The 57,671-nt window shown below is 51.2% G+C and carries 49 protein-coding genes, 4 tRNA genes and 1 rRNA gene (1 of these 54 running past the window's edge); 27 read left to right on the forward strand and 27 right to left on the reverse strand.

The genetic code is table 11. The annotated features are described in order from the left end of the window. Nucleotides 1-15 precede the first annotated feature (15 nt). A 5S ribosomal RNA gene (gene rrf / locus BZG83_RS01190) occupies nucleotides 16-131 on the forward strand. 519 nt (nucleotides 132-650) lie between these two features. Here the strand turns inward: rrf and BZG83_RS01195 are convergent. The 4 genes from BZG83_RS01195 to BZG83_RS01210 all read right to left on the reverse strand — a co-directional run bounded on the left by BZG83_RS01195 (nucleotide 651) and on the right by BZG83_RS01210 (nucleotide 6,036). Next, on the reverse strand, nucleotides 651-3,236 hold the full coding sequence (locus BZG83_RS01195) for a family 20 glycosylhydrolase (protein ID WP_077479054.1): 2,586 nt from the start codon (nucleotides 3,234-3,236) through the stop codon (nucleotides 651-653). Nucleotides 3,237-3,436: 200 nt separating this feature from the next. Next, on the reverse strand, nucleotides 3,437-4,081 hold the full coding sequence (locus BZG83_RS01200; protein ID WP_077479055.1) for an isochorismatase family protein: 645 nt from the start codon (nucleotides 4,079-4,081) through the stop codon (nucleotides 3,437-3,439). Between the two features lie 12 nt (nucleotides 4,082-4,093). Next, nucleotides 4,094-5,443, reverse strand: a complete 1,350-nt coding sequence (pssA, locus tag BZG83_RS01205) for a CDP-diacylglycerol--serine O-phosphatidyltransferase (protein WP_077479056.1) — start codon at nucleotides 5,441-5,443, stop codon at nucleotides 4,094-4,096. A 113-nt stretch (nucleotides 5,444-5,556) separates the two neighbouring features. Beyond that, nucleotides 5,557-6,036 (reverse strand): GNAT family N-acetyltransferase, encoded by a 480-nt coding sequence (locus tag BZG83_RS01210; protein WP_338012755.1) that lies wholly within the window; start codon nucleotides 6,034-6,036, stop codon nucleotides 5,557-5,559. Nucleotides 6,037-6,063: 27 nt separating this feature from the next. Between BZG83_RS01210 and murB the strand changes: the two genes are divergently transcribed. Both murB and birA read left to right on the forward strand, forming a co-directional pair. Further along, nucleotides 6,064-7,098, forward strand: a complete 1,035-nt coding sequence (gene murB, locus BZG83_RS01215; RefSeq protein ID WP_077479058.1) for a UDP-N-acetylmuramate dehydrogenase — start codon at nucleotides 6,064-6,066, stop codon at nucleotides 7,096-7,098. Next, a complete protein-coding gene (gene birA / locus BZG83_RS01220) occupies nucleotides 7,095-8,063 on the forward strand; it encodes a bifunctional biotin--[acetyl-CoA-carboxylase] ligase/biotin operon repressor BirA (protein ID WP_077479059.1) in 969 nt (322 codons plus the stop codon). Before murB ends, birA begins: the two co-directional genes overlap by 4 nt. 3 nt (nucleotides 8,064-8,066) lie before the next feature. On the opposite strand, the gene coaA is transcribed toward birA, so the two are convergent. Beyond that, nucleotides 8,067-9,005: a type I pantothenate kinase gene (gene coaA, locus BZG83_RS01225; protein ID WP_077479060.1), complete on the reverse strand. Its 939-nt coding sequence runs from the start codon at nucleotides 9,003-9,005 to the stop codon at nucleotides 8,067-8,069. A 209-nt stretch (nucleotides 9,006-9,214) separates the two neighbouring features. Between coaA and BZG83_RS01230 the strand changes: the two genes are divergently transcribed. The 13 genes from BZG83_RS01230 to rpoC all read left to right on the forward strand — a co-directional run bounded on the left by BZG83_RS01230 (nucleotide 9,215) and on the right by rpoC (nucleotide 22,989). Further along, nucleotides 9,215-9,290, forward strand: a tRNA-Thr gene (locus BZG83_RS01230). 6 nt (nucleotides 9,291-9,296) lie between these two features. After that, a tRNA-Tyr gene (locus BZG83_RS01235) sits at nucleotides 9,297-9,381 on the forward strand. A 37-nt stretch (nucleotides 9,382-9,418) separates the two neighbouring features. Further along, nucleotides 9,419-9,493: transfer RNA gene (locus tag BZG83_RS01240), tRNA-Gly, on the forward strand. A gap of 13 nt (nucleotides 9,494-9,506) precedes the next feature. Continuing rightward, a tRNA-Thr gene (locus BZG83_RS01245) sits at nucleotides 9,507-9,582 on the forward strand. A 104-nt stretch (nucleotides 9,583-9,686) separates the two neighbouring features. Continuing rightward, nucleotides 9,687-10,871, forward strand: coding sequence for an elongation factor Tu (gene tuf / locus BZG83_RS01250; RefSeq protein ID WP_069587005.1), 1,185 nt, complete (start codon nucleotides 9,687-9,689; stop codon nucleotides 10,869-10,871). A gap of 232 nt (nucleotides 10,872-11,103) precedes the next feature. Then, the gene (gene secE / locus BZG83_RS01255) at nucleotides 11,104-11,475 is read left to right on the forward strand and encodes a preprotein translocase subunit SecE (RefSeq protein WP_069587004.1); all 372 of its coding nucleotides are present in this window, start codon (nucleotides 11,104-11,106) and stop codon (nucleotides 11,473-11,475) included. Between the two features lie 11 nt (nucleotides 11,476-11,486). After that, a complete protein-coding gene (nusG, locus tag BZG83_RS01260; RefSeq protein WP_069587003.1) occupies nucleotides 11,487-12,032 on the forward strand; it encodes a transcription termination/antitermination protein NusG in 546 nt (181 codons plus the stop codon). 122 nt (nucleotides 12,033-12,154) lie between these two features. Then, the gene (gene rplK / locus BZG83_RS01265) at nucleotides 12,155-12,583 is read left to right on the forward strand and encodes a 50S ribosomal protein L11 (protein ID WP_069587002.1); all 429 of its coding nucleotides are present in this window, start codon (nucleotides 12,155-12,157) and stop codon (nucleotides 12,581-12,583) included. 4 nt (nucleotides 12,584-12,587) lie between these two features. Further along, a complete protein-coding gene (gene rplA / locus BZG83_RS01270) occupies nucleotides 12,588-13,292 on the forward strand; it encodes a 50S ribosomal protein L1 (protein WP_069587001.1) in 705 nt (234 codons plus the stop codon). A 228-nt stretch (nucleotides 13,293-13,520) separates the two neighbouring features. Continuing rightward, nucleotides 13,521-14,009 carry a 50S ribosomal protein L10 gene (rplJ, locus tag BZG83_RS01275; protein ID WP_069587000.1) on the forward strand — a complete coding sequence of 163 codons (489 nt, stop codon included), beginning with the start codon at nucleotides 13,521-13,523 and terminating at the stop codon, nucleotides 14,007-14,009. 57 nt (nucleotides 14,010-14,066) lie between these two features. Then, nucleotides 14,067-14,435, forward strand: a complete 369-nt coding sequence (gene rplL, locus BZG83_RS01280; protein ID WP_069586999.1) for a 50S ribosomal protein L7/L12 — start codon at nucleotides 14,067-14,069, stop codon at nucleotides 14,433-14,435. A 229-nt stretch (nucleotides 14,436-14,664) separates the two neighbouring features. After that, nucleotides 14,665-18,690, forward strand: coding sequence for a DNA-directed RNA polymerase subunit beta (rpoB, locus tag BZG83_RS01285; protein ID WP_077479061.1), 4,026 nt, complete (start codon nucleotides 14,665-14,667; stop codon nucleotides 18,688-18,690). Between the two features lie 84 nt (nucleotides 18,691-18,774). After that, nucleotides 18,775-22,989 (forward strand): DNA-directed RNA polymerase subunit beta', encoded by a 4,215-nt coding sequence (gene rpoC, locus BZG83_RS01290; RefSeq protein ID WP_069586997.1) that lies wholly within the window; start codon nucleotides 18,775-18,777, stop codon nucleotides 22,987-22,989. Between the two features lie 118 nt (nucleotides 22,990-23,107). Here rpoC and BZG83_RS01295 read toward each other — a convergent pair whose 3' ends face one another. Then, the gene (locus tag BZG83_RS01295) at nucleotides 23,108-23,593 is read right to left on the reverse strand and encodes an Rsd/AlgQ family anti-sigma factor (RefSeq protein WP_077479062.1); all 486 of its coding nucleotides are present in this window, start codon (nucleotides 23,591-23,593) and stop codon (nucleotides 23,108-23,110) included. A 144-nt stretch (nucleotides 23,594-23,737) separates the two neighbouring features. Here BZG83_RS01295 and nudC point away from each other — a divergent pair, with 144 nt between their 5' ends. Together nudC and hemE are read left to right on the forward strand one after the other, a co-directional pair. Further along, nucleotides 23,738-24,508: an NAD(+) diphosphatase gene (gene nudC, locus BZG83_RS01300; RefSeq protein ID WP_077479063.1), complete on the forward strand. Its 771-nt coding sequence runs from the start codon at nucleotides 23,738-23,740 to the stop codon at nucleotides 24,506-24,508. Between the two features lie 219 nt (nucleotides 24,509-24,727). After that, nucleotides 24,728-25,792: a uroporphyrinogen decarboxylase gene (gene hemE / locus BZG83_RS01305; RefSeq protein WP_077479064.1), complete on the forward strand. Its 1,065-nt coding sequence runs from the start codon at nucleotides 24,728-24,730 to the stop codon at nucleotides 25,790-25,792. 31 nt (nucleotides 25,793-25,823) lie between these two features. Here the strand turns inward: hemE and BZG83_RS01310 are convergent, their stop codons facing one another. After that, entirely contained in the window at nucleotides 25,824-26,420 is a 597-nt protein-coding gene (locus BZG83_RS01310) for a uracil-DNA glycosylase family protein (protein WP_077479065.1), read from the reverse strand. After that, entirely contained in the window at nucleotides 26,421-27,326 is a 906-nt protein-coding gene (locus tag BZG83_RS01315) for a D-2-hydroxyacid dehydrogenase (RefSeq protein ID WP_077479066.1), read from the reverse strand. Nucleotides 27,327-27,418: 92 nt separating this feature from the next. On the opposite strand from BZG83_RS01315, the gene BZG83_RS01320 reads away from it, so the two are divergent. Then, nucleotides 27,419-28,006, forward strand: a complete 588-nt coding sequence (locus BZG83_RS01320; RefSeq protein ID WP_077456048.1) for a YjaG family protein — start codon at nucleotides 27,419-27,421, stop codon at nucleotides 28,004-28,006. 52 nt (nucleotides 28,007-28,058) lie between these two features. Here the strand turns inward: BZG83_RS01320 and BZG83_RS01325 are convergent, their stop codons facing one another. Beyond that, a complete protein-coding gene (locus tag BZG83_RS01325) occupies nucleotides 28,059-29,153 on the reverse strand; it encodes a CNNM domain-containing protein (protein ID WP_077456049.1) in 1,095 nt (364 codons plus the stop codon). Between the two features lie 224 nt (nucleotides 29,154-29,377). Here BZG83_RS01325 and hupA point away from each other — a divergent pair, with 224 nt between their 5' ends. Beyond that, nucleotides 29,378-29,650 carry a nucleoid-associated protein HU-alpha gene (gene hupA / locus BZG83_RS01330; protein ID WP_069586989.1) on the forward strand — a complete coding sequence of 91 codons (273 nt, stop codon included), beginning with the start codon at nucleotides 29,378-29,380 and terminating at the stop codon, nucleotides 29,648-29,650. Between the two features lie 62 nt (nucleotides 29,651-29,712). Then, nucleotides 29,713-30,387, forward strand: coding sequence for a DUF1481 domain-containing protein (locus BZG83_RS01335; RefSeq protein WP_077479067.1), 675 nt, complete (start codon nucleotides 29,713-29,715; stop codon nucleotides 30,385-30,387). A gap of 52 nt (nucleotides 30,388-30,439) precedes the next feature. On the opposite strand, the gene purD is transcribed toward BZG83_RS01335, so the two are convergent. Continuing rightward, nucleotides 30,440-31,729 (reverse strand): phosphoribosylamine--glycine ligase, encoded by a 1,290-nt coding sequence (purD, locus tag BZG83_RS01340; RefSeq protein ID WP_077479068.1) that lies wholly within the window; start codon nucleotides 31,727-31,729, stop codon nucleotides 30,440-30,442. A gap of 21 nt (nucleotides 31,730-31,750) precedes the next feature. Next, nucleotides 31,751-33,340 carry a bifunctional phosphoribosylaminoimidazolecarboxamide formyltransferase/IMP cyclohydrolase gene (gene purH, locus BZG83_RS01345; RefSeq protein ID WP_077479069.1) on the reverse strand — a complete coding sequence of 530 codons (1,590 nt, stop codon included), beginning with the start codon at nucleotides 33,338-33,340 and terminating at the stop codon, nucleotides 31,751-31,753. Between the two features lie 264 nt (nucleotides 33,341-33,604). On the opposite strand from purH, the gene zntR reads away from it, so the two are divergent. Then, on the forward strand, nucleotides 33,605-34,039 hold the full coding sequence (zntR, locus tag BZG83_RS01350) for a Zn(2+)-responsive transcriptional regulator (protein WP_077479070.1): 435 nt from the start codon (nucleotides 33,605-33,607) through the stop codon (nucleotides 34,037-34,039). 89 nt (nucleotides 34,040-34,128) lie between these two features. On the opposite strand, the gene fis is transcribed toward zntR, so the two are convergent. The 3 genes from fis to prmA all read right to left on the reverse strand — a co-directional run bounded on the left by fis (nucleotide 34,129) and on the right by prmA (nucleotide 36,530). Then, the gene (gene fis, locus BZG83_RS01355; protein ID WP_002542007.1) at nucleotides 34,129-34,425 is read right to left on the reverse strand and encodes a DNA-binding transcriptional regulator Fis; all 297 of its coding nucleotides are present in this window, start codon (nucleotides 34,423-34,425) and stop codon (nucleotides 34,129-34,131) included. Nucleotides 34,426-34,447: 22 nt separating this feature from the next. Further along, entirely contained in the window at nucleotides 34,448-35,413 is a 966-nt protein-coding gene (dusB, locus tag BZG83_RS01360) for a tRNA dihydrouridine synthase DusB (protein WP_069587013.1), read from the reverse strand. Nucleotides 35,414-35,642: 229 nt separating this feature from the next. Then, on the reverse strand, nucleotides 35,643-36,530 hold the full coding sequence (prmA, locus tag BZG83_RS01365; RefSeq protein WP_077479071.1) for a 50S ribosomal protein L11 methyltransferase: 888 nt from the start codon (nucleotides 36,528-36,530) through the stop codon (nucleotides 35,643-35,645). A 251-nt stretch (nucleotides 36,531-36,781) separates the two neighbouring features. Here prmA and BZG83_RS01370 point away from each other — a divergent pair, with 251 nt between their 5' ends. Beyond that, a complete protein-coding gene (locus tag BZG83_RS01370; protein WP_158074928.1) occupies nucleotides 36,782-38,746 on the forward strand; it encodes a methyl-accepting chemotaxis protein in 1,965 nt (654 codons plus the stop codon). A gap of 72 nt (nucleotides 38,747-38,818) precedes the next feature. Here the strand turns inward: BZG83_RS01370 and accC are convergent, their stop codons facing one another. The 6 genes from accC to BZG83_RS01400 all read right to left on the reverse strand — a co-directional run bounded on the left by accC (nucleotide 38,819) and on the right by BZG83_RS01400 (nucleotide 46,079). Beyond that, nucleotides 38,819-40,162: an acetyl-CoA carboxylase biotin carboxylase subunit gene (accC, locus tag BZG83_RS01375; RefSeq protein ID WP_077479073.1), complete on the reverse strand. Its 1,344-nt coding sequence runs from the start codon at nucleotides 40,160-40,162 to the stop codon at nucleotides 38,819-38,821. Between the two features lie 11 nt (nucleotides 40,163-40,173). Further along, complete coding sequence (gene accB, locus BZG83_RS01380; protein ID WP_077456057.1) at nucleotides 40,174-40,635, reverse strand: acetyl-CoA carboxylase biotin carboxyl carrier protein; 462 nt, start codon at nucleotides 40,633-40,635, stop codon at nucleotides 40,174-40,176. A 25-nt stretch (nucleotides 40,636-40,660) separates the two neighbouring features. After that, complete coding sequence (aroQ, locus tag BZG83_RS01385; protein WP_077479074.1) at nucleotides 40,661-41,116, reverse strand: type II 3-dehydroquinate dehydratase; 456 nt, start codon at nucleotides 41,114-41,116, stop codon at nucleotides 40,661-40,663. A gap of 347 nt (nucleotides 41,117-41,463) precedes the next feature. After that, nucleotides 41,464-43,413 carry an acetate--CoA ligase gene (acs, locus tag BZG83_RS01390; RefSeq protein ID WP_077479075.1) on the reverse strand — a complete coding sequence of 650 codons (1,950 nt, stop codon included), beginning with the start codon at nucleotides 43,411-43,413 and terminating at the stop codon, nucleotides 41,464-41,466. 244 nt (nucleotides 43,414-43,657) lie between these two features. Continuing rightward, nucleotides 43,658-44,281 (reverse strand): 3'-5' exonuclease, encoded by a 624-nt coding sequence (locus BZG83_RS01395; protein WP_069586978.1) that lies wholly within the window; start codon nucleotides 44,279-44,281, stop codon nucleotides 43,658-43,660. A gap of 1 nt (nucleotide 44,282) precedes the next feature. Beyond that, the gene (locus tag BZG83_RS01400; RefSeq protein ID WP_077479076.1) at nucleotides 44,283-46,079 is read right to left on the reverse strand and encodes a DUF294 nucleotidyltransferase-like domain-containing protein; all 1,797 of its coding nucleotides are present in this window, start codon (nucleotides 46,077-46,079) and stop codon (nucleotides 44,283-44,285) included. A gap of 197 nt (nucleotides 46,080-46,276) precedes the next feature. On the opposite strand from BZG83_RS01400, the gene BZG83_RS01405 reads away from it, so the two are divergent. From BZG83_RS01405 to BZG83_RS01415, 3 genes are all read left to right on the forward strand, one after another. After that, entirely contained in the window at nucleotides 46,277-47,458 is a 1,182-nt protein-coding gene (locus BZG83_RS01405; protein WP_077456060.1) for a 3-phenylpropionate MFS transporter, read from the forward strand. 103 nt (nucleotides 47,459-47,561) lie between these two features. After that, nucleotides 47,562-51,008, forward strand: coding sequence for a hybrid sensor histidine kinase/response regulator (locus BZG83_RS01410; protein WP_077479077.1), 3,447 nt, complete (start codon nucleotides 47,562-47,564; stop codon nucleotides 51,006-51,008). Continuing rightward, nucleotides 51,008-51,232, forward strand: a complete 225-nt coding sequence (locus BZG83_RS01415; RefSeq protein ID WP_077479078.1) for a hypothetical protein — start codon at nucleotides 51,008-51,010, stop codon at nucleotides 51,230-51,232. The genes BZG83_RS01410 and BZG83_RS01415 overlap by 1 nt, the downstream gene beginning before the upstream one ends. Nucleotides 51,233-51,238: 6 nt before the next feature. Here BZG83_RS01415 and BZG83_RS01420 read toward each other — a convergent pair whose 3' ends face one another. The 7 genes from BZG83_RS01420 to BZG83_RS01450 all read right to left on the reverse strand — a co-directional run bounded on the left by BZG83_RS01420 (nucleotide 51,239) and on the right by BZG83_RS01450 (nucleotide 56,948). Next, nucleotides 51,239-51,760 (reverse strand): hypothetical protein, encoded by a 522-nt coding sequence (locus tag BZG83_RS01420; RefSeq protein ID WP_077479079.1) that lies wholly within the window; start codon nucleotides 51,758-51,760, stop codon nucleotides 51,239-51,241. A gap of 72 nt (nucleotides 51,761-51,832) precedes the next feature. Further along, on the reverse strand, nucleotides 51,833-53,560 hold the full coding sequence (locus tag BZG83_RS01425) for a sodium:solute symporter family protein (RefSeq protein WP_077479080.1): 1,728 nt from the start codon (nucleotides 53,558-53,560) through the stop codon (nucleotides 51,833-51,835). Nucleotides 53,561-53,572: 12 nt separating this feature from the next. Then, the gene (locus BZG83_RS01430) at nucleotides 53,573-53,839 is read right to left on the reverse strand and encodes a DUF4212 domain-containing protein (protein WP_069586971.1); all 267 of its coding nucleotides are present in this window, start codon (nucleotides 53,837-53,839) and stop codon (nucleotides 53,573-53,575) included. A gap of 180 nt (nucleotides 53,840-54,019) precedes the next feature. Continuing rightward, on the reverse strand, nucleotides 54,020-54,652 hold the full coding sequence (locus BZG83_RS01435; RefSeq protein WP_077479081.1) for a MarC family protein: 633 nt from the start codon (nucleotides 54,650-54,652) through the stop codon (nucleotides 54,020-54,022). A 37-nt stretch (nucleotides 54,653-54,689) separates the two neighbouring features. Continuing rightward, nucleotides 54,690-55,322 carry a response regulator transcription factor gene (locus BZG83_RS01440; protein WP_077479082.1) on the reverse strand — a complete coding sequence of 211 codons (633 nt, stop codon included), beginning with the start codon at nucleotides 55,320-55,322 and terminating at the stop codon, nucleotides 54,690-54,692. Nucleotides 55,323-55,409: 87 nt separating this feature from the next. Beyond that, complete coding sequence (locus BZG83_RS01445; RefSeq protein ID WP_077479083.1) at nucleotides 55,410-55,925, reverse strand: thioredoxin fold domain-containing protein; 516 nt, start codon at nucleotides 55,923-55,925, stop codon at nucleotides 55,410-55,412. A gap of 48 nt (nucleotides 55,926-55,973) precedes the next feature. Beyond that, nucleotides 55,974-56,948: a helix-turn-helix domain-containing protein gene (locus BZG83_RS01450; protein WP_158011483.1), complete on the reverse strand. Its 975-nt coding sequence runs from the start codon at nucleotides 56,946-56,948 to the stop codon at nucleotides 55,974-55,976. A 185-nt stretch (nucleotides 56,949-57,133) separates the two neighbouring features. On the opposite strand from BZG83_RS01450, the gene BZG83_RS01455 reads away from it, so the two are divergent. Next, nucleotides 57,134-57,671, forward strand: the 5' portion of a protein-coding gene (locus tag BZG83_RS01455) for a TonB-dependent receptor domain-containing protein (protein ID WP_077479085.1). The gene runs 1,475 nt beyond the window's last position; 538 of the gene's 2,013 nt are visible here — the first part of the coding sequence; its start codon is at nucleotides 57,134-57,136; its stop codon lies beyond the right edge, outside the window.

The following is a 57,671-nucleotide window of genomic DNA, read 5'->3' on the forward strand; positions in this document are numbered from 1 at the left end:
CAAAACAAAATTTTGCTTGGCGACCATAGCGCTTTGGACCCACCTGACTCCATGCCGAACTCAGTAGTGAAACGAAGCAGCGCCGATGGTAGTGTGGGGTCTCCCCATGTGAGAGTAGGACATCGCCAGGCTTTGATTATAAATTGTGACTGTTGCTTGCGATTTTTGATAGCTACGGTGCTCATGTACTGACGTACATTGCGCGTCTCGCTTCAAAACTCCCGTCACACAGACACAATTTAAGCATCAAAGCAGATATGCGTAAGACTTTGATTAGAAAATATTAAGCCCTGACCTCACGGTCGGGGCTTTTTTGTATCTTGAGAGTGCATCAGCCCTGCGCGTCTCGATTCAACATCCTCACCGCATCAAACAAGATAATCTAATTAGAGCTTAATGTTGGGCTTTAGTTAGCAAAAATTTAAGCATCAAAGCGGATATGCGTAAGACTTTGATGAGAAAACATCAAGCCCTGACCTGACGGTCGGGGCTTTTTTGTATTTGGAAGATCAATAAAGCTCTTGCCCTTTATGCCTTGCTTTAGACTGCCTGCTAAGTAGATAGCATTTCATTTTCTACTTACCCAAGATCCAATAAAAAGCCCCGTCTTGTCGACGGGGCTTTGTCTTTTCAGCTATGTAATAGCTCGATTATTGAATTTTACTGACTCGGCTTACGCGCTCACCTGAAATGGTACGTAGCTGTACCGGGGCGCTGACGTGAGGAGCGTTTGCCGCATCATAGGTCTGCCAGCTTGCACCACTATCAGTTGAGTACTCAATGGTGAGTCCAGGGAATGGCGAGTTCGCTTTCAATATACCACTTTCTATCACCCCACCCGGAACGGGTAAGCGGAACCCAACACCCTGTTGCTCTAGTTGTGGGAACCAGTAGTTCGCTAACTGATTGGCAAAGAGGTTGTAATCAATGTTGCGCTTGGTTTGATTCGCCTCTTGTCCGGTTTGAGTGCTTGCTTCCCACTCGGCACGGTGCCAAGCTCGCTCAGCCATGGCGAAGAGGCGAGGGAAGGTCATGGATTCAAATTGGCCATCGGAGCGAATGGTTTCACTCCAAATAGATGCCTGTAAACCGAGCACGTTTTCTGGACGCGTCAGTGTTTTCACGGTGGCAGCGTCTAGTACCTCTTGTTTGGTGATAGGTGCACCATTGCGTTTTGCATCTGCGTTAGCGTAGAGATCATCGGGCATAAAGCTAAACGTCTTACGGGTGTCGGTAAAACGGGGGGCCCAATAATAGCCGCGCTCACTTGGGTCTGGCTCATAGGGGTGGTCAAAATAGAGGTGTGTGGCTTGGTTATAGATAACCCCATAGCCATTGTTGGCGAGATTATAGGCGCGATCGGCAACGCCCCACTCCCAGATATTTTGCCACGCATTGCCATAGACGTGCTCATTGGCAAGTTGTGCGCGTGGATAGACCTTGTTGTTGTGCATGAGGCCATCTTCCCAACCACCGAGATCGAGCTGATGACGTTGGGTAATGTGCGAAATACGTTCGACAAAGTACTGACTCAGATCGTCAACACTGTTCACACCTGCATTGTTGTCTGCAATAAAGGTCTGACAGACGGGTGACTCTTTCCAAGCACCGGCAATTTCATCACCACCAAAGTGGAATGTATCGAGCGGCTGTATGTCTCGATGCGCATCGACGAGCGCCGCAACCACTGTATCGACGAAGCGATAACTGGATTCCATACAAACATTCATCGCATTGTCTGTGAACATTTGCACAGAAAGGTATTGCGTGTCGTCTTCAAAGTCCGTGAGCAAATATTCTTTCGCTTTGGCTTCATCACCTTGTGCCATGTACTTGTGGTAACGCGCTTCCATCGCTTTAATGGCCGCGTGCGCGTGACCTGGCATATCTACTTCTGGAATGACGGTGATATTGAGTGCCTCTGCCTTACGCAGAATCGCTTGATAATCTTCCGTAGTGTAATACCCATTGGATGCTTCGGTGCCGTCAGGCCCTGCGCCTAAGAAGGGCAACACGCAGCGGGTTTCTGACAAGTCATGACAGCGTTTGCTACCGATGTCTGCCAGTTCTGGTAGGGCTGGGATCTCAATACGCCACGCTTCATCATCACTGAGACGTAAATGGAGCTTGTTGAGTTTCAGTGCGGACATTTGGTCGAGTAACTTTAAGATCGCCTCTTTGCTGCGGAAGTTTCGCGCCGCATCTACAGACAGGCCACGGTAAGCAAAGCGCGGTGCATCGGTTAGCGTCACCGCCTTGAGTGTCTCGCCGGTTTTAAGTTGTAGCAGGCTTTGTGCAGCGTACAGGGCACCCGCTTGATCAGGGGCGTCGATGTCAATACGTTGCTGCTCAGGTTGCACATCTAGGCGATAAGCTTCGTGCCACTGGTCGCTTCCATTAAGGGTGACTTTTCCCCACCCCACATGAATAACTTTTTGATTAGTAGGTGCCCAGTCGGTGGCTGAAATGCCAAGCTGATCGGCAAGCCATTGAGCTTGTGCTTGATAGCCGTTGTCGTAGACCACGGTCCACTCGCTATCGAGGGTGATATGGCCATTTTTCTCAATGCGACTGGCAGGTGTGGGAAGCACGTGTCCTTGGGTATCCACCAACGACAAATCGGCATTGCGTACATAGCGCTGTTCGGCCGTGAACGGGTCATAATGGTCGGTGAGTGCACCGCCGTAACGTTTCCACTGTGCGGGAGCGTCAAAGTCACCGACAAAGGTGAGCTCATCATCCGGTTTGGTGGGCACTTGGCCATTTTTGTGGTTACTGGTGCTGGTAATCAATGCGGTATGCGTGCCAGCTTCATCGTCGGAGGCTAAATACCAATTCGGCATAATATCGGATTTAGCGACTTGCCAGTCAGAGGCATTAAAGCCAACCACTAACTGATCACCGGGAGCAAGCGGAACAAAGCTATCTGTGGGTTCGAGTTTGAAGAGATCCCCATTGACGTGTGAGACTTTAAGTTGATCGGTGTCGATCGACTTGATCATGCGAATGTGGCTGAAATAAATCGCCCAGCCCGTTTTAGGCAGTGTCTGAGTACTTTGGTTGGTAAAGGCGACGTTGCCCGTAAAAGAACGCCAGTCATCTTGCGTATTATCAATGACTTGGTATTGCACATCGAGGCCGTTTCCGAGTGCATCAAGCTGCGATGCAGGCATCGCCCAAGCGGTGCTAGATAATGAAGCGCCGATAAGGAGACCCAGTACGGTAGGTTTGAGCATGCTATCCTCCAAACTTATTTTTTATTGTGAAAATAGTTAATGGGACAGTAGGGGATAGCAATCAAGAAGCCTAGCAATCTTGTCGATTAAAGTGCATTTCTGTCTAAGGACTCAAACTTAATGGTCCGTTTAAGCCTGTGTTTGCACTCAAGGCGCGAGGACGATCGCAGCGAGAGAGTACTCTGTCGCTGCGATACAAATTAACGGGGGACTAAACAGCCTAATGCCAACTGACTATCGACTAACTTGATACCTATATCCAGCATCTCGTCACAGGCGGTGGCGACTGTTTGTGGGTGAATACCACGACACGCGGCAAGGTTCACAATCACGTCAAACTGACCGCGCTTTTTCAGCTGGATGGCAGTGGTTTTGACGCAATAATCGGTTGCCAAACCACCGACAATGACGGTTTCTACCTCTTGGCTGTGCAGCCATTCAATCAAGCCGGTGCTGAGCTTCTCTTCAATATCATGAAAGCACGCACCATAGGGATGTAAGTCGGGTTCGACCCCTTTCCAAACCACATAGTCGTATTCGGTGACAGGAGGTAAGTCGTCAATGGTTTCGAACCCTTTGGTGCCGGGAACCGCGTGTTTGACCCAGGTGAGATCCGCGTTTTTATACGAAAGCGGTTGGAGCATATCGGCAGCATCGTCAACCACCCAAACCGCGTTAGCCGGATGGGCGTCCTTGGTGAGGACACGCACATCTGCGAGCGCGGCTTGGGCATTCAATGCCGCTCCTAATTGATTTCCCTCGGGTACCGGTAACTCGTCTGGGCAGTCGGGTGTAAAGGTACGTTGAGGGTCCACATCAATAGCAGCGATTCTGGCGATACGCATGGCCTGCTCCTTTTATAGAATTTGATTGAGCAAGTGATCGGCGCGCACGCGTTTTATCCGCTTTAACAGCCGCTTTACCGGTAACGGATAATCTTCCATCTTATCGATATGTTTGTAGCTACCGACCAAGCGCGTGTGCTCGAGGATCTTATCCACTTCTTGCTGTTTTTGCGCTTCGAGGCGTTGATGCTTATCGTGGATAAGAATGGCGTTTTCTAAATCTAACTTCCACGCGCGTGGGTTGAGATTATTCCCCGTCAGCAACATGTACTGGCGATCGACCCAAATGCCCTTGAGGTGGAAGCTGTTGTCGTCATGCTTCCAAATATGAATGTTCAACTGGCGTTTGGCGATGGCGGCTTCATTGCGGCGCGCAAAGTTACGCAAGTTCACTTCATAAAGATAGGGCAACGCTGAGATAGTCTTAAACGGCGCCTCTGGGGGAGAGTAAAAATCGTTCGCGGTTTTATCACCGACAATAATGCTGACGGTAACGCCTCGGCGCAGCGCGCGACGGATTTCTCGGACCACGCTACGGGGAGGATTAAAGTAGGGGGTACAAATCACCAACTCTTGATGCGCGCTGGCAATCAAATGACAGATATAGCGGTTGAGTTTGTTCTTACGTTTACCCAGCCCGACCATCGGTGTTAATCCAACCTGATGCTCACTAATCGGCTCATCGTCATAGCGATAGCTTGCGCGTTGTAGCTGGCCGCGAAACTCACGAATACTGGGCTTAAGCGCTTTACTATTTGGCCGGTCTGGCGAGGCGAGACAATTAACGGCACTGTCGGCGGTGAGCGTGTTGACGATAAAGTCTGCCATGGTATCGGCGAGCTTTTTATTGGCCAGCACATGATAGCGGTCATAGCGGTATCGGTCGTGCTGCGCGAGATAGACATCATTGAGGCTGGCGCCGCTATAAAGTACTTTGTCATCAAAGACAAAGCCTTTGAGATGCAAGACTCCAAAGACCTCGCGATTTCGCACGGGGACGCCCAAGACTTCAATCTTGTGGGTGTAGCGCTCGGCATAGGCACGATACAGAGCCGCATTGCCGTCCGATTGTTCGGCGCCAATTAGGCCGCGTTGTGCACGGTGCCAATCAACCAGTACTTTGATGTCGAGCTCGGGGTTAGCTTGTTTCGCCTCATACAAAGCGTCGAGTRCGCTACGTCCGGCCTCATCATCTTGTAGATACAGGGCAACCAGATAGATACGTGATTTGGCGTTTTTAATTTCGCTAAGCAGCCGTTCTCTAAAAGAAACTGCGTCTAATAACGTTTCGAGATGTTCTGGCTGGTGCGCAATGGTGGGCAGGCGATCAATTAGCTGCCGATTTGCGTTAGCTGAATCCATTGTTACCTCATGTTGTTCGACGGCCAGAGTCGAGCGGTTTGATGCTAAACCCTGAATTGTACCAGAAATCGTGGCAAGCAACGGATCTCTGATCCTAGGCTTTGCCATTATCATCACGCTTTCCCCTGATACGCCATCGCAACTAAGTCTTTGCCGGCGTGACAATAACTGTCAAATCGGGTAGCGAGATCCTCGGGTAGCGCCTCGCGTTCGACCACATCAAAACCGTGGCGCGCGTAAAGCCCAGTGAGATGGCGAAAGGCAAGGCAGAAACACGGCTTTGCCGCGATCGTCTCTTGGACGTCGGTCAGTAAGCGATCGCTCAACCCCGTCCCTCGTAGCGCTGGGCTAATGAGCATGCCGGTTAATAGTTGATAGGTTGGCCGTTGCTGAAAACGTACAGCGCCACACAAGCCATTTGGCCCATCAATCACCCAAATTACTTCATCTTTTTTGGGTTTGCCCGGTGGGTAGTGAGTTTTATAAAGCCGAGCCACCAATGGAAAACGCAATGGCTCCAGCGGGTGAATACGATAATTATCCATAGTCCAATAGGTGCGCAATACGAGCAGGACAGGTAGTATACCTATCACTGAGTTTCCTGACAGCGTAATGCATTCATGAAGTGGTTATCTGATGTGTCTTTGACACCCCATCATACATTTGGTTTACCGGCACGCGCTCATGCGGTGGTTGAAGCGCATAGCATTGCTGACTTATGCGCCATTTGGCAGCATCCAGACTATGCRAGCTTACCCAAGTTGATCGTTGGGGAAGGCAGTAATCTGCTGTTTTGTGAGGATTACGCRGGTGTGGTGGTGCTAAACCGCTTGTCTGGTCTTGAGGTAGAGGAAACGCCGCACGACTATCTTCTGCATGTGGGCGCCGGCCAGTCTTGGCACCAACTGGTTGCTTGGACGATTGAGCAAGGCATGCCCGGACTGGAAAATCTTGCCCTTATTCCGGGATGTGTGGGCGCGGCCCCGATTCAAAATATTGGCGCTTATGGCGTCGAGTTTTGCGAACGTTGCGACTATGTCGATATCATTAATCCTCGCACTCAAGAAACGCGCCGCTTGACGCGAGAAGCCTGCCAATTTGGGTATCGTGACTCCATTTTTAAAACGGAGGCGATGACGGGGTGGGTGATCACGCAAGTGGGATTTCGATTAGCGAAAGCGTGGCAGCCAGTGCTCAAATATGGAGCGTTAGCCGATCTCAACGGTGAGCAGGTGTCCGCGCAAACTATTTTTGATGCAGTGTGTGCGATTCGCCAAGCTAAGCTTCCCGATCCACGGGAATGCGGTAATGCAGGGAGCTTCTTTAAAAACCCAGTGGTGGATGCACAGCATGCACAAACCTTGCAAACTCGTTATCCCGATATGCCCATGTACCCGGCTGGTGAGGGCAAAGCGAAGCTTGCAGCTGGCTGGTTAATTGACCAATGTGGCTTAAAAGGAGCGAGACAAGGCGGTGCGCGTGTCCATCCTAAGCAAGCATTAGTGCTGACTAACATTGATCATGCCACTAGCCAAGACGTCGTCCAACTCGCAAAACGCGTGGTCGATGACGTACAGGCGCGGTTTGGTGTCACCTTACACCATGAGGTGCGCTTTATGGGCGCACAGGGTGAAACCACCTTGGAGGCGCAATGAGCCGTACACATAGCGCAAGGTTAGCCCTTATCGGCCGTTTATCCGACGGTGAATTCCACTCAGGCGAAATGCTAGGAGACGCGTTGGGCATGAGCCGGGCGGCTATCAGCAAACACATTAAAGTGTTGCAGTCATGGGGGCTAGATATTTACCGTGTGCAAGGTAAAGGCTATTGCTTATCGCAACCGATTGAGTTGCTCGATGAAGCTTGGCTAAGTGATCACACTGATGTGCCTGCCTTATCCGTTATCCCAGTCATTGACTCTACCAACCAGTATTTGATGGAACGTGTTGGACAACTAACGTCAGGTAGTGTGTGTTTGGCTGAGTATCAACAGCAAGGACGCGGTCGGCGAGGGCGTGTGTGGCAATCACCGTTCGGGAGCAATCTGTATCTATCGATGTATTGGCGCCTGGATGCGGGACCAGCGGCTGCGATGGGGTTGAGCCTTGTGGTGGGTGTGGCGATGACTAAGGCGTTGCATGAACTGGGCGCGCCCGGTGTGAAAGTAAAATGGCCGAACGATCTCTATTATCAAGATAAAAAGCTTGCGGGCATCTTAGTGGAAATGACGGGGCAAACCGGTGATGCGGCACATCTTGTGATTGGGATGGGGCTGAATATTGGTATGGGACCGCACGTCAGCGAGCATATTGATCAGCCGTGGGCGCGATTGGCCGATGCGTGTCAGCCGATGCCATCACGTAACGTGCTTGCCAGTGTATTGATAAGCCGTTTACAAGAAGCTTTGCTCGATTATGAAAAAACCGGCTTAGCGGGGATCATGGATGATTGGCAGCAATTAGATAATTTCAAAGAGCGTCCCGTGAAACTCTTGATGGGGGATCGCGAAGTTCGCGGCATTGAGCGTGGGATTGATGAGCATGGTGCGTTGTTACTGGACGTGGATGGCGTCATCACACCCTATTTAGGGGGAGAAATTTCACTAAGGCGTGATGACTAACCGTTATTTACGTACGCGTATGCGCTGGACTGAATGATTAGCGCCTTTCTCTAAGATCAAGCTGGCTCTCTCTCGGGTAGGAAGAATGTTTTCCATTAAGTTCCGCCCGTTGATTTCATCCCAAATACTCGCGGCGGTATCTTTGGCCTCGGCAACCGATAGACGCGTGTAGTGATGAAAATACGCATCCGGGTCTAAAAAGGCGCCGCGACGGAATTTCATAAATCGCTCGATATACCAGTGTTTGAGCAATGCCGGTTCGGCGTCAACATAAATAGAGAAGTCGAGAAAATCTGAAATAAACACATGATGAGGATCATGTGGGTAATCCATCCCACTCTGTAGAACATTCAATCCCTCTAGGATCAAAATATCGGGCTTTTCGACTTTCTGCACTTCACCAGTGATGTCATACACCAAATGTGAGTATATCGGCGCTTCCACACAGGCTTTACCGGATTTTACATCTGCCACAAACTCCACCAATTTGCGCATGTTAYATGATTGAGGAAAGCCTTTGCGTTTCATCAATCCACGCGCTTCCAACTCCGCGTTGGAATACAAAAAACCGTCGGTAGTCACTAAGGCTACCTTGGGGTGATCGGGCCAGCGAGTCAGTAGGGTTTTTAATAAACGTGCAGTGGTACTTTTACCGACCGCGACACTGCCTGCAATCCCAATAATGTAGGGGACATGATTGGAGGCAGGCTGGGTCAAAAACTCGTCGAGCACCTCAGTGCGACTCTTGCGCGACTTGATATACAGGTTGAGTAGTCGTGACAGAGGCAAGTAAACATCTCTCACCTCATCCATTGAGAGGTGCTCGTTTAGCCCTCGCAGGCGTTCAATGTCGTCTTCGGTGAGCGTCATGGGCACTGCATCCCTCAGTTCAGCCCATTGTTGACGGTCGAACGACAAATAAGGCGTTAGCGTTGCGTTCATGGTCCGTTTGCCTTAAGCCAATAAAGAGGTGGACGATACCGCAATCTGCGTATCAGGAAAAGTAGTGGTCCGCGTTGTTGTTATTTAGGATTGGCTATTTTAGCAACAATTAAGCCCTAAATTGTGCAACAGGCGAAAAAATCACCTGTTTTTTTGATTTTTCCTATTGCAAGGCCCCATTTCATCGCATAGAATGCGCAGCACTTGTCGCCGGCTTAGCTCAGTTGGTAGAGCAACTGACTTGTAATCAGTAGGTCGCCAGTTCGATTCCGGCAGCCGGCACCAAAATTAGGTGGGATTCYCGAGCGGTCAAAGGGATCAGACTGTAAATCTGACGGCTCAGCCTTCGAAGGTTCGAATCCTTCTCCCACCACCATTTTCAAATTGTTTGAATAGCTCTACGAGAAACGATTGCGGGCATCGTATAATGGCTATTACCTCAGCCTTCCAAGCTGATGATGCGGGTTCGATTCCCGCTGCCCGCTCCACTCTTTTTAGAGTGCTGATATAGCTCAGTCGGTAGAGCGCACCCTTGGTAAGGGTGAGGTCGGCAGTTCAAATCTGCCTATCAGCACCATCCTCTCCAAGGTAACTTCAAGCCGTTTGATATATACTCAACAAACCTAATTGTTGGTTGTGTGGTCGTAATGCCACCGAAATACCGTGCTTAGAGGGACTGTCATGTCTAAAGAAAAATTTGAACGTACGAAACCGCACGTTAACGTTGGTACTATCGGCCACGTTGACCAYGGTAAAACTACTCTGACTGCCGCTATCTGTACTGTACTTGCAAAAGTACACGGTGGTGCAGCGCGTGACTTCGCATCAATCGATAACGCACCAGAAGAGCGTGAGCGTGGTATCACCATCGCGACTTCGCACGTAGAATACGATACGCCAACTCGCCACTACGCGCACGTTGACTGCCCAGGGCACGCCGACTACGTGAAAAACATGATCACCGGTGCAGCGCAAATGGACGGTGGTATCCTAGTAGTAGCAGCGACTGATGGCCCAATGCCACAGACTCGTGAGCACATCCTGCTAGGCCGTCAGGTAGGCATCCCATACATCATCGTATTCATGAACAAATGTGACATGGTTGATGATGAAGARCTACTTGARCTAGTTGAAATGGAAGTACGTGAGCTGCTTTCAGAGTATGACTTCCCAGGTGACGACTGCCCAGTAATCCAAGGTTCAGCRCTAGGYGCTCTGAACGGTGAAGAGCAGTGGGAACAGAAGATTGTTGAGCTAGCGGAAGCACTGGATTCTTACATCCCAGAGCCAGAGCGTGCAATCGACAAGCCGTTCATCCTRCCAATCGAAGACGTATTCTCAATCCAAGGCCGTGGTACYGTAGTAACTGGTCGTGTTGAGCAAGGCATCATCACCGTTGGTGACGAAGTAGAAATCGTGGGCATGAAAGACACCACCAAGACCACTTGTACTGGTGTTGAAATGTTCCGTAAGCTTCTAGACGAAGGCCGTGCAGGTGAGAACGTTGGTGTTCTTCTGCGTGGTACTAAGCGTGACGAAGTTGAGCGTGGTCAAGTACTGGCGAAGCCTGGTTCAATCACCCCGCACACTAAGTTCGAGTCAGAAGTATACGTACTGTCTAAAGACGAAGGCGGCCGTCATACTCCGTTCTTCAAAGGCTACCGTCCACAGTTCTACTTCCGTACAACTGACGTGACCGGTACTATCGAACTGCCAGAAGGCGTTGAGATGGTAATGCCTGGTGACAACATCAAGATGGTTGTTACCCTGATCGCGCCAATCGCGATGGACGAAGGTCTACGTTTCGCTATCCGTGAAGGTGGCCGTACCGTAGGCGCTGGTGTTGTTGCCAACATCGTTGAATAATGATTTGACGAAACACYAGTAAAAAGGGCATCATTTGATGCCCTTTTTCTGCGTTTGACACTTATATTGTTGCTATTTTGCCCAGTATTAGTGAACAAATGCAGCGTGTTGGTGCTCGTATTGATACCCTTAGGTGTGATAAATACGAGCACCGCGTGTCATTGCCAAGGCATTATGGTGTTTTGGCTGCAAAGACATTGCCGTCTATGTAGACTTGTTACAGGTAGAATGTATGAAAGCGAACGCTGAGACCCAATCCGGTTCGATGGACATCCTTAAATGGGGTGTTGTTTTTGTCCTGTTGGCCGCAGCCGTGGTAGGGAATAGCCTGTACAGTGACGTGTCTGTGGTAGTGCGAGCTGCTGCTGTAGTGGTGTTAGTTGCCGCTGCTGGTGGTATTGCTGCACTCACGATGAAAGGAAAAGCTGCGATCACGTTTGCACGCGAATCGCGTATGGAAGTGCGTAAAGTTGTATGGCCTACGCGTCAAGAGACCTTACAAACCACTCTCATCGTTCTGGCTGTTACTGTCGTTATGGCGCTCATCCTGTGGGGCGTTGACGGGATTATGGTCCGTCTAGTCCGCCTAATCACTGGCGTGTGAGGTAAAAGTACATGAGCGAAGCTCCCAAAAAACGTTGGTATGTGGTTCAGGCTTTCTCTGGTTTTGAAAGCCGTGTTGCGCAGTCATTGCGTGAACATATCAAAATGCACGAAATGGAAGATCACTTTGGTGAAGTCTTGGTGCCAACCGAAGAAGTGGTTGAAATGCGTCAAGGCCAGCGCCGTAAAAGTGAGCGCAAATTCTTCCCAGGCTACGTGCTAGTACAAATGGTGATGAACGATGAATCTTGGCACTTGGTACGCAGTGTTCCTCGTGTAATGGGCTTCATCGGTGGCACCTCAGATCGTCCTGCGCCGATTTCAGACAAAGAAGCCGATGCGATTCTCAACCGTCTTGAAAAAGCGAGTGAGTCACCCGTACACAAAACCGTCTTTGAGGCTGGTGAAGTGGTTCGCGTGACGGAAGGACCCTTTGCAGACTTTAACGGTGTGGTTGAAGAAGTGGACTATGACAAGAACCGCCTGAAGGTGTCTGTGTCTATCTTTGGCCGTGCAACCCCAGTTGAGCTTGAGTTTGGCCAGGTAGAAAAAACCTGATCAAAAAAGCATCATCAACGGTTGGCAAGGGCGCGAAATTTGACTATAATTTCGCGCCCTTTTGTTAAACGGGGAGTCTATCGTCAGGTAGACGTTAGTACCCAAAATTAGGTAATTGAATAATGGCAAAGAAAGTAGAAGCTTACATCAAGCTGCAAGTTGCAGCGGGTGCAGCTAACCCATCGCCACCGGTTGGTCCTGCTCTAGGTCAACACGGTGTGAACATCATGGAATTCTGTAAAGCGTTTAACGCGAAGACCGAATCTATCGAGAAAGGTCTGCCGATTCCTGTTGTTATCACTGTATACAACGATCGTTCTTTCACTTTCGTTACTAAGACTCCGCCAGCGGCAGTTCTTCTTAAGAAAGCAGCAGGCGTTAAGTCTGGTTCAGGTCGTCCAAACACTGAAAAAGTGGGTACCGTCACTGACGCTCAGATCCAAGAGATCGCAGAAACCAAAGCGGCAGACATGACCGGTGCGGACATCGAAGCGATGAAACGCTCTATTGCGGGTACTGCCCGTTCAATGGGCCTGAACGTAGAGGGTTAAGACAATGGCTAAAATGACTAAGCGCATGCGCGTAATCCGCGAAAAAGTTGATGTGACCAAAGAGTACGACATCAACGAAGCCGTTGCTCTACTGAAGGAACTGGCGACTGCTAAATTTGTTGAAAGCGTTGACGTTGCTGTCAACCTTGGCATTGATGCACGTAAATCAGACCAGAACGTTCGTGGCGCAACTGTACTGCCACACGGTACTGGCCGTGATATCCGTGTTGCTGTGTTCACACAAGGTGCGAACGCTGAAGCTGCGAAAGAAGCGGGTGCCGACATCGTTGGTATGGAAGACCTGGCTGAGCAAGTGAAGAAAGGCGAAATGAACTTTGACGTCGTTGTCGCTTCACCAGACGCGATGCGCGTTGTTGGCCAACTGGGTACTATCCTAGGTCCTCGCGGCCTGATGCCAAACCCGAAAGTGGGTACTGTAACGCCTAACGTTGCTGAAGCGGTTAAGAACGCGAAAGCAGGTCAGGTTCGTTACCGTAACGACAAGAACGGCATCGTTCACACCACCATCGGTAAAGTAGACTTTGACGCGAACAGCCTGAAAGAAAACCTGGAAGCGCTGTTGGTTGCTCTGAAGAAGGCGAAGCCAACTTCAGCAAAAGGTACTTTCATTAAGAAAGTTAGCCTGTCTACCACCATGGGCGCAGGTGTTGCTCTGGACCAGAACACTCTGGAAACCAGCGCAAGCTAATTGCCAGAAGCGAGTGAGTAGTTTATACTCTCTCGCTTCACAATTTTATGGCTGAGTCTGTTTAACAGACTTCGTCCAAGACCGTAGGCGTTCATTACGAACTTAATATTTCCTACGTAGACGGTGCCAGAACATGATAGATTTCTCGTCTTTCTTGGATCTGCACCGTACAAGCTCTCTCTGCAAAGCTGTAGAGAGTGGTGTTAAACAATCCAGGAGCAAATCCAAATGGCTTTAAACCTTCAAGACAAAAAAGCAATTGTTGCTGAAGTCAACGAAGCTGCCAGTGGTGCCCTGTCTGCAGTAGTTGCTGATTCTCGCGGTGTAACCGTGGATGCGATGACTTCTCTACGTAAACAAGCGCGTGAAGCGGGCGTTTTCATGAAAGTTGTTCGTAATACACTGGCTCGCCGTGCAGTTGAAGGCACTGACTACGAGTGTCTAAAAGACACTTTCGTTGGTCCAACTCTGATTGCGTTTTCTAACGAGCACCCTGGTGCCGCTGCGCGTCTTTTCAAAGACTTCGCAAAAGAGAACAAAGAGTTTGAGATCAAGTCTGCTGCATTCGAAGGTGCGATCACTGACCCAGAGGTATTGGCAACACTGCCAACGTACGACGAAGCAATTGCACGCCTGATGATGGGTCTGAAAGAAGCATCTGCAGGCAAGCTGGTTCGTACTATTGCCGCTGTTCGCGACCAAAAAGAAGCGGCGTAATTGCCCTTTTACATTGGTTGCTTAATCTAATTATTGTTGACTTTAAAGAGAATTGTTATGTCTATCACTAACGAGCAAATCCTAGACGCAATTGCAGACATGTCTGTAATGCAAGTTGTTGAGCTAATCGAAGCAATGGAAGAAAAATTCGGCGTATCAGCTGCAGCAGCAGTTGTTGCTGGTGGTGCTGCTGAAGGCGGTGCTGCTGAAGAGCAAACCGAATTTGACGTAATCCTGAAAGAAGCTGGTGCTAACAAAGTAGCAGTTATCAAAGCGGTTCGTGGCGCAACTGGTCTAGGCCTGAAAGAAGCGAAAGCTCTGGTTGACGGCGCTCCTGCACCTCTGAAAGAAGGTGTTGAGAAAGAAGAAGCTGAAGCGCTTAAAGCTCAGCTAGAAGAAGCTGGTGCTTCTGTTGAAGTTAAGTAATTTATACTTAATTTCTTAGCCTGAAAGGGCATTGGCTGGTGGCTAAATAGCCACCGGCCTTTTTGCGCTGTAGGGCGGTAGTGAAATTTCCACCCCGTTTTATCACTGCTGACCATGCAAAAAAAATCAAAGCAAGCGCTTTGATTTTCCTACACTAAACGGTGGTTGTTTAGTCACTGTCCCTTGTACTGGACAGTTTGGGTCACTTATCAGCGAGCTGAGGAACCCTATGGTTTACTCTTATACCGAGAAAAAGCGTATCCGTAAGGATTTTGGTAAGCGTCCTCAAGTTCTGGACGTGCCATACTTGCTGTCGATCCAGCTTGAATCTTTTGAGAAGTTTATCGAGCAGGATCCAGAAGGGCAATACGGTCTTGAAGCTGCCTTTCGCTCTGTCTTTCCAATTCAGAGCTACAACGGCAATTCCGAGCTGCAATACGTTAGCTATCGTCTCGGTGAGCCAGTTTTCGATGTCAAAGAATGCCAAATTCGCGGCGTAACCTATTCGGCACCACTACGCGTGAAACTGCGCTTGGTGATGTTTGATAAAGATGCCCCGGCTGGTACCGTTAAAGACATCAAAGAACAAGAAGTCTATATGGGCGAAATTCCGCTCATGACTGAAAATGGTACCTTTGTCATCAATGGTACTGAGAGGGTTATCGTATCCCAGCTGCACCGTAGTCCGGGCGTCTTTTTCGACAGCGATAAGGGTAAAACCCATTCCTCAGGAAAAGTGCTATATAACGCACGCGTGATCCCATACCGTGGTTCATGGTTGGATTTCGAATTTGATCCTAAGGATATCGTTTACGTTCGTATCGACCGTCGTCGTAAGCTGCCTGCATCGATTATTCTGCGTGCGCTGGAATATACAACGGAAGAGATCCTGGATCTGTTCTTCGATAAAGTTGTCTTTGAAGTCAAAGGTAAAGCGCTAGTCATGGAACTGGTGCCTGATCGCCTACGTGGCGAAACAGCCAGCTTTGACATTGAAGCCAACGGCACCGTTTATGTTGAACAGGGTCGCCGTATTACCGCTCGCCACATCCGTCAGTTGGTGAAAGATAACGTCGATCACATCGAAGTGCCGGTTGAGTACATCGCAGGCAAGATTTCTGCACGTGATTACGTTAACCAAGACACAGGCGAAGTGATTGTCTCGGCTAACCAAGAGTTAAGCCTGGAGACACTGGCGCAATTGTCGCAAGCGGGTCACAAGAAAATCGAAACCCTGTTCACCAACGACTTAGATCATGGTCCGTACATGTCAGATACCTTGCGTATCGACAACACCACGGATCGTTTGACTGCGTTGGTTGAAATCTATCGCATGATGCGCCCAGGCGAGCCACCAACAAAAGAAGCGGCAGAGCAATTGTTCGAAAGCCTCTTCTTCTCTGAAGATCGTTACGATCTATCAGCGGTGGGCCGTATGAAGTTCAACAGCTCATTAGGGCGTGATGAACTAACCGGTCCTGGCGTACTGAGCAAAGAAGACATCATTGAAGTGATGCGTAAACTGATCGATATCCGTAACGGTATCGGTGAAGTGGACGACATCGACCACCTAGGTAACCGTCGTATTCGTTCGGTTGGCGAAATGGCCGAGAACCAATTCCGTGTTGGTTTGGTACGTGTTGAGCGTGCGGTTAAAGAGCGTCTGAGCCTGGGTGACCTTGACAATGTGATGCCACAAGACTTGATCAACGCTAAGCCAATTTCGGCCGCGGTGAAAGAGTTCTTTGGTTCATCTCAGTTGTCACAATTTATGGACCAAAACAACCCGTTGTCTGAGGTGACGCACAAACGTCGTATCTCTGCATTGGGTCCAGGTGGTTTGACGCGTGAGCGCGCCGGCTTYGAAGTTCGAGACGTACACGCGACGCACTACGGTCGTCTCTGTCCGATCGAAACCCCTGAAGGTCCGAACATCGGTCTGATTAACTCACTGTCAGCGTTTGCGCGTTGTAACCCTTACGGCTTCTTGGAAACCCCATACCGTAAAGTGGTTGACGGTAAAGTGACCGATCAAATCGATTACCTGTCAGCGATTGAAGAAGGCCACTACGTGATTGCGCAGGCGAACGCCGCGCTGAACGAAGATGGCTCGTTCACTGATGAACTGATCACTGCGCGTGAGAAAGGGGAATCAGGTCTGCACCCACGTGACCATGTTCAGTACATGGACGTTGCAACCAACCAGGTTGTATCGGTGGCAGCCTCTTTGATCCCATTCCTTGAGCATGACGATGCGAACCGTGCCTTGATGGGTGCGAACATGCAACGTCAGGCCGTTCCAACATTGCGTGCGCAAAAGCCGCTGGTTGGTACGGGTATCGAGCGCAATGTGGCGGTTGACTCAGGTGTTACCGCGGTTGCGAAACGTGGCGGTATCATCCAGTCAGTTGATGCTTCGCGCATCGTACTGAAAGTGAATGAAGATGAGCTGGTACCTGGTGAAGCGGGTATCGACATCTACAACCTGACTAAGTACACCCGTTCTAACCAGAACACCTGTATTAACCAGCGTCCAACTGTGATGCCGGGCGACCAAGTGGCAAAAGGTGACGTACTGGCTGACGGCCCATCGACTGACTTGGGCGAGCTAGCACTGGGTCAGAACATGCGTATCGCGTTTATGCCGTGGAACGGTTATAACTTTGAGGATTCCATCCTTATTTCCGAGCGCGTCGCGCAGGAAGACCGTTTAACCACTATCCACATTCAAGAGCTTTCTTGTGTGGCGCGTGATACCAAGTTGGGCAGCGAAGAAATCACCGCGGACATTCCAAACGTGGGTGAAGCAGCGCTATCGAAACTGGATGAGTCAGGGGTTGTGTATATCGGTGCCGAAGTGAAAGGCGGCGATATCATGGTTGGTAAAGTGACGCCAAAAGGCGAAACGCAACTGACACCAGAAGAGAAACTGCTGCGTGCAATCTTCGGCGAAAAAGCCTCTGACGTGAAAGACTCGTCACTGCGTGTGCCGAACGGTGTATCAGGTACGGTTATCGATGTACAAGTCTTTACTCGCGATGGCGTAGAGAAAGACAAGCGTGCACTCGAAATCGAAGAAATGCAGCTGAAAGAAGCGAAGAAAGACCTGACCGAGGAGTTCTCTATCCTTGAAGGCGGTCTGCTAGCGCGTGTTCGTTCACTGCTTTCTCAAGCCGGTTATACCGACAACCAGTTAGACGGCATGGATCGTAAGACCATGTTGACACAAACACTGGATGATGAAGCACAGCAAACCCAGCTAGAGCAGCTGGCTGAGCAATACGACGAAATTAAAGCCGAGTTCGATAAGAAGTTCGAAACCAAGCGCCGTAAGATCACTCAAGGTGATGATTTGGCTCCTGGCGTACTGAAGATCGTTAAAGTCTACTTGGCCGTTAAACGTCGCATCCAGCCGGGTGACAAGATGGCCGGTCGTCACGGTAACAAAGGTGTAATCTCGAAGATTAACCCAGTTGAAGACATGCCTTACGACGAAAACGGTGTTCCTGTGGATCTGGTACTTAACCCGCTGGGTGTACCTTCACGTATGAACATCGGTCAGATCCTAGAAACACACATGGGTCTGGCGGCGAAAGGTATCGGTGACAAGATCAACCGTATGCTCAAAGAGCAGCAAGAACTGGCGAAATTCCGCGAGTTCCTGCAGAAGGTCTATAGTCTGGGCGATACCCGTCAGAAAGTGGACATCAGTAAACTGACTGACGACGAAGTACGCACCTTGGTGAACAACCTGCGTGACGGTCTTCCAACGGCATCGCCTGTCTTTGACGGTGCACCAGAGCCGTTGATCAAAGAGCTACTCAAACTGGGTGATCTGCCAGAGTCAGGTCAGCTAGCGCTTTATGATGGCCGCACGGGTGAGAAGTTTGAGCGTCCAGTAACCGTGGGTTACATGTACATGCTGAAACTGAACCACTTGGTTGATGACAAGATGCACGCCCGTTCAACTGGCTCGTACAGCCTTGTAACTCAGCAGCCGCTGGGTGGTAAGGCACAGTTCGGTGGTCAGCGATTCGGTGAGATGGAAGTATGGGCACTGGAAGCATACGGTGCTGCCTATACCCTACAAGAAATGCTCACCGTGAAGTCGGATGACGTTAATGGCCGTACCAAGATGTATAAGAACATCGTGGATGGCGACCATCGTATGGAGCCGGGCATGCCGGAATCTTTCAACGTATTGCTGAAAGAAATCCGCTCGTTGGGTATCAACATCGAGCTGGAAGACGAGTAAGCCGCTGGCTGACTCTCTCCGGTAAGAATATGAAGGCGCTGCCTGTCAGCGCCTTTATGGGTCAACTCCTCACAGGAGCCGATTGTGAAAGACTTACTTAAGTTTCTGAAAGCACAGCATAAGACCGAAGAATTTGATTCGATCAAAATCGGTCTAGCCTCACCAGACATGATCCGTTCATGGTCGTTTGGTGAAGTGAAAAAGCCAGAAACCATCAACTACCGTACCTTTAAGCCTGAGCGTGACGGTTTGTTCTGTGCACGTATCTTCGGCCCGGTCAAAGACTACGAATGTCTTTGTGGTAAATACAAGCGCCTGAAGCACCGTGGCGTCATTTGTGAAAAATGTGGCGTTGAAGTTACTCAGACCAAAGTGCGCCGTGAGCGTATGGGTCACATTGAGCTGGCTTCACCTGTTGCCCACATTTGGTTCCTGAAGTCGCTACCATCACGCATTGGTTTGCTGATGGACATGCCGCTACGTGACATCGAGCGTGTGCTTTACTTTGAATCCTACGTGGTGATTGAGCCAGGTATGACCAACCTTGAGCGTGGTCAGATGCTGTCTGAAGAGCAGTACTTGGACGCGTTGGAAGAGTGGGGCGACGAATTTGATGCGCGCATGGGCGCAGAAGCAGTGAAAGCACTGCTGGCGAACATGGATCTGTCAGTTGAGACAGAGCAAATGCGTGAAGAGTTGGAAGAAACCAACTCTGAAACCAAACGTAAGAAGATCACTAAGCGTTTGAAGCTGGTGGAAGCCTTCTTGCAATCAGGTAACAACCCTGAGTGGATGATCCTGACTGTGCTGCCTGTGTTGCCGCCAGACTTGCGTCCATTGGTACCGTTGGACGGTGGTCGTTTTGCGACCTCGGATCTGAACGACCTTTACCGTCGTGTGATCAACCGTAACAACCGTTTGAAGCGCCTGCTTGATCTTGCTGCACCAGACATCATCGTGCGTAACGAAAAACGCATGCTGCAAGAGTCTGTGGATGCCTTACTTGATAACGGTCGTCGTGGTCGTGCCATCACTGGCTCGAACAAGCGTCCGCTTAAATCGCTGGCTGACATGATCAAAGGTAAGCAGGGTCGTTTCCGTCAGAACCTGCTGGGTAAACGCGTTGACTACTCTGGCCGTTCGGTAATCACCGTAGGTCCATACTTGCGTCTGCATCAGTGTGGTCTGCCAAAGAAAATGGCACTAGAGCTGTTTAAACCGTTTATCTACGGCAAGCTTGAGACTCGTGGTCTCGCGACCACCATCAAAGCCGCCAAGAAGATGGTTGAGCGCGAAGAAGCTGTGGTATGGGATATCTTGGATGAAGTCATCCGTGAACACCCTGTCCTGCTAAACCGTGCACCAACACTTCACCGTTTGGGTATCCAAGCGTTTGAACCTGTGCTTATCGAAGGTAAAGCGATTCAGCTACACCCATTGGTGTGTGCGGCCTATAACGCCGACTTCGATGGTGACCAGATGGCTGTTCACGTACCGCTGACGCTGGAAGCCCAGCTCGAAGCGCGTGCGTTGATGATGTCGACCAACAACATCCTATCGCCAGCATCCGGTGATCCTATCATCGTACCGTCTCAGGACGTGGTTCTGGGTCTTTACTACATGACCCGTGAGAAGGTGAACGGCAAAGGCGAAGGCATGTACTTGGCCGGCCCAGGCGAAGCCGAAAAGGTTTACCGTACTGGCCATGCTGAACTGCATACGCGCGTAAAAGTGCGTATCAAGCAAGTTGATATCGATGAGATGGGCGCTCGTACCGAGAAAGTATCACTGGTTGATACCACCGTCGGTCGTGCCATGCTGTGGACCATCGTGCCGGAAGGCCTGTCATTTGACTTGGTTAACCAGCCGTTGGGTAAAAAGCAAATCTCTAACTTGCTCAACACCTGTTACCGTAAGCTGGGTCTGAAAGACACTGTTATTTTTGCTGACCAAATCATGTACACCGGTTTTGCCTACGCGGCACTGTCGGGCACCTCTGTCGGTATCGACGATATGGTGATCCCACAAGCCAAGTACGACTTGATCGAAGCAGCAGAAGCAGAAGTTGCGGAAATCCAAGAGCAGTTCCAATCTGGTCTGGTTACCGCGGGCGAACGTTACAACAAAGTGATCGATATCTGGGCTGCAGCGAACGAACAAGTTGCAAAAGCCATGATGGATAACCTGTCTAACGAGACAGTGATTAACCGTGACGGCGAAGAAGAAACCCAGAAGTCGTTCAACAGTGTTTACATGATGGCCGACTCAGGCGCACGTGGTTCTGCGGCACAGATTCGTCAGCTAGCCGGTATGCGTGGTCTGATGGCGAAGCCAGATGGCTCTATCATCGAAACGCCAATCACGGCGAACTTCCGTGAAGGCCTGAACGTTCTTCAGTACTTTATCTCTACGCACGGTGCGCGTAAGGGTCTTGCAGATACCGCATTGAAGACAGCGAACTCAGGTTACCTGACTCGTCGTCTGGTTGACGTAGCCCAAGACGTGGTCGTGACCGAAACCGATTGTGGCACCGAAGGCGGTATCCACATGATGGCGGTTATCGAAGGCGGTGACGTGAAAGAAGCACTGCGTGAGCGTGTGCTGGGTCGTGTCGTCGCTGAAGACGTACTGAAGCCGGGTACTGACGAGGTGCTTGCACCACGTAACACCCTGCTGGATGAGAAGTGGTGTGACATTCTTGAGCAGCACTCTGTCGATAAGGTAAAAGTACGCTCTGTCGTAACCTGTGAAACTGACTTCGGTTGTTGTGCACACTGTTACGGTCGTGACTTGGCACGTGGTCACTTGGTGAACCACGGTGAGTCTGTGGGCGTTATCGCGGCACAGTCTATCGGTGAGCCAGGTACACAGCTGACCATGCGTACGTTCCACATCGGTGGTGCGGCATCGCGTGCGGCGGCAGAAAACAACATCCAGGTGAAGAACAAAGGTTCTATGCACCTGCACAATGTGAAATCCGTGACCAACAGCGACGGTAAGCTAGTGATTACCTCGCGTGCGTCAGAGATGACCATTGTTGATGAGTTCGGTCGTACGAAAGAAAGCTACAAAGTGCCTTACGGTGCCTTGCTGAGCAAGAAAGATGGTGAAGCGGTTGAAGCTGGCGACGTCGTTGCTAACTGGGACCCGCACACCATGCCAATCATCACCGAAGTAGAAGGTAGCGTTCGCTTCGTAGACATGATTGATGGCGTCACCATGCAGCGTCAAACTGATGAACTGACCGGCCTGTCTTCTATCGTGGTCATGGATGCCTCTGAGCGCCCATCATCCGGTAAAGATAAGCGTCCTGCAGTGAAACTGGTTGATGCGCAAGGCAATGACATGATGATCCCAGGCACTGATATGCCGGTTCAATACTTCTTGCCGGGTAACGCAATTGTTCAGCTGGATGACGGCGCGAACGTTGGCATTGGTGACACCTTGGCGCGTATCCCGCAAGAAAGCGGCGGTACCAAGGATATCACCGGTGGTCTGCCACGTGTTGCTGACCTGTTCGAAGCGCGTAAGCCAAAAGAGCCAGCTATCTTGGCGGAGATCACAGGTACTGTTTCCTTCGGTAAAGAAACCAAAGGTAAACGTCGCCTGATCATCACCCCAGAAGAAGGCCAAGCCTACGAAGAGATGATTCCAAAATGGCGTCAGCTCAACGTATTCGAAGGTGAAAAAGTCGAGAAAGGTGATGTGATCGCTGATGGTCCAGAATCACCGCACGACATCTTGCGTCTGCGTGGTGTTCACGCAGTGGCTGAGTACATCACCAACGAAGTTCAAGACGTTTACCGTCTGCAAGGCGTTAAGATCAACGATAAGCATATCGAGACCATCGTGCGTCAGATGTTGCGTAAGGTGACCATTAAGTCTGCAGGTGATACCGACTTCTTGGAAGGCGAGCAAGTGGAATACTCACGTGTGACCATTGCTAACCGTGAACTTGAAGCGGAAGGCAAGCGTCCAGCGACCTATGGTCGTGACCTGCTGGGTATCACTAAAGCCTCGTTGGCGACTGAGTCATTCATCTCAGCGGCATCGTTCCAGGAAACCACGCGCGTGCTGACAGAAGCAGCCGTAGCGGGTAAACGTGATGACTTACGTGGTCTGAAAGAGAACGTGATTGTGGGTCGTTTGATCCCAGCCGGTACTGGTTTCGCGTATCATAAAGATCGTCAAGCCAAACGTGCTGAGCCTGAACAGCCTGTTGCACCACAGATTGATGCTGAGCAAGCCTCACAAGATCTGGCAGCACTTTTGAATGCAGGACTGAACGACGACAATTAATCGATTGTCTCGCACCATTGAAAAGGCACCTCCTCGGAGGTGCCTTTTGTTTTTCTGCCCTAGAGCACAAAAAAACGCCGCCAAGAGGCGACGGATTCGTTTATTCACTGATACGTATTTACGCGCCAGGCGGGTGAGCTAAGCTATCTGCAATGACACGAATTAGTGTGTCTTCTAACTCGAAACGTTGTTCCAGCAGCTCGCCGATCGCTGAGATGTCTTCATCAAAGTCGGGGAAGTGATAGTCCTCATCATCCCAATCAAGCTCACTAAATTTGTCGTTGAAATCGAGCAAAGGATCCGTGGTGTCAACAATGCGGAAATACAAGCTATCGGTTTCTTGTGTTGCCGAGAAGCCGGTAGACTGCCATCGCTCCATGACCATGTTATAAATCTTAAAATGCCCCGTGGAGATGTAATCGACCAAGTGATCGCAGAAGCGGTCAATTTCTTCTTTGCTGGGCAGATTCTGCTTCTTTTTTACCGCGACACCTGCCACGTTGTAGTATTCAACCAGCAGCTGACGACGTAACTCGAGCCAGTAATCGATGACGTCATCGTAACCGCTCCATTGTGCTTTAGTACGTTCAAGTTTTTTCAGCATGATCGGCGTCCTCGTGATCGATCAGCGAATGGGTGGCACTATATACGGCCAACTTAAAATTAACGGGCTGCTCAATCCTTTGCATCACGTTATGAAGTTAGATTGCCAGTATTCAAGTATAGCTGCAAGGCTAAGGAAGTGACCATGTCTCAGAATCAACAAGCCGTCTATTTGTGTGCGGTTGTCGACGGAAAACTCTGGCTTCCTCACGGTACATTGCCTTTGTTATCCCTATCAGAATTGCCGTTTGCGGTGCAGACGACGATCACCGTTGGTCATTATCAACACATCCCAGTGGTGGGGGCATGGAATTGTAACACCATGCTACCGAGTGATGAGATGGCGGACTTGAGAGCGCTATTATCGGATTTACCGGCTGACTTGTTTGCGCTAGTGGGACGAGTCGTTCAGCTTGATGTGATGCAAAAGCAGCAAGCATTTTGCGGCCGCTGTGGCCACCGTGCGGTATTGGATACACAGTCGGTGGCGATGTGGTGCGCCGTCTGTCAACGTCACGATTATCCGCGTGTGTCGCCTTGTGTGATTGTGGCGGTACGTGATGACAAGCGACTGCTGCTGGCACAGCATCCACGGCATAAAACCGGGATGTATACCGTGATTGCCGGATTCGTTGAGCCCGGTGAAACCCTCGAACAGTGCGTGGCGCGCGAGGTCAAAGAGGAAACGGGGATTGAGGTGAAAAATATCCGTTATATGGATAGCCAGCCGTGGGCCTTTCCTTCCAATGTCATGATGGGTTTTTTGGCCGACTATGCAAGCGGTCAGCTACGGCCAGATTATGAGGAATTGACGGATGCACAATGGTTTGACTGCCAATCACTCCCGCCAGTTGCACCTCAAGGGACCATTGCGCGGCGCTTGATTGACGCAAGCTGCGCGCTTGCGCAGGAATAAAAAAACCCGGCCGTAGGGAAGCCGGGGTAAGATGCGAACATAATTGTCTTTCGCAGACCTATTGTCGTTATGCGTTGGTTTTATCATGTGGTGAGAAAAGCAGCAATCATCGCCCACCCTTGGGATGACAGTTTTATGATCCTGTTAACAAAGGTTGGCTTTTGTTGCGACTCGACAGTGATACAATGACGCCTCTTTTCGCTCACAGGCTTTAACACAATGACTGAACTGAAAAACGATCGCTATTTACGCGCTTTACTCAAACAGCCAGTGGATTGCACCCCCGTGTGGATGATGCGTCAAGCTGGTCGCTATCTGCCAGAATACCGCGAAGTACGTGCGCAAGCCGGTGATTTTCTGTCATTGTGTAAAAATGCAGAGCTGGCGTGTGAAGTGACTTTACAACCTTTACGCCGCTTTGATCTCGATGCCGCTATTCTGTTCTCCGACATTTTGACCATCCCCGATGCGATGGGACTGGGTTTGTATTTTGAGACCGGAGAGGGGCCGAAGTTTGCGCGCCCGATTACCTGTAAGGCGGACGTCGATAAAATCGGCATTCCCGATCCTGAAGGTGAGCTGCAATATGTGATGAATGCCGTACGCACTATTCGTCACGAATTGAACGGAGACGTTCCCTTGATTGGTTTTTCCGGCAGCCCTTGGACGCTCGCCACCTACATGGTGGAAGGGGGCAGCTCGAAAGCCTTTACCAAGCTTAAGAAGATGATGTATGCCGAGCCACAAACCCTGCATGCATTACTCGATAAGCTTGCCGATAGCGTGACCAGCTATTTGAATGCGCAAATCAAAGCGGGCGCCCAATCGGTGATGATCTTTGATACTTGGGGTGGGGTATTAACCCCGCGTGATTATTACGACTTCTCACTCCAATACATGCATAAAATTGTGGATGGTCTGATCCGTGAGCATGAAGGCCGTCGTGTCCCAGTGACCTTGTTTACCAAAAACGGCGGAATGTGGCTTGAGAAAATCGCGGCGACCGGTTGCGATGGTGTGGGGTTAGATTGGACAATCGATATTGCCGATGCCAAAGCACGGATTGGTGATAAAGTGGCCTTGCAAGGCAATATGGACCCGTCCATCCTCTATGCTCAGCCTGATCGTATCCGTCAAGAGGTTGCGACTATCCTAGAAGGATTTGGCGAAGGGACAGGCCATGTCTTTAATCTCGGCCACGGGATCCACCTCGATGTCCCGCCGGAAAACGCCGGGGTGTTTGTCGATGCGGTGCATGAGTTGTCCCGTCTGTATCACGACTAAGCTAGCACGCTCGCCAATGGCGAGCGTTTTTTTACCTCGGTGCAGTGAACAACGCCTGTTGGATCTGCGTTTGCAGGGCTGGCACTACCTGTTCTTCAAACCATGGATGACGACGTAGCCATAACGTATTTCTGGGCGAGGGGTGAGGTAGCACAAAAGTGTGCGGTGCCCACTGCCGCCAGTGTTTGACGGTTTCGGTCAATGTTTTGGGCTTATTGGCTAAATAGTACTGCTGAGCATACTGGCCAATCAGCAAGGTCACCGCAACGTTAGGGAGGTGCGCTTTGATTGCCTTGTGCCACACAGGCGCACAAATGCGGGCAGGCGGCAAATCGCCCGATTTACCTTTGCCCGGATAGCATAGCCCCATCGGCATAATGGCAAATAAGTCAGGCTGATAGAATTGCTCGCGCGTGACCCCCAGCCATTCTCGTAAGCGGTCGCCACTGGGATCATTAAAGGGCAGGCCACTGTCATGGACGCGTCTACCGGGTGCTTGGCCGATAATCAGTACCCGCGCATCCGTACTGGCTTGGATCACAGGACGAGGTCCATCAGGTAGCCAATGTTGGCATAATCGGCATGCTTGTGCTGCGGATAACCCTGTCTCCAAATCCGAAAACGTCATCTAGTACCCTTTATCAAAATCGACGTGGTGGAGCAAAGGCTCGCCAGCATGCCAGCGCCGATAGTTATCCGTAAACAGCTTAAAGACCTGATCGGGGAAGCTAACGGCAGCAATATGCGGTGTCACTGTCACCTTGGGGTGTGTCCAAAACGGATGCGACTCGGGCAGGGGCTCCTGTTGCATCACATCCAAGACCGCGCCGCGAAGCTGCTTCGCCTCCAACGCGTGGATCAGGGCGTGCTCATCCACGGTGGCACCACGCCCGACGTTAATAAAGAAAAGATCCAGCGCATGCTGCCAAAACGCTGCATTCAGGCATTGGTGTGTTTTGTCTGTGGCGGGCAAAGTGCTTACTAACACATCAACCTCACGCAACCGTTGCTGTAATTCGGGCAGTGTCATGGTGTGATCAAACGCCTCGACAGACCGGCCGGTTTGGTTGGTGCCCAGTACCTTCATGCCAAACGCGTGAGCGACGGTCGCGATATACTGGCCAATCGCTCCTGTGCCTAAAATGGCGAGCGTTTGCCCATGCAATGACTGATAGGGCTGAGGCTGCCAGTGACACTGCGCTTGCTGTTTGGCGTACTGACCAATATGGCGAGTATTCGTCAATAGGTGTCCGAAAACATATTCGGCCATTAAGGGGCCAAAAATACCGCGCACATTGGTGAGCTGATAGTGGCGGAACGGCGCCTGAATCAGCGCATCGGTCCCGGCGAAGGTGGATTGCAACCAGCGCAACGCGTTGGCATGAGGCAGCTTTGACACGGCAAGCGGTGGGTCAGCTAGCCAGATCGTGGCCTCTTCTGCGTTATGCGTGAGGGCGAGATCTGGGAGTTGGGCTGCTGCCAGTAATTGATGGTAGGTCGCAGCATGCTCACTGATCACATAAACTTTATCCACAAAGGCTCCTTTTTATGGGGCGGTGAATCAAGTACACTTGCACCCAATTTACCGACGGACAATTGTCCCCCGTTATTTAAGATCAATTGGCTATGTTAAGAAACCCCTTACAACTGCGTTTGGAAAAATGTGAGACTTGGCAGCACGTCAGTTTTATGGCTGCGCTGGTGGAGCGTATGTACCCTAACTATGCCCTTTACTGTGCGCAAACTGAATTTGCTGACCCTCAAGCGTTTCGCAATATTCTTGATGCAGTGTGGGAATCACAAACAGTGAAAGGGGCCAAAATTGACTTTGAGCGACAGCTAGAAAAGCTGGAGCCATTGATCCCTGCGCTCACCGATGACGCGATTTACCTCACTTATCCAGCCATTGATGCCTGTGCGGCGTTATCACACCTTCTTCACGCCTTGCTTGACCGTGATGAAATGCTGACCATTACGCTGAAAGTGAGCCAGCAGTCGGTGATGAGCGTCGCGCAACTGGAAGAAGCACAAACCGGCGATGCAGTCACCGATGAAAACCAGAAGGCGAATGAAGCTGTGTGTGATGAATGGGACGCGCAGTGGGCGATTTTCCGGGTACTGAAAAGTGCGGATACCCGCGACGTTGAGATGCTTAAAGGCATTCGCCAAGAGTTACGCGAGGCGGGTGTGAGCAACTTAGGATTAAGCCTTTGAACGGCGGAAAATGAGATAAAAAAGGCGGCTTCGGCCGCCTTTTGTGTTTAGGTTATCCCGATGATTCATCCGATTGACGCTGTACGGGTGGTTCATCGTCGTCTTGGCTCTCAATCATCTTATGCTGCTTTTTCCATGACTCCCAACGCTGGTAGGCCAATTGCTGCATATCGGTGACAGTATCCGCTTCATCAATGATCTCGCGGCCGGTTAAGTACTCGAAAATATCTTCCAGCGTGATTATCCCTTGCACCGTCCCGTACTCGTCCACAATCATCGCTAATTGCGCGCGACGGATCATTAAGATATCGAACGCTTGTAATACGCTATTACCGGGCAAAATCACCGCGAGTGGACGCATAAGGTCACCCAGGGTGGTACGTCGAGCCCCGCGTGTCTTGGCGGCATAGATATCGGATTTGTGGACAAAACCTAAAATATCATCACGCTGTTCGCCATAAATCAACGGGCGCGAGAAGGGACAGTCACTGTGCTCGGTTAAAAAGGTATCTACACTCATCTCCGCCGGGACACGAAAAAGCACCGGACGTGGGGTCATCAACTGCGTGGCAGGGAGCTCACGCAGTTTCAACATGTTGTTGAGCATCTGGGTTTCATCTTCACCCATTTCACCACTTTCTGAGGCGAGCATCGCCATGGCCGAGATTTCATCACGCAGTTTGACATGGGTCGCGTCAGAGCTAAGACGCTTGGTTATTTGCTCGGATACCCACACAAAGGGGGTCAGGCCCCATACCATCCACTTCAATACAATCGCCGCCCCTGGCGCCAATTGCGGCCAGAAGTTGGCACCAATGGTTTTTGGGATAATCTCGGAGAGTAATAAAATAGCCAGTGTGAGTACTGCGGAGAATACCCCAACCCATGCATCGCCAAACACATTGGCCGCTTGTGCCCCTGCACCTGCTGCCCCCACGGTGTGCGCAATGGTGTTTAAGGTGAGGATCGAAGCCAGTGGTCGGTCGATATTATCTTTTAAGGCGGTCAGTTTCGCCGCGGCTGGGTGTTCTTGCTGACGGAGATTCGCCAAATAGCTTGGCGTAATACTCAATAGGATTGCTTCAAGCACAGAACAAATGAAAGATACACCAATAGATAATGAGATAAATAGGACAAGAGTCAGCATATATTCCCGAGTATGAAAGCCAGTCGTCCCCTTAAAGATCAGGCCAGTGGCGGGCTTTTACAACCATTCAAATGAGAAAAAGCGCAACAAATTGTGAGATCGCGCTCAGTTTGTGGTTAAAGAGCCTCCATATAGTCTCACCAAGCGCCACAAACCTTTGCCAGCCGGGCTTCTTTTGAATTAGAGTGAGCTCGTCTCTAAAAAAACCTAGAAGGGAAGACATAATGAACAAGACCCAACTGATCGACCTGATCGCTGAAAAAGCCGACCTTTCAAAAGCGCAAGCAAAAGCAGCACTGGAAGCGACTTTGGGCGGAATTGAAGGTGCCCTAAAAGAAGGCGAGCAGGTGCAACTGATTGGCTTCGGTACGTTTAAAGTAAACCACCGTGCAGCGCGCACGGGTCGTAACCCACAGACGGGTCAAGAGATCCAAATTTCAGCGGCTAACGTGCCAGCCTTTGTGGCAGGTAAAGCACTGAAAGACGCGGTTAAGTAAGCGTCAATCGTCATTATCGCCATAGCCTCTGCTATGGCGTTTTTGTCTCTGGGTGACGCAAAATGCGAAGAGTATGGGCGTTATCGCTGATCATACTGCTCACGGCCTGTAGCCGTGGCGAACCCCCGAAGCCTGTCACACGGGTAACAGCCTCTGTTGCGGGTGGTGACCACAGTGCGGTCTATTGGCTCGATAGCCAACAGGGGCGCCCAATCAGCTTGTCAGAGCATGTTTGGCAAGGGGATTACGGCGAGTATCGCGGCGAATATGTGTGGCGAGATGGCCAATTACGTGCCTTAAAGCGTGAAGGTGAACAGCTCGCAGATAATACGCGTGTCCCTTTTTCTCTCCATGTCCGTTTTGATGCCAGTGGCGAACCTGTATTTCAACGCTATCGCCAAGATGGCGCGATTATTCCCCTCGACAGTGCTGCGTTAACGCGCCTGTATCAAGAGTCCAATCAGATCCTCGGCCAAGCCCAAGGGCAAATCGCGCGCAATGTGTCTGTCTTGCAGGGACAGCGAATAGGTGAATATTGGGTAGATTGCCGTGGCGAACGGCAGCGTTGGGTCTTTGATGATGCGATCCCGCCCGTGGTGGTGAGCAAGCTGCTCCAGCCGGGTACCTTTGTGATTGGCGCTGGGAATCCCGGTATTGGCAAAGATACCATCGATGCCTTGGTCTTGGTGCGCCGTGAAAAGGCGTGCTTAACCCGTCCTCAGCTATTGGCAGAATAAAAAATGCGCCCAGAGGACGCATTGTGGCATGGTGTGACGGTCACTGATTCGCTTATGATGTAGCGTTTTCGCGTGCGATGGCGCGATGGGCAATATCACGGCGGTAAAAGCAGCCCGGCCACTGGATCATGGCAGCCAGCGTATCAGCCCCTTGTTTTGCCGTAGTCACATTCTCACCTAATGCGGTAGCACAGAGTACACGCCCGCCAGCGGTGACAATATCGCCGTCTTTTAGTGCTGTCCCTGCGTGAAATACTTTGGCGGTCTCGCTATCGGTGGGTAACCCAGAGATACGATCCCCTTTGCGATAGTCACCCGGATAGCCACCAGCGGCTAAGACCACGCCCACGGCTGCACGTGGATCCCAGTGAGACTCGACCTTATCAAGGCGTCCTTGCGTGCCTGCCAAGCAAAGCTCAACCAAGTCAGATTGCAAGCGCATCATAATCGGTTGGGTTTCCGGATCGCCAAAGCGACAGTTAAACTCAATCACTTTTGGCGTCCCATCGGCACTGATCATCAAGCCTGCGTATAGAAAGCCTGTATACGGCACACCATCGGCGCGCATGCCTTCTACTGTTGGCATGATTACCTCGTCCATCACACGTTGATGGATTGCATCGGTGACCACAGGCGCGGGCGAGTATGCACCCATACCGCCGGTATTAAGGCCGGTATCGCCTTCTCCGACCCGTTTGTGGTCTTGGCTGGTGGCCATTGGCAGCACATGCTCTCCATCGATCATGACGATAAAGCTTGCTTCTTCACCTTGCAGAAATTCCTCGATGACCACGCGGTGACCGGCTTCACCAAACGCATTGCCCGAGAGCATATCGCGCACTGCCTCGGTGGCTTCTTGTTCGGTCATCGCGACAATGACCCCTTTTCCAGCAGCAAGGCCGTCGGCTTTGACCACAATGGGCGCGCCTTTTTCCTCGATGTAGGCTAATGCGGGCTCTACCGTCGAAAAGGTTTGGTAGTCAGCGGTGGGAATGCCATGTCGCGCTAAAAAGTCTTTACTGAAGGCTTTCGAACCTTCAAGTTGTGCCGCTGCTTGGGTAGGACCAAAGATGGCCAAGCCGTGCTCACGGAAGGCATCGACCACACCTAACACCAAGGGGGCTTCAGGACCCACGATGGTCAAATCAATTTGTTGCTCGCGCGCAAAGGCCAGCAATCCCTCAACGTCATCAGCAGCAATGGCGATATTGCTGACTTTTTCCTCGTGGGCGGTGCCGGCATTGCCCGGTGCGCAATATACGAYTTCAACGTTTGATGACTGCGCGGCTTTCCACGCCAGCGCATGTTCGCGGCCACCGCCACCAATCACTAATACCTTCATGTGTTCTCCTTCATCGCCCACTTAGTGGCGGAAATGGCGCATACCGGTAAAGACCATCGCCATGCCATGCTCATTGGCGGCAGCAATCACTTCGTCATCACGCATCGAACCGCCCGGTTGGATCACGCAGGTGATCCCAGCTTTTGCTGCAGCATCAATGCCGTCACGGAAAGGGAAGAAAGCATCGGAGGCCATCACGCTACCGGCCACTTCGAGCTGCTCATCGGCCGCTTTAATGCCGGCTATCTTCGCCGAGTAGACGCGGCTCATTTGGCCGGCGCCCACGCCGATGGTCATGCTGTCTTTGGCATACACAATCGCGTTTGATTTCACGTATTTTGCCACTTTCCAGCAAAATAGCGCATCGTTTAGCTCTTTGTCTGTGGGCTGACGCTCAGTGACAATACGCAAATCGTCTAAACCGACCATGCCTTGGTCGCGGGCTTGGACTAACAAGCCACCATTGACGCGCTTGCTATCCCAACCTGTGGTGCGTGCTTGCCATTGGCCACACTCGAGAAGGCGTACGTTCTTCTTCGCTGCGACCACTGCTTTGGCGGCCTCACTGACGCGCGGTGCGATGATCACTTCAACAAATTGACGTTCGACAATGGCTTGTGCTGTGTCGCTGTCCAGTTCACGGTTAAAGGCAATAATGCCACCAAATGCTGAGGTAGGATCGGTTTGATAAGCACGTTGATAGGCGCTGAGTAAGTCTTCACCGATGGCAACGCCACAGGGATTGGCGTGTTTTACAATCACGCAAGCAGGCTGTTCAAACTCTTTCACGCACTCTAATGCCGCATCGGTGTCAGCGATATTGTTATAAGACAGCGCCTTGCCTTGTAGTTGGGTGGCCGTCGCCACCGAGGCCTCTTGCGGTTGGGCTTCAGTATAAAAGGCACCCGCCTGATGGCTGTTCTCGCCATAGCGCATGTCTTGCTTTTTGACCCAATGTTGCGTCAGGGTGCGCGGGAACGGCGAATCTTGGCTTTCTTCGGCGTGATGGTAGGCGGGGACTTGGGTGCCAAAGTAATTCGCAATCATGGCATCGTAGGCCGCGGTGTGCTCAAACGCGGCAATGGCTAAATCAAAGCGCGTGGCATGTGTCAAAGACTGCTGGTGCTGATCCATCTCGGTAAGCACGCGATCATAATCTTGGCTGTTCACCACAGTGGTGACGTCGGCATGGTTTTTCGCCGCTGAGCGCACCATGGTTGGGCCGCCGATATCGATATTCTCGATGGCTTGCTCGCGTGTGCAATCTGGGTTAGCAACGGTTTGTGCGAACGGGTAGAGATTCACCACCACCATATCAATCGGTGCGATTTGATGCTGTTCCATCACCGCATCGTCTTGACCGCGTCGGCCCAAAATGCCGCCGTGAATTTTCGGGTGGAGGGTTTTCACGCGGCCATCCATCATTTCTGGGAAGCCGGTATGCTCGGAGACTTCGGTGACCGCAAGGCCGTTTTCTGCGAGTAAACGGGCAGTACCGCCGGTCGATAGCAGTTCGACACCGCGTTGGGCGAGTGCTTGGGCAAACTCGACCACACCGGTTTTATCAGACACGCTGAGTAACGCGCGACGAATAGGACGCAGATTTTCCATGGCTTAGTTCTCTTCACTGACAGATTGAATGCTTATCAAAGCCCATCGCGTCTATCACCACGGATAAGCTTTATTAAACCGCCAAGTGTCAAAGCGGCGATATTCTATCTGATTTTGTTTGCGCAATCGATTGCTATTTGCTGATGGCGACATTTTTATTGTTTTTACACTTCATCTTTTTCTGGTTCGCATGCAATGCTGGTCATAAGGTCGCGGCTTTGCTACAAAAAGAAGGATCAATCGCATTACGATAGAGGAGCGGTGATGACCAAGTTGCTGCAAATCGGTGAGCTAGCCAAGCACTGTGGTGTCTCCACCGATACGCTGCGTTTTTATGAAAAGTCTGGCTTGCTAGCACCGAGTGCGCGCACAGAGGGTGGATACCGGCTTTATGCCGATGATGCCATTAGCCAAGTAATGTTCATTTTGCGCGGCAAAGAAATGGGGTTATCGCTTGATGAAATTCACGAGCTGTCTGACATTCGCGAAGAAGCGACGTTACACACCTGTGCAGAAGTCAAAGGGATCACCCAGCGGCGCCTGAATGAGGTCTCAGAGAAGATAGCCGCACTTGAGCGGGTTAGGCATGCACTGACACGTTTAAATGCCGCCTGCTGCGGTATGGACGACGATGACGCGACCCATTGCTCAATATTAGAAACCCTGGCGGACAGCGAAGATTCCAACCCATGCTGTTAAGGGAAGCTGCGTTGTACCATCAGAGAAAACAAAAACGGGCTAACCGATTGACGGCTAGCCCGTTTTATAATAGCCAAACCAATGATTGATTAGTTCATGCCGTATTTTTTCAGTTTCTTACGCAATGTACCGCGGTTGATGCCCATCATGGTGGCTGCGCGGGTTTGGTTACCGCGGGTGTATTGCATGATGGTATCCAGCAGTGGCTGCTCAACTTCTGCGAGGACAAGCTCATACAGATCGTTGACTTCCTGGCCATTCAATTGCGCTAGGTAGTTCTTCAGGGATGCTTTTACAGAGTCACGAAGTGGCTTTTGCGTAATTTGATCTTGTGAAGTTACAGTCGTTACTGTCAATGCTTCGGAAGTCAGGTTTTGTTCGAACATATTCTGTCAGCTCTTCTCGTATTTATGCAACGTTGTCGAAGTAGCCTTGCAGCGCATCGATCTGCTGTTGTGCATCTTCGATTGCGTTGAAGGTTCGGCGAAAATCGCCAATTTGATCATGCTCTTTCAGGTACCAACCCACGTGCTTACGGGCGATACGTAATCCTTTGAGCTCCCCATAAAAGTGATGAAGCTCTTGAACATGACCCAACAAAATCGTCCTAACCTCTTCTAGTGAAGGGGCAGGCAGGTACTCACCAGTAGTGAGATAGTGGTGGATTTCGCGAAAAATCCACGGGCGTCCTTGAGCAGGACGACCAATCATCAATGCATCAGCACCTGTGTAATCCAGCACATAACGTGCTTTTTCCGGAGAATCAATGTCGCCATTGGCAATCACTGGGATCGACACAGCCGCTTTGGCTGCTTTAATGCTGTCGTACTCTGCTTCCCCTTTGTACATACAGGCGCGCGTGCGGCCATGCAGGGCAAGGGCTTGGATACCACAATCTTCCGCCATCCGGGCGATCTCTACACAGTTCTTATTGTCCGGGTCCCAACCTGTACGGGTTTTCAATGTCACCGGCACATCCACCGCGTTTACCGTGGCTTTGAGGATTTGCTCAATGAGGTCCGGTCGCGTTAGCAAGGCAGAGCCGGCTAACTTCTTATTGACCTTTTTCACTGGGCAACCCATGTTGATGTCGATGACTTGTGCCCCGTTTTCGACACAAAAGCGGGCCGCCTCGGCCATTAGCTCTGGCTCGGCACCGGCGATCTGAACCGAACGAAGGCCAGACTCGTCAATATGAACCATGCGCTTTTGCGATTTGTTCGTTCGCCATAAGGCTGGATTAGACGACATCATTTCACTGACCGCCATGCCTGCGCCGTGCGCAAGACATAACTCACGAAAAGGTCGGTCCGTGACACCTGCCATTGGGGCAACGATCAACGGGACATCCAGGTTATAAGGTCCGATACGCAAAAGCTCTAAATCCTCTGTCAGCCGCTCTGAGTCAGCAAGGGCGCGCATTTTACGCATTTTTGACGCGTCTGAAAAGGACAATATTTGAGCATTGATGGCTTGATTTTTACAGCACTTTTTGTATCAGTCGCGTTTCGCTGATTAATCAAGCATTTCGAGTAGCACGTCAACGATGACTTAGCGACCTTGTTAAGGGTACGGTAAGCCGTTTGTACGACGATGCGAACGATTAAGCGGGTAACTGACCGCTAATTCGGCACCACTCTTCACGCTCTACGATCGGGTCGATAGTGAGGCTGTCGCGGTAGTGATTGGCGACGTCTTCTGCTTGGGTATCGAGGACACCAGACATCGCTAATTGGCCGCCGGGTTTGATGAGTCCTTTGATCACGCCAGACAGCTCACGGAGTGGACCGGCCAGAATATTGGCCACCACCACATCGGCTTGGAGATCGGCCGGTTGGTCTTTAGGCAAATACAAGTGCAGTTGGTCGGCGACACCGTTGCGCTCTGCGTTATCTTTGGACGCCAGTAGTGCTTGAGGGTCGATATCAATGCCAATCACACGCTCGGCACCGAGTTTGATGGCGGCAATCGCGAGGATCCCAGAGCCACAACCGAAGTCGATCACTGTCTTACCGCTGAGGTCGAGTCCGTCGAGCCATTCGAGGCACAGCGCGGTGGTCGGGTGTGATCCTGTGCCAAAGGCGAGGCCTGGGTCGAGCATCACGTTGACGGCATTATCATCAGGGACTTCACACCAAGTTGGGCAGATCCACAGGCGCTCACCAAACTGCATTGGCTTGAAGTTATCCATCCAAGCGCGTTCCCAGTCTTTATCCTCAAGCTGTTCGACCTTGTGGGCAAAGTTGTCCGCCAACAATGGGCTCGCGTTTAACACGGCCAACACGGTCGACATGTCCGCTTGGGCGTCGTATAGCGCCATGATGTCGGTTTCGCCCCACAGACGGGTTTCACCAGGCAAAGGTTCAAAAACAGGCGTGTCTTTGGCATCTAAAAAGGTGACGGAAAGGGCGCCCGCTTCTTCCATTAGTAGGTCGCCAATGGCTTCTGCATTTTCAGCAGTTGCATTCAGTTTTAATTGGATCCAAGGCATGGTGAGGTCCGTATAAAAATTAAACGCTGATTATATCAAATATCTCTCTCCTTGTGATGTACGAGTCTCCGAGGGCGACGCATTTTGCTTAGCAGAATGCGACTATTTGCCTGTTTTTTCTGCCTTAGGTACCGATTATCTTTTTCTGGTTGTTTTTTAACCATTGCATTCATAGGGTTAAATGCTGATTGATTTTTAGGCACGTTTTTTGACTCATTATGCACGCGATTTACCATAGAGGGAGTGCCACCATGAAAGATAATGGGCCAGTAACGCAGAAAGAAGTGAGGTTTGAAGGGCGCGGAGAGCTTGTTTCTGTGACTGACATGAAAGGACGTATTACTTATGTCAACGATGCATTTGTTGACATTAGTGGCTACTCCCTCAATGAGTTAATTGGCAGTGATCACTCTATGGTACGGCACCGAGACATGCCGCCAGCCGCGTTCAATGATATGTGGAAGACCATTAAGGCGGGTAAAAATTGGCGCGGTGTGGTGAAAAACCGATGCAAAAATGGGGATCATTATTGGGTGAATGCCTTTGTATGCCCGGTGGTCAAAAATGATCAGGTTGTTGGCTTTCAATCCGTACGCAGTGAGCCTACCCGTGAGGAAATAGAAAAGGCTGAAGCCTTGTATGCTCGGATGCGCAAAGATAGCTCGATAGCGATGCCTCGACCGTCATGGCTTCAGCGTCTGCAGATAAGACACTTTGTGCGTGGTATGTCCGCAGTCAGTGCGGTACTTAGCCTTGCTGTTGCTTATCAAGCGTTTATTCACGGGCTTATGTTTGCCTTTTATGCCGCTATCGGCACGATCGTGAGCGTAGTTTTATTAGCTTGGGTTGTCCGCCACCGTGTCCTGTTTACGGTGGAAAAAACCACCCGAGCCATGCGCTTGTTGGCCTCGGGTGATCTCGATAATGCGACAGAGCCAGTTCGCTATGACGAGATGGGAGAGCTGGCCGATAACTTTCGTATGGTGAAAGCACGATTTGGGGTCATTATTGGTCAAGTCATGGAGAATACCTCCCGACTGGTGCAGTACGCGGATGGACTGTCAGAGCGTGGCTATACCATGCAAAATCAGATGCATGCTCAAGTGCAACACACAACGCAAGTGGCCAGTGCGATGTCGCAAATGAGCTCGACAGTCGAAGAAGTGGCACAAAATATGACTCGTACCGCTGAAACTATTGAGCAAACCCAAGACAGTACGTGCCGAGGGGATGAGCTGGTATCGGCGGCAAGCGCAAGCATGGAACAATATATGGCAGATTTAGAGCAGACGATTGCTCAGATCCAAGCCAGTGCGGCAGAGAGTGAAAAAATTAGTACGGTCACCGAGACGATCAGCGACATTGCAGAGCAAACCAACTTGCTCGCACTGAATGCAGCCATTGAAGCGGCACGTGCTGGGGATCAGGGGCGTGGCTTTGCGGTTGTTGCCGATGAAGTACGCGGTCTGGCTCAGCGCACGCAGCAAGCGACAGGCGATATTCGCCAGATGTTGGAAGGGTTACGTGTTGGTATTGGACAAGCCTCTGAAAACATCGTGAGCAATAATCAAGTGGCGAAAGAAACCCTCACTCACATTCAAGACTCGAAGCAGATACTTCGTGACATTGTCGATCAAATTAGCCTCGTTCGGGATATGGGCGTACAGGTCGCCACTGCGGCTGATGAGCAGGCGACAGTCACCAAAGAAATGAGTCGTTCTGTCGAGCAAATTCATGAGCAAAGCTCGGCGGCCAGTCAACAAGCCTCAGAAACTGGCGAAGTAGCAAGGCAGCTTACCGAGCACTCGCAAATTCTTAAAGTGGCGTTAGCGGATTTCAAACTCAATGGTGCGAGTGACAAAGCCCACGATTTCTCTGCGATCAAGAATGCGCACTTGGCTTGGAAAAGTAAGATGCGCGCCTTTTTAAATGGCAATGCGGAAGCCATGGATAGAAAAGTGGCGTGCTCTCATCACCATTGCGGGTTGGGTAAATGGTTCTACGGCGAAGGCAAAGATATTGCGGGGCATTTGCCGGCCTATCGCCAGCTTGAAAAGCCACATGCACAGCTGCATCGTACCTTGAAGGACATCATTGACTTGCATGACAAAGGTAATCTCGAAGCGGCAAACAACAAGTATTTAGAGATCGAACCCTTATCGCACCAAGTCGTCGCAGGGATAGAGGCGTTGGAGCAGCAACTTATGCCTCGTTAGTCTCTGTATGGGGAGAAAGAGATGAAAACCTGCCGTCTCGACGCGGCAGGTTTTTTCTATGCGAAATACAGATTAAGACAATCCGAGTTTCTTCTCGAGGTAGTGAATGTTAGCACCACCGTGTTGGAAGTGCTCATCGTTCATAATATCGATTTGCAGCGGAATATTGGTTTTAATGCCATCAATCACGGTTTCGGCCAGCGCATTGCGCATACGAGCAATCGCAACATCGCGGTTCTCACCGTAACAAATCAGCTTACCAATCATGGAGTCATAGTGAGGAGGAACACGGTAGCCCGCATACACATGTGACTCCCAACGCACACCCATACCGCCTGGTGAGTGGAAACGCTCAATTTTACCCGGGCTCGGAATAAAGCGCTCTGGGTCTTCGGCATTAATACGACATTCGACGGCATGGCCGCGAATGCGAATATCATCTTGGGTAAACGACRGAGGCTGACCCGCTGCAATGCGCAGTTGCTCTTTGACCAGATCGACACCGGTAACCATTTCGGTGACAGGGTGTTCAACTTGGATACGGGTGTTCATCTCGATAAAGAAGAATTCGCCGTTTTCGTACAAGAATTCAAAGGTGCCTGCGCCGCGATAACCGATTTCGATACAGGCACGGCAGCAACGCTCGCCGATAAACTTACGCATTTCATCGGTAATCCCGGGTGCTGGCGCTTCTTCAACCACCTTTTGGTGACGGCGTTGCATCGAGCAATCGCGCTCACCGAGATGAATAGCGCCACCTTGGCCGTCTGCCAAGACTTGCACTTCGACGTGGCGTGGGTTTTCAAGGAATTTCTCCATGTACACCATGTCGTTGCTAAACGCGGCTTTGGCTTCGGCGCGGGTCATCGCAATGGCATCCACCAGTTCGGCTTCAGAGCGAACCACACGCATACCACGGCCACCGCCGCCGCCTGACGCTTTGATGATCACCGGGTAGCCAATACGTTTGGCGATGGTTTTGTTCTTTTCCTGATCGCTACCCAATGGGCCGTCAGAGCCAGGAACACAAGGGACGCCTGCTTTTTTCATCGCTTCGATTGCAGAGACCTTGTCACCCATCAGACGAATAGTGTCGGCTTTGGGGCCGACAAAGACAAAGCCAGAGCGCTCTACTTGCTCAGCAAAATCGGCGTTTTCCGACAAGAAGCCGTAACCCGGGTGAATCGCCACCGCGCCGGTGATTTCAGCGGCGCTGATGATACGAGGAATATTTAGGTAGCTTTGGTTGCTCGGCGCAGGGCCGATACAAACCGTTTCATCCGCTAACAGGACGTGCTTTAGATCGCGGTCTGCAGTGGAGTGTACCGCCACCGTTTTAATGCCGAGTTCTTTACAAGCACGCAAAATCCGTAGCGCGATTTCACCGCGGTTGGCGATAACAATTTTATCTAACATACGGCCCTCGCTTATTCGATGATTACGAGTGGTTCGTCGAACTCAACTGGCTGGCCGTCTTCACACAGAATCGCTTTTACCACACCGCTCTTATCTGCTTGGATCTGGTTCATCATCTTCATTGCTTCAACGATACACAAGGCATCACCTGCATTGACTTGGCTGCCAACTTCAACAAACGGTGCTGCATCTGGGCTTGGCGCGCGATAGAAAGTACCCACCATTGGCGAAAGAACTTGGTGACCCGTCGGCTCTGGTGCGCTTGCCGGCGCTGCGGCTGGCGCTTCTGCGGCCGTTGCTGCTGGAGCGGCAGGCGCAGGGGCTGGCATGGCATACTGTGGTGCAGCAAACTGAGGCGCGGCAGGTGATGAACGGCTGATACGTACCGACTCTTCGCCCTCAGAAATTTCGAGCTCAGCAATGCCTGACTCTTCAACCAGTTCGATCAATTTTTTGATTTTACGGATATCCATGGTGTCGTCTCTTCTTGTGTTTGTTTTACTGAGCTGCAAACGCCAAATGGCGCGCAGCTGCCGTTAATGCGAATTCGTAGCCATCTGCTCCCAACCCACAAATTACACCGACAGCCTTGTCAGAGAGGTAGGAATGATGACGGAAGGGTTCTCGAGCATGCACATTGGAAAGGTGCACCTCGATAAACGGGATCCCAACACCGAGCAACGCGTCGCGCAGGGCGACGGAGGTGTGCGTAAAAGCGGCAGGATTGATAATGATAAAATCCATCTCACCCATGGCTTGGTGAATGGCATCGATCAGGTTGGCTTCACTGTTGGATTGTAAGTGCTCAAGGTGAAGCCCTAAGGTTGCCGCTTGGGCATGCAACGCGGCGACAATTTGATCGAGCGTTTGGCTACCGTAGTGATCGGGTTCACGCTGGCCTAGCAAATTGAGGTTTGGGCCATTTAAGACTAAAACACGGTTATTTGTAGACATCTTGACGCTTACTTCTCCTATTTGCTGTCAATATGCAGCACTTTGTGGATTCCAGCCTGATGGCATGCTGAATGGGCTTCAAGCACGCCGATTTGTCCTTAGTGGGCTCAATTATAGAGAATTCACCGCAAATCGCAGCAAAATACTGGTCTAATCAGCACACTTTCCCTTTATGGTGTAGCAAAAACTGTCGCGATTGTCGATTGCTGTACTGTCAAGGTTATGTGTTTTTTATCGACAATAAGGATAGGAGTGGTGTTCGCCCAGACAGTTCAGTGGCACAGATCATAAAAACAAAAAAAGCCGCCCGTAGGCGGCAAAGGTTGCTAAGCAATCGTATCGTTGCGCTACACCACGTTTTCTTTCTCGGCAATCAGCTTGTCGACCACACTCGGATCGGCCAGCGTTGAGGTGTCGCCAAGACTACCTGTATCACCGGTGGCGATTTTGCGCAGAATACGGCGCATGATTTTTCCGGAACGCGTTTTGGGTAAGGCGTCGGTCCAATGGATAAAATCGGGCGTCGCAATAGGGCCAATCTCTTTGCGTACCCACTCTTTCACCTCTTTATGCAGCTCGGCGCTGGGCACCTCACCAGCGTTCAGAGTGATGTAGGCATAAATCGCTTGGCCTTTGATGTCGTGTGGCACACCCACGATGGCGGCTTCGGCAATTTTATCAAAGGCCACCAACGCGGACTCGATTTCTGCTGTCCCCATTCGGTGGCCGGATACGTTAAGGACATCATCGACACGACCTGTAATCCAGTAGTAGCCGTCCTCATCGCGACGCGCGCCGTCACCGGTAAAGTACATGCCCTTGAAGGTTGAGAAATACGTTTGCTCAAAGCGGTCGTGGTCGCCAAACACGGTACGCATTTGTCCCGGCCACGAGTCCAGCATCACCAAATTCCCTTCAGCCGCGCCATCGACAATGTTGCCGACGTTATCAACCAACGCAGGTTGTACGCCAAAGAATGGCCGGGTGGCAGAACCGGGTTTGAGGGCGGTCGCGCCGGGCAAGGGGGTGATCAATATGCCGCCAGTTTCTGTTTGCCACCACGTATCCACAATCGGGCTTTGACGATTGCCAATGGTGGTGTAGTACCATTCCCAGGCTTCTGGGTTAATGGGTTCACCCACCGAGCCCATAATGCGCAGTGAGCTACGTGTCGTTCCCTCAACGGCTTCGTTACCTTTGGCCATCAACGCGCGGATGGCGGTCGGTGCGGTATATAAAATATTCACTTGGTGTTTATCAACCACTTCGCTCATGCGGGCGGTTGATGGGTAGGTGGGCACGCCTTCAAATAAAATCGTCTTCGCGCCATTAGCTAGCGGGCCATAAATGAGATAGCTGTGGCCGGTGATCCAACCCACATCGGCAGTACACCAGAACACCTCCCCGTCTTGATAATCAAAAACGTATTTGAAGGTCATCGCAGCATACACGAGGTAGCCGCCTGTGGTATGCAGTACCCCTTTTGGCGTCCCGGTTGAGCCAGATGTATAGAGGATAAATAAAGGATCTTCGGCATTCATTTCTTCGGGAGGGCAATCGGTTGATGCATTTGCGGTGGCTTCATGCCACCACACGTCGCGACCTTCGTGCCAATCAACTTGCCCCCCTGTGCGTTTGAAAACCAGCACGTTATTGACTGACGTGACTTTGCTGTTGGCAAGGGCTTCATCGACGTTCTTTTTCAATGGTACTGCACGGCCGCCACGAACGCCTTCATCCGCGGTAACCACGACTTTAGCGTTGGAGTCGATAATACGTCCCGCCAGCGCTTCAGGTGAGAAACCGCCAAATACCACTGTGTGCACGGCGCCAATACGGGCACAGGCGAGCATCGCGACCGCGGCTTCCATGACCATCGGCATATAAAGACAGACTACATCACCCTTTTTCACGCCATTGTCTTTAAGCGCATTGGCAAATTGGCACACCTGTTGGTGGAGCTGCTTGTAGGTTAGCGTGGCATCGTCCTTCGGATCGTCTCCTTCCCAAATTAAGGCAACCTGATCGCCTTTGTCGTTAAGATGACGATCGATACAGTTGGCGGCCACATTCAAGGTACCATCTTCAAACCAACGAATATCGACGTGGCCGGTATCAAAAGAGGTATGTTTCACCTTGGTATAGGGTTTGATCCAATCAAGAATTTGCCCGTGTTCGCGCCAAAAGCCTTCGGGATCGGTCACTGATTGCTGATAAAGCGCTTGGTAGGTGGCTTCATCCGCGTGTGCCTTTTGTGCAATTGAAGGCATGACGGGGTATACGTGACTATCGCTCATCCTGTTTCTCCTCGTGTCCGCGTAATCTCATGCGGCGCTTCCATGTCGTGAGATGTCAGGCTGTACCGCTGCCTGGCAAATGAAAACCATGCCCTTAAAGGTGTGACAGTTCGTGGGGTCCGGCAATTAGACTTTAGGATGAGGCCATTGATTTATAAGTATTTTGTGCGCTTGTTGGACCATAGATTGCGGGATTGATCTCACTTTTTGTGCAATACGTGTCGTAACGCTGGGTCGCTGTTGGCTATTGCGAACGTAGCATAGGCATGTCGCCATATTGCAAGCGCACGTAAATCAAAGCGGCGGCGATAGTATCGTCCAGTGCATCATGACGGGCGGGCAAAGGGAGGTCTAAATGGCGACTGATCGCTTCCATGCTGATGTCATGGTAGGCATTGGGCAGTAAACGCTCTAATTGACGTTGATAAATATCGCTAACTTCAATCACGGGATTGGGTAACGGAAAGCCTAAAAAACGCCGTGCGTAGCGATCTAAGATCGTTTTGTCGTAGCGAATGTGGTAGCCAACCAAAGGATGGTTATGGATGAAGGCGATTAACGTCGTCATGGCTTGCTCAGCGCTGACACCCTGTTCAAGATCTTGATGGCGCAACTGATGAATGCGGACCGAGCCTGCGTTCAAGCTTTTTGGCGCCACTAAGGTCAAGGTGAGCGCTTGGCTGGTGAGTATTCGATTCCCTTGAATTGGAGTGGCGGCGATAGTAACGAGTTCTGCACGCTCTGGATCTAAGCTGGTGGTTTCGCAGTCGAGCGAGATCACTGTGCTGCGATCCGAGGGTAAGAAGAGCGCGCGGTAGGACGATGTCCGCAATCGGTAGCGGTACCATTGACGTGACAACCAGTTCACGTTAGTCCCTCACATGGTAGTGATAGGCGAGGGATTCTTTGAACTTTTTCACCACATGTAAACCGTGACGCAAAAGATCTCGCTCACTGGAAGGAAGCGTAGAGACATCGATATAGTTACTCTGTTGCTCACCACTTAATTGTTGGCGTAACCGCAGTCGGATAAATAGCTTCAGCGCCTCGGCGAGATTCTCTGCCGTTTCTTCGGCCAGTGTCCCTATGTTAGCCAGCCTCTCAATCCGCTCAAAGGTATTGGTTTCGCTGACCCCTTTTTCTAGGCTCATAGTGCGAATACCGTGCACAATCGGAAAGATGCCGCCTTTTTTGATGTCGAGCCCTTCTTTACCACTCTTTAATGAGCCAAACACCGTCAAAGGGACTTTGAACGCTAATGCCGGGCGCACAAAGGTATTTAAGGTCAGCATATTGTCGCTGAGCGAGGCTTTAAGTGGCGTTTGAACCGCGTCGATAAGCTGGCTGTCGCCCGCAACAGGATGCGAATCGGCGAGAATGGCTAAATCCATCACGCTTTGATGATTAGCACTTTGCGCTAAGTTACGAATGGTTTGTTGCCATTGAGACGCGCTTTTCACCCACTTGGGGTTACTGACCATCACCTGCCCAGGGCAGGGCGGATAGCCGAGTAGATTTAAGGTATGTGAAAAGGCCTCCATCACGGTTTGGCACTCGGGCCAGGTGAGATCATCGGCCAAAATGAGTGCGTTATCTTGATCGGTTTTAAGTACTTGCTCGCCGCGCCCTTCCGAGCCCATCACCACCAAACAGCATTGCTGCTGATAGGGCTCGGGCACGATGAGGCGAAACGCTTTTTCCATGATTTGTTCATTCACGGTCGCGATGAGCTTCAYCACAAAGCGGGTGTGGATACCGTTGTTAAAGAGGGTATGAACCAATTTGCTTTGGCTATTTGCCGCTAACACCAGTTCATCGACGGTTTGCGCGCGTGCAATGCGTAAGTTAAGCACATGAGAATGGGTGGAGAACAAGCTCAGCACTTGTGGAAGATCGAGCGTGCCGACGGTCTGTTCCTGATCATCGACGACACGGACACGCTTCACTCGCTGACGCGTCATGGTGATCATGGCATGAAAGAGAAAGTCACCTCGCTCGACACTGATCACAGGGCGGGTAGCAATATTTCCCACCGGGACCGATTGGTCATGGCCGTCGAGTACCAAGGCATGCAGTAGATTGGTGCGGGTAATAATGCCGCAACTTCCGTCCTCGTAGTCGACCAAGGCGCAATCACAGCGTTGTGCTTTCATTTTTGCGGTGGCGTCCCTAAGGGGCACATCGGGTGTTACGCACAGCGCTGGTTGAATATTGCTATCGTCAATGCGAGTGAGCATGAACTCGGCTAAGTTCTGCTGCTGACGAGCTTGTGCGATTAGCTGCTGACGGCGCTGTAAGTTGGTATCGAAGTAAGCACTAAAATCTTGATTGGTATGATAAATGGCGAGGAACACCTCGGCAGGCAGTAAGTGACATAAAGTATCTTCTAGGGCGCGATATTGGTGCTTGGCGGTCCCGTTTAATATCGCTGGGACATCAAATAGATCATCCGTGGTGTAGTGCGAAAAGGTTTCTTTGCCGTCTTCCGACACCTCTTCCACACTGCCTTTGATAATGATAAAGAGCTGATCGCCACTATCACCGGCGGCGAGCAGCGTATCGCCACGTCGGAAGTAGGCAACGTCTATGGCTTGGCGGCATTGCTTGACTTGGGACGCCGTCAGGCAATCAAACGGTGCATGAGAGGTGTCAAACGGTTCAGGCATAATCGCACTCCCCACAATAATATTTCTAGTGTGTCGCACGTTATCTGTTCCGGCTAGCCGACTTTAGTCTAGCCAGTTGCGGCGAAACCTAGGCTGAGATCAACGAAGTGATGAGGATATTCGCTGAGTAGGGCTTTTTTTCATGTCAAAGAGTTGAGACACTTAGCCGCGAATCTATCTTGATGTGAAGTAATGAAATGAGCTTGTCCCACTGTTCTCCTTTTCGTTGGCTGTCAGAGTACTTTGGCGGTTTCTTTTTCTCTTACGGTGTCTACTTGCCGTTTTGGGCGGTTTGGTTTGATTACATGGGGTTGCATGCCGGGGTGATTGGTACGCTGATTGGCTTGGGCTTTGCAACTCGTTGTGTGGCCAACTTAGTGTTTACTCCCAAAGTGCAGCGGGTGGAGTCGTTACTGCCTGCACTGCGTGGCTTAACCTTAATGGCGTTGTTAACCTGTGCCTTGCACCCTGTAATGGGAGCGAACATTGCGTGGCTTGCGTTGGTGACTGTGCTCTTTAATCTGGCGATTGGGCCATCGGTGCCTTTGTCCGACGCGTTAGCGAACTATTATGCACGTCATCAGATTATCGACTATGGTCGAACACGCTTATGGGGGTCGATTGCTTTTATTGTCGGGTCAAGCTTGACAGGATGGCTGGTAACCGAGGAAACCGCCGCGATTATCCCTTGGGTTGCGATTGGAGGCTTGTCGGCTTGCTTGCTGTTAACCTTACGTCGCCCGACAGTAATGCCGGAAAGTGAGCATGACGCGGCCCACAGTAAGGTGTCGATGCGCCAACTTTTTCGTGACCCCCACATTGTGGTATTCCTGCTGATCGCCTCCTTGCTACAAGGCAGTCATGCCGCGTATTACAGTTTTAGCGCTATCTATTGGAAGCATGCCGGTTACAGCGAAAGCATCGTGGGCTATTTGTGGAGTCTGGGTGTGGTCTCGGAAGTGGCGGTTTTTGCACTGGGCGCACGTCTTTTTGGTGGGTGGTCTGCCAAAGCCTTGTTCCGTCTTGCCGCGCTCGGCGTGTTAGTGCGATGGGGGATCACTGGCTCGACGACAGCCTTGGCGCCAGTGATAATGGTACAACTTCTCCACGGAATTACCTTTGCCGCCGCCCATTTGGGTGCCATGCAATATATTCAACGCGAATGTGGGACGCGCCTTGTCGCGGTACAAGCCGCCTATAACGCCCTCCCCATGGGCGCGGTGGTCGCGGCGCTGACGGCAGCCAGCGGTTGGGTGTATGACTTTTCTCCAGCGTGGACTTTCTATGCGATGGCGTTGCTGGCACTGCCGGCGCTGTTACTGCCTTTGCATGAACCTCAGTACCAACAAGCAAGAAAGGCCCGCTTGCAGCAAAGTTAGCCACGAGGTCCACAAAGCCGAGACAGGAAGATTGAGCCGGTGTCTGTCGCGTGTTACACCCTTCTAGGCGGACGAAAAATACGCAGGAGTCAGGAAGGGAGTCATGACACAAGGCTGGGTAATTGTCTCGGTTTCACTACTGTACATRGGGACGCTGTTTGCCATCGCATGGTATGGCGACAGCCGCCCGCGTTGGCTACGAACGTGGCGCCCTTGGATCTATAGCCTTTCTATCGCGGTCTATTGTACCTCGTGGACTTTCTTCGGTACGGTCGGTCAAGCCTCTAGCTCGCCGTGGTCGTTTTTACCTATCTATTTAGCGCCCATTTTAGTGTTCACGCTGGGATGGCGCTTTCTCGCCCGCATGATCTTAATTGCCAAACGAGAGCACATCACTTCGATTGCCGACTTTATCGCGGCACGTTATGGCAAATCACAAGGATTGGCGGTGGTGGTTACCTTGATTGCTGTCATCGGTGTTCTGCCCTATATCGCGCTGCAGCTGCGCGGTATCGCTATGGGGTTAGATGTGCTTTCGCCTGAGCTCGGAGCCAGCATTGGCCTAGAGCAACCCCAAATAGCATGGTTGGTATGCATCTCGCTCGCGATGTTCACCGTGTTGTTTGRCACACGCCATATCGATAGCACCGAGCACCATCGCGGTATGATGATGGCGATTGCGTTTGAATCGGTGATCAAACTGGTCGCCTTTTTGGGCATTGGCGTATTTGTGGTGGCACTCTTGTTTCAAGCGCCGAGCTTGCCCATGAGTCTCGAAGAGTCTGGCGTAATCGGACGGCCGGATATTGGTAATTTAATCATTCATACCTTTCTAACTGCCGCAGCCATTATTTGTTTGCCGCGTCAGTTTCATACCATGGTGGTGGAGAATACCCGTGCCAGCGATCTCAATACTGCCCGCAAAGTATTCCCTACCTATCTATTACTGATGTTGGTATTTGTTTTGCCACTCGCGTACGCCGGACAAATGCTGATCCCAGACGCCCCAGCGGATACGTATGTGATTCGTTTGCCCTTATCGGTGGGTGCCGAAGGCATGGCGTTATTGGCTTTCATGGGGGGCGCATCAGCGGCGAGTGGTATGGTCATTGTCTCGACCATTGCGCTTGCCATTATGGTCTCGAATGATCTGGTGTTGCCCCTTTTACTGCGGCGGATGAAGATGACGTCGCGTAACTTCACGCAGTTCTCTGGCCTTTTGCTCAACGTCCGTCGCGCCTTAATTTTCCTGATTCTTATTGCCGCTTGGGGCTTTTACCACCTGATTTTAACGGTGCCAACTTTATCAGAAATTGGCTTTCTCTCTTTTGCGGCCATTGCGCAGTTTGCTCCCGCGATGATCGGTGCCTTATATTGGCGCCAAGGTAATAAGAAAGGCGTGTATGCCGGCTTGGCGGTAGGATTTAGCTTGTGGCTGATCACCATGATGACGCAAACCGGCATGCTTGCCGGCGATGGGCAGAGCAACTTGTTGATTTGGGTGATCACACCACCGGCGATTGCGCCTATTGCAACGCTAGATCCCATCGATTGGGGCTTGGCATTTAGTGTGTTAATGAACGCTGCCAGTTTTGTGGCCGTGTCACTGTTAACCCGACCGTCTTTGAGTGAGCGACTGCAAGCCGCCGCATTTGTGGGCATGCCGCTACCAGAAAGTGAAGATGCACGCCTATATCAAAGTCGAGTCACGGTGGCAGAACTGGAAATGCTTGCGGCCCGTTTTGTTGGCCGGCGGCGGATGCGTCAGGCATTTAGCCAATTTGCCGATCAACGTGGTGAAGACTTGATCCCGCAACAGCAAGCAAGTGCCCCTTTGATTCGTCATACTGAACGCGTGTTGGCGGGAGTGTTTGGGGCATCGTCTGCGCGGCTGGTGCTATCGTCTGCCTTACAAGGGCGGAATATGCAGCTGGAAGAAATTGCCACCATTGTTGATGAAGCGTCTGAGTTGTTTGATTTCTCGCGCGGTTTGCTCCAAGGCGCTATTGAACATATTAATCAAGGGATCTCGGTGGTCGACAAACAGCTACGGCTGGTGGCGTGGAACCAACGTTATATTGATATGTTTCAGTTTCCACCCGGATTGATTCAGGTGGGACGCCCGGTCGCTGATTTGATTCGATTTAATGCCCAACGCGGACTTTGTGGACCGGGCGATCCGGAAGAGCATGTAGAGAAACGAGTCCATCATTTAACACGCCGTCAGCCGCATACCTCCTCACGTGTGCACCCTGATGGACGGGTCATTGAGCTCCAAGGTAACCCCATGCCCGGTGGTGGGTTCGTGATGACCTTTACCGACATTACTGCGTTTCGCCAAGCGGAGGCGGCGCTTAAGCAATCCAATGAAACCTTGGAAGCACGAGTGACGGAGCGCACCCGTGAGCTTGAATCCCTCAATAGCCGTTTGATTGATGCCACCCGTAAAGCTGAATCGGCGTCTCAGTCGAAAAGCCGTTTTCTCGCGGCGGTCAGTCACGACTTGATGCAGCCTTTGAATGCGGCGCGCTTATTTGCCTCCTCGCTATCGGAGATTGCCCATAATGCCGACACGCAACGGGTTGCTGGCCACATTGAAAGCGCACTGGAAGGGGCAGAGGATTTGATTGGTGACTTGCTGGATATCTCGCGATTAGAGTCGGGCAAGATGAAAGCACGGATTGAACACTTTGCATTAAATGATGTACTCACGGCATTGGAAGCAGAGTTTGGCGTATTGGCCAACCAACAAGGCATGCGCTTTGATGTTCAACACTGTCAAGGCTGGGTTCGTTCAGATAAAAAACTGCTTCGCCGCGTACTGCAAAACTTTTTGACTAATGCCTTTCGCTATAACCCGAGGGGGCGGGTGTTATTGGGAGTACGTCGCGAAGAAAACCGATACCGTATTGAAGTGTGGGATGATGGAGCAGGGATCCCGCATGATCGTCAGCAAGATATTTTCCAAGAATTTACTCGCCTTGACCGTCAAGGTGCAGAGCAAGGATTGGGGCTGGGACTTGCGATCGCGAAAGGGATCAGCCAGATCTTACAGCAGCCGCTTGGGTTGCGCTCTTGGCCCGGCAAAGGCACGGTTTTTTCTATCTCGGTTGATCAAGGCACTCCCGAGGCCGTGGTGCCCGCCGAGCCGCGCTCACACAGTGATGTTGCAGCGAGTGCGCTGAAAGGATGCCGTGTGCTGTGTGTGGATAACGAAGCCGATATTCTAACCGGCATGGCACAGTTGTTATCGCGCTGGGGGTGTGATGTCCGTTGTGCGCCGGATGTCAGTGGCGCGATGCAACAAATTAATGACGATTGGCACCCAGAGTTTGTGCTCAGTGACTACCATTTAGCTAATCAACAAACGGGGTTGCAGGTCTTACAACAATGTCAGTTGCGTTTAGGGCGCTGTTTCCGTGGCGCGATTATCAGCGCAGATCGCAGTGCTGACATTCAACAATCGGTCACTGGACTGGGGTTTGCTTACATTTCCAAGCCAGTAAAACCACTCAAACTTCGCGCTTTATTACAGCAACGAGGACAGTAATGGATCCATTTAGTATTTCTCGTCTCGACACAGACATTGGCACGGTCCGAGTGGAAGGTCGGTTTAATCCCGTGGATGGACATATCRACATAGACGATCTTGCCCATTTGGACAGCAATGGCTGGACGGACGTGAACCACTGGCTGACGGAGCAGGCCTATGAGCATAAAGTCGCCACGATCGTGCACGCCATTCGTGGCTATTTAATGGGCAGCGATGCGTAGCAAAGACTAGGACGCGTCCTGTGCTTTCTGATGCTCGCTGTAGAATGTTTTATGCTCAATAAAAGTGGTCGGTGCCTCGGCAAAGTAGTAGCTACCATCCACACTCACTGCGAGTCGAATTTGCGCTTGCTCATTGGCGGGGGCGGGAAGCGACACCTGCCAAGTCGTGCCGGTTTCATCTGTCGCTTGCATTGATTGTGGCTGAGGCTCGTTGCCTGYATGCGCCATGCTGATCCTCGCGCCTTCGAGGGGTAACGCGCTCGCTAAACGCAGTGTTAGCCGATTATTCTGCACGCCGTCAGATTCTAATTTTAACTTTATATCGCCATTTTCAAGCTGACAAAAGCCACTGGTGTAACGACAATTTGAGCGAACCGCAAGCGGGTAACTTTGTCCTGACTGGGCCGCTTGAGGGGGCTCAGACACACTGGCATCGACGGCAAAATAAGCGATGATGGCTAAGACTGGCGCAACCAGCATCGCAATGACGACATGCTTGTTCGTTAATAATCGTGTGACCGTTGACATCAGGCCTCTCCTTGGCTGGAAGTAACCAATAGTATAAAAGCCCCCGTAGGGGCTTGATAGGTTAATACTGTATTAGTGTGATTGCGCATCGCCTGCGCCCGATGGCATGCGAACGTGTTCGACCAAATCTTGTACCTCTTGTGGGGTTTCTTTGGTCACTCGAGAAACGAGGATAGCCACCACAAAGTTACAGATTGCACCGACGGCACCAAATGCATTAGGTTCAATCCCTAAGATCCAATTGCTGCCAAGACCTTCTAGGTATGTCCATTCAGGGATAAATAGGATCCCTTTGTGTTGGAATACATAGAACAGGGTGACACTGATCCCCGCAACCATCCCTGCGATCGCCCCTTCCTTGTTGATGGTCTTGGTAAAGATCCCCATCATCAGTACTGGGAAGATTGATGAAGCGGCGAGACCAAAGGCTAATGCCACCGTTCCAGCGGCGAAGCCAGGCGGATTCAGTCCCAAATAGCCAGCACCGGCGATGGCTAATGCCATGGATATCCGGCTCGCCATGAGCTCGCCTTTTTCACTGATATTCGGGTTAACGACCCCTTTGATTAAGTCGTGGGATATGGCTGACGATATCGCAAGCAATAACCCAGCGGCAGTCGACAGTGCCGCAGCAAGACCACCGGCAGCCACTAGTGCAATCACCCAGTTAGGCAGCTTGGCAATTTCGGGATTAGCGAGCACCATGATATCGCGGTCAACACGCAGCTCATTGGTTTCTGGATCAGAGGTGTACTGAATTTTCTGGTCACCGTTTTTGTCTTCAAAACCGAGCAGGCCAGTAGTTTCCCAGTTTTTAAACCAGTCCGGACGCTCGTCGTACAGCAAATTATCACCATTAGGTAGATTGACGGTGTCCATCAAGTTTAAGCGAGCCATCGCGGCGACTGCAGGGGCTGAGGTATACAAAATCGCGATAAAGAAGAGTGCCCAGCCAGCAGAGGTTCGCGCATCGCGCACCTTAGGAACGGTGAAAAAGCGAATAATTACGTGAGGTAGACCTGCGGTACCGATCATCAGCGACATGGTGTAGGCAAACATATTGAGCGTGCTGCCACGCACCGCGGTAGTGTATTCGACAAAACCGAGCTCGGTGACCACTTGGTCGAGCCGGTCGAGCAAATACTGATCCGTACCTGCCATGGTGCTACCCAGGCCTAACTGTGGGAACGGATTGCCGGTGAGCTTCAGCGAGATAAAARTAGCAGGGATCGTATACGCCAAAATAAGCACGCAATACTGAGCAATTTGGGTATAAGTAATGCCTTTCATCCCGCCCATCACGGAATACATAAAGACAATCACCATACCGATTAACAGCCCAGTGGAGTAATCGACTTCCAAGAAGCGTCCAAATGCGACCCCAACCCCTTTCATCTGACCGATAACATAAGTGACCGAAGCGATAATCAAGCAAACCACCGCCACGATACGCGCGGTTTTCGAATAAAAGCGCTCACCGACAAACTCGGGGACGGTAAACTTGCCAAATTTACGCAGGTAAGGTGCGAGGAGTAGGGCGAGCAGCACAAAGCCACCGGTCCAGCCCATCAAAAAGACCGAGCCGCCATAACCCATAAAGGCAATCAAACCGGCCATAGAAATGAAGGAGGCTGCTGACATCCAGTCGGCTGCGGTGGCCATCCCGTTTGCAACGGGGTTAACCCCACCGCCAGCGACATAAAACTCTTTGGTTGAGCCTGCTCGAGCCCAGATCGCAATCCCGATATAGAGGGCGAACGTGAACCCGACAACAATGTAAGTAATGGTTCTTAAATCCATGCGTGTTCCCTCTTACTCGTCGTCTACACCGAACTCGCGATCGAGTTTGCGCATCTGTTTGGCATACACAAAAATGATGCCAAGGAAGGTATAAATTGAGCCTTGTTGAGCGAACCAAAATCCCAATTTATAGCCTGCGATTTGAATCGTGTTGAGGGCATCTACGAATAAGATCCCAAAACCGAATGAGACAACAAACCAGACAATCAGCAAGCTGATCATCAGTTTTACGTTTCTCTCCCAGTAGGCTTTCGCGTGTTCCTTGCTTTGAAACGCCATCGCCATCTCCTTGTTTAACACGTTAATGGAATGTTACATGAAGACGATAGCAGTGGATGGGCAAAGCGACATTGCAACTTTAGTCGAGCCACAAGGGCGCCAATATGGCGAAAAGGCAGGATTTTTGTGAGCTAGGTTGGGCTAGCTCGGGGTGAGCTAGCCACGACTTGCGCCAAAGGTCTAAGTCAGGTGATAAAACTTTTGGATCCCTTCGAGCAAATTAGCAACGGCGACGGAGGCGAGGATTAGCCCCATGACACGACTGACAATCGAGGCGCCGACGTTGCCGATCACTTTGTGTATCACATTGGCCCCAAGGAGTAAGACCAAGGTCGCGGCTAAGACTAAAAACATCACTCCGGCAGTAATGGCTTGCTCAGCAATGGCATAGCGGTTGTTATCCGTGAGCATGACGATGGCCATCATCGCGCCGGGTGAGGCGATAGACGGCACCGCCAAGGGATACACCGCGGTGGCGGCTATCTCGGCCTTATCCACGTTTTCGCTGAGCATTTTGGCTTCTTGACTGGGTTTGCCCTCGCCGAAAATCATGGTTAAAGAAAATAACAGCAATACCAGCCCGCCTGCCGCCTGAAAGGCGGGCAAAGGGATTTGCATGGCTTCGAGTAAAAGCTGACCGACAATTAAGAAGAACAATAAAATCGCGAACGCGATCGCTACCGCTTTTACGGCCACGCGGCGCTTTTGTTTGGGGGTCATGTGGCTGGTTTGCGAGAGATAGATGGGCACGCTACCGACAGGATCGATCACGGCCCATAAAATCACGAATTGCGTAGCAAGAATACTTAACATAAGCGGCGCTCCAAGGTCGAGATGTGGCGCTAGCGTATCAAAGTTCGATATTCGATTGCTGCAATAAAATCACCGCTTGGGTGCGATTTTTTACCCCGAGCTTGCGAAAAATAGCCGTCATATGGGCTTTGATAGTGGCTTCGGAGACCGCTAAGTCGTAAGCGATCTGTTTATTCAGCAAGCCATCGCAAAGCATACGTAGTACTTTGTATTGTTGCGGCGTTAAGGCGGCTAATTTGCTCGACAGGCATTCACTGTCGTCATCGTCACCTAAATCATCAGGAAAGCAGGGGGTGCCTTCGAGGACTTGGGTTAACGATTGTACCAGCGTACGCATATCGCTGGATTTAGGAATAAAGCCGAACGCGCCATGGGAGCGCACTTGACGGATTACACTGGGCTCTTCACTGGCGGAGACTACCACAATCGGCAGCGTCGGGTATTGGTGACGCAGGGCAATTAATCCCGACATGCCATTGGCCCCCGGCATTTTTAGATCCAGTAGCACTAAATCGACCTCAGCATCGCGTGCCAACAGATCGTTCAAACTATCCAGACTATCTGCTTCGAGTAGATTCGCGCCGCTGACAGCCATATGCACTGATTGAAATAAGGCATTTCGAAACAGCGGATGGTCGTCAGCGATCACAATGGTATGTTGCGCTTCCATGGTGTTTATGCCGCTCCCGTGTTTCTTTCAACGCTACCACTGGGTGTGCGGTTTATCAATTTTGTAACAAAGGAACTAAGAGATTGATCATTCCTTGCTTTTGGCCCGAACCATGAGTCCGTGTTCAGAAAGATGGGAGAGAAATGTCTCGGGAGGTAAAAAGCCGGTTACGCGTGCGGTTTCATGTCGTTCACCACTGGGTAGCCAAAAGTCGAGGGTGGGTAAGCCCGCTACATTTTGGCGACGCATAAGGGCAAAATCTTCAGGACGATTATGGCTAAGGTTCACTTTAATCCGGTGCATGCGGTTAAGTTGCTGAGCCACGTCGGGATCGGTAAAGGTTTGTGTGGCGAACTGCTTACACGGAATGCACCAATCGGCGTAGTAATCGACAAAGGCGATTTTCTGACTCGCGGCTGCGTTGGCGAGCTCTGCATCAAGCGCTGTTTGGCTGTTGACGGTCACAAACGTTGGCGCCTCGACGGTATGCGATGCGTTTGCAGGCGCGGTGGCTTGTTGCGAGTGAACAATATAAAGCGCACTGGCGCCTAATGCGGCAATCAACGCCCCAGCCGTCAGTGCGAAGCGGCGACCCTGTCTCATACTTTTTCCTTTTCATGCTAATAGGATGAGTATACACAAATACCATGATCACACCGCATGGGTGTGCGACTGGATCAACTGCCCGGGCGTCATACCAAACTGACGCTTAAATGCGGTGACGAAATTAGAGGGATGATGGTAGCCCGCCCAGTAAGCCGCTTCGCCAATTGACATTGCCTCATGCAGTAACTTTTCTTTGACCACCGCGAGCCGGCGGCGCCGAATGTAATCAGACACGGGCACGCCCAGATGGGTACGAAAACGACGCTGCAGTGTGCTGCGGCTCAGGCCGCAAGCCTGCGCGATGGTCGATAAGGTCAATGCGGTATGCAGTTTGGTCTCAATATACGCGACGGCTTTTGCGACTTGCGGTTCATGGGTGGTAGGGATGTGTTCGACAACAGGCTCAATGATCCGATGAGCGGCTTGGTCACACAGATGCTTGATGATGGTGAGTGCATGTAGATGCTGGGTCAGGGGATCAGCCTCATGTTGCCGATTAATACTGGGCAATAAGGCGCGAATGGAGTCAAGTATGGAGGTACTCGGTTGCCAGCGTACACTGCCTAAATGATGGCGATGCAAGCCACTAAGCAGTGGCAAGGCTTGCTCGTCTGCATAGCCATTAAGCCAATCGGGGGGTAGCAGTATATTCACTTTTTTCAGGTGGTTACCTTCAATTAAGCGACGGCGAAAGGTGCTATCACGACCCACGGAGACGGCAAGCGCTTGGGGCTGGTGGCGTGCATCACACCGATAGGTGTGGCCATCGTAGGCAAACTCTAGCACGCCCTCGAGTACTATCACTAGCGTGATCCCCAGATGGGCACGGTGGAGCACATTGGCATCACATAACTCATCGGTGATCCCGCCATCGATCTGCAATCCACCTGGGCATAAGGTATGTGAGAACTGCCCACGTACCAAAGATTGCGTTCCTTGCGAGTGGTTAGCCATGATCTCGGCGTGACCCTCTGTGCTGGATTCTCGTTGTGTGCAAACAACAGACACGGGTGCTGCCATAGTTTTCCCCCTTAACATGCTGCATCAACGCGCTATGCATAAAAGCTCTGCACATAAAAGCTCTGCGCATAAAAGCTTGATGCACGCACATAATTCTTTTTTCTTCCTGAAAATCACTTAAACGTTAACATAAATGCGAATTAGTATCATTTAGTTGTTTGGGTTACCCAAGAAGGAAATGAATTATGACGTTGTTACTTCCCGTCAAGGCGCGTCCGGCTTTGCTTGSGCTGAGCATTGCCAGTGCTTTGTGTCCCTCTGCGATGGCTGATAGCCCCGAAGGTGAAAGCATAGAAACGGTATCCGTGTGGGGCACAAAAGTGTCTAGCTCCTCCCGTTATCTGGGGGAAGCTGATCTTACCGTGAAGCAGCCCGATCACCTTTCTGACTTATTACGTGATATTCCCGGTGTGGATGTGGGCGGCACGCACTCGCTTACCCAGCGTATTAATATCCGTGGCTTTACCGAACAAGATTTGGATATCACCGTCGATGGCGCCTCACAAGGCGGTAAAATGTTCCACCACATCAGCAACCTCACTTTAAATCCTGACATTTTGCAGCGTGTTGATGTCGCGGTGGGCGCATCGTCGATTCTCACCAGCGAGCTGGGGGGCGCGGTCGCGTTTGAAACCAAAGATCCGTACGATCTCTTGCGTGCGAATGAGACATTTGGGGCACGCTTGAGTGGCGGTTGGGGCAGTAACGATTACCAACAAGGCT

Source organism: Salinivibrio sp. PR919, assembly GCF_001995355.1.
Lineage (GTDB): Bacteria > Pseudomonadota > Gammaproteobacteria > Enterobacterales > Vibrionaceae > Salinivibrio > Salinivibrio proteolyticus.

What these genes read in the sequence shown, in the direction of transcription:
- BZG83_RS01335 (WP_077479067.1), top strand. Translation starts at nt 29,713, where the DNA reads ATGCGAAGAGTATGGGCGTTATCGCTGATCATACTGCTCACGGCCTGT.
- birA (WP_077479059.1), top strand. Translation starts at nt 7,095, where the DNA reads ATGAGCCGTACACATAGCGCAAGGTTAGCCCTTATCGGCCGTTTATCC.
- hemE (WP_077479064.1), top strand. Translation starts at nt 24,728, where the DNA reads ATGACTGAACTGAAAAACGATCGCTATTTACGCGCTTTACTCAAACAG.
- BZG83_RS01440 (WP_077479082.1), bottom strand. Translation starts at nt 55,322, where the DNA reads ATGGAAGCGCAACATACCATTGTGATCGCTGACGACCATCCGCTGTTT.
- rplA (WP_069587001.1), top strand. Translation starts at nt 12,588, where the DNA reads ATGGCTAAAATGACTAAGCGCATGCGCGTAATCCGCGAAAAAGTTGAT.
- BZG83_RS01405 (WP_077456060.1), top strand. Translation starts at nt 46,277, where the DNA reads ATGAGCTTGTCCCACTGTTCTCCTTTTCGTTGGCTGTCAGAGTACTTT.
- accB (WP_077456057.1), bottom strand. Translation starts at nt 40,635, where the DNA reads ATGGATATCCGTAAAATCAAAAAATTGATCGAACTGGTTGAAGAGTCA.
- BZG83_RS01195 (WP_077479054.1), bottom strand. Translation starts at nt 3,236, where the DNA reads ATGCTCAAACCTACCGTACTGGGTCTCCTTATCGGCGCTTCATTATCT.
- BZG83_RS01200 (WP_077479055.1), bottom strand. Translation starts at nt 4,081, where the DNA reads ATGCGTATCGCCAGAATCGCTGCTATTGATGTGGACCCTCAACGTACC.
- rplJ (WP_069587000.1), top strand. Translation starts at nt 13,521, where the DNA reads ATGGCTTTAAACCTTCAAGACAAAAAAGCAATTGTTGCTGAAGTCAAC.
- hupA (WP_069586989.1), top strand. Translation starts at nt 29,378, where the DNA reads ATGAACAAGACCCAACTGATCGACCTGATCGCTGAAAAAGCCGACCTT.
- aroQ (WP_077479074.1), bottom strand. Translation starts at nt 41,116, where the DNA reads ATGTCTACAAATAACCGTGTTTTAGTCTTAAATGGCCCAAACCTCAAT.
- secE (WP_069587004.1), top strand. Translation starts at nt 11,104, where the DNA reads ATGAAAGCGAACGCTGAGACCCAATCCGGTTCGATGGACATCCTTAAA.
- BZG83_RS01435 (WP_077479081.1), bottom strand. Translation starts at nt 54,652, where the DNA reads ATGTTAAGTATTCTTGCTACGCAATTCGTGATTTTATGGGCCGTGATC.
- rplK (WP_069587002.1), top strand. Translation starts at nt 12,155, where the DNA reads ATGGCAAAGAAAGTAGAAGCTTACATCAAGCTGCAAGTTGCAGCGGGT.
- zntR (WP_077479070.1), top strand. Translation starts at nt 33,605, where the DNA reads ATGACCAAGTTGCTGCAAATCGGTGAGCTAGCCAAGCACTGTGGTGTC.
- BZG83_RS01450 (WP_158011483.1), bottom strand. Translation starts at nt 56,948, where the DNA reads ATGGCAGCACCCGTGTCTGTTGTTTGCACACAACGAGAATCCAGCACA.
- BZG83_RS01325 (WP_077456049.1), bottom strand. Translation starts at nt 29,153, where the DNA reads ATGCTGACTCTTGTCCTATTTATCTCATTATCTATTGGTGTATCTTTC.
- purH (WP_077479069.1), bottom strand. Translation starts at nt 33,340, where the DNA reads ATGGAAAATCTGCGTCCTATTCGTCGCGCGTTACTCAGCGTGTCTGAT.
- prmA (WP_077479071.1), bottom strand. Translation starts at nt 36,530, where the DNA reads ATGCCTTGGATCCAATTAAAACTGAATGCAACTGCTGAAAATGCAGAA.
- fis (WP_002542007.1), bottom strand. Translation starts at nt 34,425, where the DNA reads ATGTTCGAACAAAACCTGACTTCCGAAGCATTGACAGTAACGACTGTA.
- acs (WP_077479075.1), bottom strand. Translation starts at nt 43,413, where the DNA reads ATGAGCGATAGTCACGTATACCCCGTCATGCCTTCAATTGCACAAAAG.
- nudC (WP_077479063.1), top strand. Translation starts at nt 23,738, where the DNA reads ATGTCTCAGAATCAACAAGCCGTCTATTTGTGTGCGGTTGTCGACGGA.
- BZG83_RS01370 (WP_158074928.1), top strand. Translation starts at nt 36,782, where the DNA reads ATGAAAGATAATGGGCCAGTAACGCAGAAAGAAGTGAGGTTTGAAGGG.
- BZG83_RS01310 (WP_077479065.1), bottom strand. Translation starts at nt 26,420, where the DNA reads ATGACGTTTTCGGATTTGGAGACAGGGTTATCCGCAGCACAAGCATGC.
- BZG83_RS01320 (WP_077456048.1), top strand. Translation starts at nt 27,419, where the DNA reads ATGTTAAGAAACCCCTTACAACTGCGTTTGGAAAAATGTGAGACTTGG.
- rplL (WP_069586999.1), top strand. Translation starts at nt 14,067, where the DNA reads ATGTCTATCACTAACGAGCAAATCCTAGACGCAATTGCAGACATGTCT.
- nusG (WP_069587003.1), top strand. Translation starts at nt 11,487, where the DNA reads ATGAGCGAAGCTCCCAAAAAACGTTGGTATGTGGTTCAGGCTTTCTCT.
- BZG83_RS01295 (WP_077479062.1), bottom strand. Translation starts at nt 23,593, where the DNA reads ATGCTGAAAAAACTTGAACGTACTAAAGCACAATGGAGCGGTTACGAT.
- BZG83_RS01445 (WP_077479083.1), bottom strand. Translation starts at nt 55,925, where the DNA reads ATGAGACAGGGTCGCCGCTTCGCACTGACGGCTGGGGCGTTGATTGCC.
- BZG83_RS01430 (WP_069586971.1), bottom strand. Translation starts at nt 53,839, where the DNA reads ATGGCGTTTCAAAGCAAGGAACACGCGAAAGCCTACTGGGAGAGAAAC.